The sequence below is a fragment of the Helicobacter pylori genome, from assembly GCF_002832345.1.
GTDB classification, from domain to species: Bacteria; Campylobacterota; Campylobacteria; order Campylobacterales; family Helicobacteraceae; genus Helicobacter; species Helicobacter pylori_CP.
In genome coordinates, this window is record NZ_PHLZ01000010.1 from 1 (window position 1) to 51,851 (window position 51,851).

The window sequence follows — 51,851 nt, forward strand, 5'->3', positions numbered from 1 at the left end:
TTGATAGGGTGTCAGCGAACGCTGGGTTTGTAGAATGGGTCGCTCGGCGGCGACGTCCAATGTGTATAAGAGACAGAAATACAGCCCCCCTTTAGCGATCCCCCCACCTAAAACAATATCCAATTCGCTTTGAGTGGAAGAAAACTTGATCACTTCTTCATGCTCAATTGCAGCGATAGAAACGCTTTTTTGCGCTTGGGGGAGCGGTTTTTTAAGCGCGTGTAAAACTTCCTTTTGGGTTTGGTTCAATTCTATAAAACTCTCCCATGCGTTGCATTGAACGCACTTACCCAACCACTTAGGGCTTGTAAAACCGCAATGCTGACACTCAAATAAAGAAGTTTTTTTAGCCAAAATACCACTCTTTTTTAAAATCACACAGCTAAAGACCAGATAAAAACAAGGTTTTGGTTTTGTTCTATAGCAAAACTCGTAAAGCTAAACTAAAACCAAGTTAAAAAATTATCAAGCGCCATTTTGCTCTATTTTTCTTAAAGCCTTCAAAATATAGCGTTTGATATAAGATCCCACGCTTTCTTCTTCTTCGTTAGCCATTTTCTCTAGTTTTTGGTATTGCTCATCAGAAAAATACAAGCTTACAGCACGAGTTTTTTTATTAGTGTCTGCTTTTGGTTTGCGTCCTAGTTTATTTTTAGTTCCCCTTAAGTGAGTTTCATCTGTGTTTTCTGTCTTTTCCATCAAGTTCCTTCAATCATCATCGCAAATCGCTTCAAAATAGCATGTTAGCATAAAAGTAGCGTATAATGAATACCGCAAGCACTAATCATTCCTTATCTTGAGTTTATTAACGCTCGCTCAAAAAAGGCTTTCACCCCCTAAAAAGTTCAAAACAATCAAATCGGTAACACCCTGATACTGCGATCCAATAATTCCTGTAAGGCGTTTTCAATGGCAAATAAAGTCCCGGTAGTCGCGCTCATGCACCCATCGCATGCCCCCATGTAGCGGATATACACATCAATGTAATCATCGCTTTCTTTAATGTCTAAAATCTCTAAATCCCCCCCATCCATCATAAGCATAGCGCGGATATTTTCATCAATGACTTTATCCACCGCTTTAATCTTTTGAACCATAGTCATTTCCCTGAAAGCCAATTCCCCGCTTTGGGATTTATTCGCAGCGGCTTTAAGTTTTTCAGCTTCCATTTCTTCGCGCACTTCTTTAAGAATATCCACCAAATAATAATCCCTTTTTTCATGCCCTCCAGGCCTCACACAGCTTTTACAAAACGCGCCGGCTTTGGTGTAATTAGTGATTTCTTCAACGCTTTTTAAATCATTGAGCTTAATCACTTCCTTAATCGTGCCTAAACTCACCCTAGCGCACTCGCACACGATGATTTCTTCTTCAAAATCTTCAGCGTTTTTCCCCAAATACATGCCGGCAGCTTTTTTAATCACATCATACGCCATCACAGAGCAGTGCATTTTTTGCCCAGGCACAGCCGGCGTGTCTGGATCATCTCTTAAGCCTCTTTCCACGTCTAAATTTGTGATTTTTACCGCATCTTGGACTCTTTTATTCAAGCACAATTCTACCATCATGTCTGAGCTTGCGATCGCTGTCCCGCAACCAAAGCTTTTAAATTTCGCGTCAATAATCGTATCCGTGCTTTCATCTACAAGCCAATACAACCTCACCGCATCACCGCATGCTTCTGCGCCATAATCCGCCACAATGAGCTTAGCGTTTTTGGCTTTAGCTTGCTCTTCTGTGATGACCCCTAAATGCGTAGGGTTATCCATGCGCCTTTGAACTTCTTTAGAATACGCGTCCCAAAGGGCTGATCCCACTAAATCATGTTTTGCCATTTTGATTCCTTTATATTCTTTTTAATAAGAGCTTGAAATATTTCTCAATCTTACAGCCACTTGAGAGAAAACTTCAATCGTTTTGTCAATCTCAGCTTCCGTGTTAAAACGGCTCAATGAGAGCCTGATAGCGGTATGAGCCAATTCCTTACTCGCTCCAATCGCTACCATCACCGGATTAGCCTCTAAATCCTCACTCGCGCACGCGCTCCCTGTGGAAGCGGCGATATTAGAGCGGTTTAAATCCCACAGCATGGCCTCTCCTTCAATCCCTCTCACGCTGATTAAAGTCGTGTTAGGCACACGATGGACTCGATCCCCTACCACCATCACATCAGGGATTTTCAAAAGCGCTTCTTCTAATTTGTCGCGCAATTTCCCCACCACTTCTTTTTCATAATCTAAATGCTCTACGGCTAATCTCATCGCTTCGCCCATGCCCACAATATAAGGCACATTCAAAGTCCCGCTGCGCCTGCCATTCATATGCTCCCCACCATGAAAAAGAGGGGTCAATCCCACCCCACTTCTAATATACAACCCCCCAATGCCTTTAGGCCCATGAAACTTGTGCGCGCTAAAAGAAAGAAAATCTGCATTCGCTTTTAACACATCTACAGGGATTTTACCAATCGCTTGCACGGCATCGGTATGGAACAACACGCCCTTTTCTTTACAAATAGCCCCAATTTCTTCAATAGGGAAAATGAGACCGGTTTCATTATTCGCCCACATCACGCTCACTAGAGCGGTTTTTTCTGTGATCGCTTCTTTGACTTGCTCTGCGGTGATACTCCCATGCTCATTAATAGGCAAGTAAGTAACCTCCACCCCCAAGCTTTCTAAAAAATTGCAAGTGGATCGCACCGCCGGATGCTCTGCAACCGTGGTTACAATATGGTTTTTGCCTTTTTTCAAGCATTCATCAAAATACACGCCCTTTAAAACCCAATTATTGCTTTCTGTCGCGCAAGAAGTGATGATCACATCGTCTATATCCCTAGCGTTAATGCCCTTATAAAGCTTATCTAGTGCTTCTGCAATGGCTGGGTGGGTTTCTGTGCCAAACTGGTGCAACGAGCTAGGATTCCCATAATGATCCCTTAAAAAAGGATCCATGATCTCCTTGACCTTAGGGTCAATCCTAGTTGTAGCGTTATTGTCTAAATAAATTCGTTGTAACAAATGAGTGTTCTCCTTAAAAATTTTACATAGATTTTCTTATCTAGGTCTAAATTATGATTAAATACAAGATATTTTCTTAATTTTAACTTAAAATAAGATGAATTTTTGAAAACATTTTGAGAAATGCGAACATCCTCCTATCAAAAACCAACAACAGCCGCTACCAAGTCGCTTAAGGTTTTTTAAGGGGTCTCCCACGCCTGTCTTTTAAAGCGTCTATCCCCCCTTGTTGGTAACGCTTCTCCCACACATAGAGTTTTTGCAATTGTTTCGCTACTTCTTTTTTAGTGGGCTTAATGCCCCTAAGGTTATAAAGAGCGGTAACCATAATGGGCTTTGGGACATTAAACCTTTGGATAAATTCCAAACAATCTTTTTTGAGCTGGGAGTCTTGCTTGTTTTTAGTAATATCCACATGGCTTAAATATTGCAACACGTAAAGGCGTTTTTCTTCATCTTCTTGCGCGATTTCTGGGGCTAACTCCATCCCTTGACTAACGCTTTTAAAAAACTTATTTGAAGCCTCTTGGGTGGGATAAACGCTCAAATAAGTTTCTAGTAAAGAAATCACTCTTTTTTGCTGTTCCAATAGTGCGTCTATTTTGGCACTCAAACGATTTATTTTACTTTCCATGCGTTCAATACTAACCACCAAAAATAAATAACTATTTAATCATTAAAAATGATTATTCTAATACCATGCTCCAAATTAAGATGTATTTTTAGGATCATGCTACAATAAGAGAACGCAAAATGATTTCAAAGAAAAAGGGCTTAAAATGAAAACTTTTGAAGTAATGATTCAAACCGATTCGAAAGGGTATTTGGACGCTAAATTTGGCGGTAACGCTCCTAGAGGGTTTCTTAACCCAAACGGCTTACCCACTTATTCGCCCAAAATCTCATGGCAAAAAGTAGAAGGCGCTCAAAGCTATGCGTTAGAACTCATCGATCATGACGCTCAAAAAGTGTGCGGCATGCCGTTTGTCCATTGGGTCGTGGGCAATATTTCTTACAATGTTTTAGAAGAAAACGCTTCCATGATGGATAAAAGGATTATTCAAGGGGTCAATTCGCTCACTCAAGGCTTTATCCGTTCTTCTCTTAATGAAAGCGAAAAACAACGCTCCAATCTCATTAATAGCGTCTATATTGGCCCCATGCCCCCTAATGGCGATCACCATTACTTAATTCAAGTGTATGCCCTAGACATTCCTAAACTCGCCTTAAAAGCCCCTTTTTTCTTAGGCGATTTGCATGACAAAATGCGCAACCATATCATCGCCATAGGGAGAAAGGAATTTTTATACAAGCAGTTTGTAAGGAAATAAAATGCGTGTTGCAGGTTTAATCCAATGAACCTACAAATAGAGCATGGAAGCAAAAATGATGATTGGTTACAAGCGGAATTTTTGATACATCTCTAAAATTCTCTTTTCATCTAGCATGCTTTCTTCAATCCTTGTGCCTATCAAATCGGCGTGGTGTTTTTTAAATTCTTTTAAAGGGATCAGATCGTCATAAACGATAGCGTTTCGCCTCTTTTTAGCTAAAGGGAAGTGCCATTGCACCATTTCCTTATCTCTAATATGGTGTTTGTCTTTAAGCTTTAGGACTTCATAACTTTCATCATTGTAGCGCCAAATTTCAAAAGGCTCGCAATCGTTATACAATAACCAATGATCCCCCCATGCGTCTAAAAACCCAAAATCCCCATCATTACGAACAAACACTTCAAAATCGCGCACCACAAAATTAATGCGCGAATACATCACAACCTCTTTAATGCTCTTAGGGATATAAAAACTTTTATAAAGTTTTTTAGCGTCATAAACATGATCGCAATCAATTTTGATAACCCACTCATTTTTAGGGATAAAAGAAAGCGTATAATTAGAGTAATGATAAAATTGGTGCCACAAACTCGGGCAATCCTTTAGTATGACTTCATAAGGATAGCTGATAGGGATAAATGAGGGGAACTTTTTGCAAAACTCTAAAATCACTTCTTTAGAGCCATCATCGCAATCATTAAAACCAATGACCCCCCTTTGAATGGCAGGAAGCATGGAAAACAAACTCTCTTCTAAAGTAACGATTTCATTTTTGACTCTAATAAAAGCCCATGGGTTTAGAGGGCTTTTAGGGTTTTGACTTTTTTTATCGTAGTCAAAATAACCTGAATGCGTGGGGTTGGGTAGAGTTAAAGTGGGATGGATAACCCTATCTTCTAAATGACCCCCCCCCCCCATAATTATAATTAAGAGAACTATTTTTATAAATACTCTTATTGCGTTCCATGAAATATTCATTATTTAAAGAAGCGATAGCTAAAAACACGCTTTCTTGATGGTCATGGTTGAATAAAGCTTTTTCTTGAAGAGAATAAAGTTTTTTAGCCTCTAACATTTCCTTAATTTCATGATTGATTTCATCATCAATGTTTTTGGCCCCTTTTAAACTACGAACACATCTGACCACAAAAGGCATTCTCTCTTTAACAAAACCCTTGATTTTATTTTTTAACCCCATAAAAACTCCTATATAAAAACTCCTGATTGAATAAAACGCTATTAAAAGCAAAATCTTATTATACTACACTCTTGCTACATTTTTAAAACGCTCCCTAACTTCCTTATCTAACGCCAGCACTTCATCTAAATTAGAGAGCTTAAAAGGCGTTTTAGCATACAATTCTAAGGCTTGAGAAATGGTTTGGATAAAGCCACCAAAAGCGATTTCTTGATTTAAAAACTTCTTCATCGCCACTTCATTGCTCGCATTCAGCACCACACCAAGCTTGGGGTTTTCTAGCAACAAATCTTTATAACGCCACAAAGTGTAGCGCTCCATGCTAATGGGTTCAAATTTAATCGCGCTTAAAGCGTATAAATCTAAGGGCTTAATAGACGCGCTCAAGGAAGCTAATTTAGGGTTAATGGCATAGCTTATGGGTAGTTTCATGTCCGCGCTCGCTAAATGCGCAATGACAGAGTTGTCTTCAAACTCCACTAAAGCATGCACGATAGAGCTTCTTTCAATGAGCGCATCAATCTTTAAAGACGCGCCAAAAAGCCAATAAGTTTCTAAAATTTCAAAAAGCTTATTGACCATGCTCGCTGAATCAATGGTGATTTTAGATCCCATGCTCCAATTAGGGTGCTTGAGCGCGTTTTGTGCGTTTTGAGTAGCGATAAGTTCTAAAGGCGTGTCCCTAAAAGCCCCACCACTCGCGCTAATGATTAAAGATTTAGGCTTTAAAGTCTTGTTTTGCAACAACGCCCACAAACCAAAATGTTCGCTATCAATGGGCGTGATTTGTGGAATGTCTAATAAATGCCCCGCGCTCACCAAACTCTCTTTATTCGCTAGGGCTAGTTTTTTGTTCCTTTGTAAGCTTTTAAAGCTCGCTTTCAATCCTGCCACGCCCACAATAGCGTTAAGGACTAAATTGGAAACGCACTCCTCTATCATCGCATCAATGCCGTCTAGCCCTACAAACACTTCCGCGCCCAAAGGCTCTAGATTATTCAAATCGTTAGGATCTAAAATCGCCACTTTCTTGGGTTTGAAAACTTTGATTTGCTCATTGATTAAAGCGATATTTTTCCCACAGCTTAAGGCTTCTATTTTTACGCCAAATTTTTTTGCGATTTTAAGGGCGTTTTTCCCAATAGAGCCGGTGCTTCCTAAAACAACCATTCAATCCCCTAAAAACACCGCCGTCTCTTTCCAAACTTCTAAAAAATACAACAACGCATGCAAGCTTAAAGCCCCAAAAAGCATGGAATCCAGTCGGTCTAAAACGCCCCCATGCCCGGGTAAAATCTTACCGCTATCTTTGATCCCGGCCTTTCTTTTCAAATAGCTTTCATACAAATCCCCAAACACCGCCGCAAAAGCGATTAAAAAACTAAATAGAAGCGCCATAAGAAAGCCTCCGCTCAATTTCCCCATGCCCACAAACGATCCTAAAACGCTCGCCAAAACAACGCCAATCAACGCACCCTCTAAAGTCTTATTCGGCGAAGTGGGCGTGAAAGGGGTTTTGCCTAAAAGCTTGCCTCCAAAAAACGCCCCCACATCGCTTGCGATCACCACGACTAAAAGCCAAATGATCGCCACTGCGCCAAAATCCTTATAAATCCCAAAAAGCGCAAAAAACCCAACGCCCGGGTATAAAAAGGGTAAAATGGCTTCGCTGTGGTGCGCTTTTTGATAAGCGATGACGCTGGCCATGACCATAGTGCTGATAAGAGCGCATTCTATAGGGTGCCCGTTAAAATACGCCGCTACCCATGACAACACTAAAATGAGATACAAACTAAAGCTCGCTTTAACCTGAAACAACCTTAACGCTTCAGAAAACCCTACCGCATAAATCCCCCCTAAAACCGCCCAAAACAACAACAAATTGTCCGCATACAAAATCAAGCCTGCTACAACGATTAAAACAAACCCTGTAATGTAACGATACTTTTCTTTAAATAACTCTTCTTTCACTTTTTTCCTTAATGAATAAATACCAGCGAAACTAAACAATAGCTAAACGCGCTAATCAAAACAACGCCTACCAAATTAAGCCACAAACCAGCTTTAATCATATCCGTTATTTTAACATACCCAGAGCCATAAGCTATCGCATTCGGTGGGGTGGCCACAGGGAGCATGAACGCGCAAGTTGCACTCAAGGCTACAGGAATGGTCAATAACAAGCTCTGATGGTTTTCATAACCCATGCCCATCGCCACTCCCCCAATCACCGGTAAAAATGCGGCAGCGGTGGCGGTGTTAGAAGTGATTTCGGTTAAGAAAATGACCATTAAAGTTACCATGACAATAATGAATAAAATCGGTAAATGCGAAAAGCCAGAAACCAAATGCCCGATCCACAAACTCAACCCGGTTTTAGAAAATTGCGCGCTCAAAGCTAACCCACCGCCAAATAAAAGCAACACATCCCAAGGGAGTTTTTTAGCAACACCCCAATCAATGAGCCTATCGCCCTGATGGTTAGCGGGCAAAATAAACAAAAGCACAGAAACCCCCATAGCGATCACGGAATCAATTTTATCTATCTTAATGCCCCAAGATTTTAAAATCGTATCTAAGAAAATCCACCCTAAAGACGCTAGGATAAAAATAATCCCCACCGAGATTTCCGCTTGACTCAAACGGCCTAATTTGTTTAACTCTAATCTAACGACTTCCTTACCCCCTGGGATTTCTTTAATCTTTAAAGGGAAAATCACATAAGTGAGCAAGAGCCACGCTAAAATGAGCATGATAAAGGCTAATGGTGTTCCAAACACCATCCACTGAGCGAAATCAATTTCAATATTGAAAGCGGTTTTCATATAGCCGGCTAATAAAGCGTTAGGCGGCGTGCCAATCAAAGTGCCTAAAGAGCCAATAGAAGCCGCATAAGCGATGCCAAGCATCAAGCAAATACTGAAATTCGTGCGATAAATGATGGTCTTTTCTTGAATGACTTGAGCAATATCTTTGCCCTTATGCACGATATTACTCATAATGCCCCCATGCGCTTTGGTGATTTCTTCTTTTTGATAGAATGCATTAGAGGCGTTTTCTTTACCCACCAGTTTAGCGACTAATTGCAACACGCTCATGCCAACAGGAAACATCATCACTGCCGTTGCGGTATTGCTCACCCACATAGACAGAAAGCCTGTAGCTATCATGAAACCTAAAATCAACCTCCTAGGGCTTGTGCCTACTAATAAAATAATGCTTAAAGCGATGCGCGTGTGCAAGTTCCATTTTTGCATGCTTAAAGCTAAAATAAACCCTCCCATAAAAAGAAAGATAATCGGCGATGCGTAAGAAGAGCTAACGCTAGAGAATTGATCCACGCTAAAGACGCTAAAAAGCACCAAAGGTAAAAGCGCGGTTGCGGGCAAGTCAATGGCTTCAGTCATCCACCATATCCCCATTAAAACAGCCACCCCCGCCACAATAGGCATCGCCTTATAATTCAAAGAACTGAGCTTGGGGATTTCTTCTACAATATGAGGCATTTGAACATTAAGCACATAGTAGATAATGAGCGCGATTAACACTCCTCCTATTAACCCCAACAAGCGCACGATCTTAGTGCTTTTATCATCGGTGTGCGTATCGGTATGCGTATTGGCATGCGAATGATTTTCCATTTTATTTTACCCTTTAAAATTACTAACCTACATGCTACAATAAAACTTTTTCAAAACTAAGATTTTAGAAAAATCATATCAAAATAGGAAAAGAAGTGGTAAAAGAAAGTGATATTTTAGTGGTTGGTGGGGGGCATGCAGGCATTGAAGCGAGCTTGATTGCGGCTAAAATGGGGGCTAGAGTGCATTTAATCACCATGCTCATAGACACGATCGGTTTAGCGAGCTGTAATCCGGCCATTGGGGGCTTGGGTAAAGGGCATTTGACTAAAGAAGTGGATGTTTTAGGGGGGGCTATGGGGATTATTACGGATCATAGCGGTTTGCAATATCGTGTGTTAAACGCTTCTAAAGGGCCGGCGGTTAGGGGGACTAGGGCACAAATTGATATGGATACTTACCGCATTTTTGCAAGAAATCTCGTTTTAAACACCCCTAATTTGAGTGTCTCTCAAGAAATGACCGAAAGTTTAATCCTTGAAAACGATGAGGTAGTGGGCGTAACCACGAACATTAACAACACTTATAAAGCTAAAAAAGTGATCATCACCACAGGCACTTTTTTAAAAGGGGTGGTGCATATTGGCGAGCACCAAAACCAAAACGGGCGCTTTGGGGAAAACGCTTCCAATTCTTTAGCCTTAAATTTAAGGGAACTTGGCTTTAAGGTGGAAAGGTTAAAAACCGGCACTTGCCCAAGAGTGGCGGGCAATAGCATTGATTTTGAAGGCTTAGAGGAGCATTTTGGGGACACAAACCCTCCCTATTTCAGCTATAAAACCAAAGATTTTAACCCCACCCAACTCTCATGCTTTATCACTTACACCAACCCCATTACCCACCAAATCATTAGGGATAATTTCCACCGAGCCCCCCTATTTAGCGGTCAAATTGAAGGCATAGGCCCAAGGTATTGCCCTAGCATTGAAGATAAAATCAACCGATTCAGTGAAAAAGAACGCCACCAGCTGTTTTTAGAGCCTCAAACCATTCATAAAAGCGAATATTATATCAACGGCTTAAGCACCTCTTTACCCCTAGATGTGCAAGAAAAGGTCATTCATTCTATCAAAGGCTTAGAAAACGCTCTCATCACGCGCTATGGCTATGCGATAGAGTATGATTTTATCCAGCCCACAGAATTGACCCACACTTTAGAAACCAAAAAAATCAAAGGGCTTTATTTAGCCGGGCAAATCAATGGGACTACCGGCTATGAAGAAGCGGCGGCTCAAGGGCTTATGGCTGGGATTAATGCGGCATTAGCCCTAAAGAATCAAACCCCCTTTATTTTAAAGCGCAATGAAGCTTATATCGGCGTTTTGATTGATGATTTGGTTACTAAAGGCACGAATGAGCCTTACAGAATGTTTACTAGCCGAGCCGAATACCGCTTGCTTTTAAGAGAAGACAACACGCTTTTTAGGTTGGGCGAACATGCCTATAATTTAGGGCTTATGGAACAGGATTTCTATAAGGAATTAGAAAAAGACCAACAAGCAATACAAGAAAACTTGAAACGCCTTAAAGAATGCGTCCTTACCCCTAGTAAAGAAGCGTTAAAACGCCTAAACGAATTAGATGAAAACCCTATCAATGACAAAATGGATGGTATCAGTCTTTTAGCGCGCGATAGTTTTAATATAGAAAAAATGCGCTCCTTTTTCAGCTTTTTAGCCCCCTTGAACGAACGGGTTTTAGAGCAGATTAAAATTGAATGTAAGTATAATATTTATATTGAAAAGCAACACGAAAATATCGCTAAAATGGACAGCATGCTCAAAGTGTCTATCCCTAAAGATTTTGTGTTTAAGGGCATTCCAGGCCTTAGTTTAGAAGCGGTAGAAAAATTAGAAAAATTCCGCCCCAAAAGCCTTTTTGAAGCCTCAGAAATCAGCGGGATCACCCCGGCGAATTTAGACGTTTTGCATTTATACATCCATTTGCGAAAAAATTCTTAAAGGATTTTTAATGAACGCTTTAGAAATCACCCAAAAACTCATCAGCTACCCCACCATTACGCCCAAAGAATGCGGTATTTTTGAATACATTAAATCGCTTTTTCCTGCTTTTAAAACCCTAGAATGTGGGGAAAATGGCGTGAAAAACCTTTTTTTATACCGCATTTTTAACCCCCCCAAAGAGCATGCAGAAAAAAAGCATGCAAAAGAAAATGTTAAGCCCTTGCATTTTTGCTTTGCAGGGCATATTGATGTCGTGCCTCCTGGAGATAATTGGCAAAACGATCCCTTTAAACCCATCATTAAAGAGGGGTTTTTATACGGCCGTGGGGCGCAAGACATGAAAGGGGGCGTGGGGGCGTTTTTGAGCGCGAGTTTAAATTTTAACCCTAAAACCCCTTTTTTGCTTTCTATTTTACTCACGAGCGATGAAGAAGGGCCAGGGATTTTTGGCACAAAACTCATGCTAGAAAAACTCAAAGAAAAAGATTTGCTACCCCATATGGCGATTGTGGCTGAACCCACTTGCGAAAAAGTCTTAGGCGATAGCATCAAAATTGGCCGAAGAGGTTCCATTAATGGCAAACTCATTTTAAAAGGCGTTCAAGGGCATGTGGCTTACCCGCAAAAATGCCAAAACCCTATTGATACGCTCGCTTCGGTTTTGCCCTTGATTTCAGGAGTTCATTTAGACAATGGCGATGAGTGTTTTGACCCTTCAAAATTAGTCATCACCAACTTGCATGCAGGGTTAGGGGCTAATAATGTTACACCAGGGAGCGTAGAAATCATCTTTAATACGCGCCATTCTTTAAAAACCACTAAAGAGAGTTTGAAAGAATATTTAGAAAAGGTTTTAAAAGATTTGCCTCACACTTTAGAATTAGAATCAAGCAGTTCGCCTTTCATCACGGCTTCTCATTCAAAGCTTACCAGCGTTTTAAAAGAAAATATTTTAAAAACATGCCGCACCACCCCCCTTTTAAACACCAAAGGCGGCACGAGCGATGCACGATTTTTTAGCGCTCACGGCATAGAAGTGGTGGAATTTGGCGCGATTAATGACAGGATCCATGCCATTGATGAAAGGGTGAGCTTGAAGGAACTAGAGCTTTTAGAAAAAGTGTTTTTGGGGGTTTTAGAGGATTTGAGCGAGAAATGAATGGGGAGTTTTGGCGTAAGGGTTTTTGCTTTTAATACCAACGCTTTTTTCGTTAGCACGCTTGCAATCCATTTATCATAGCCTTTATAGGAGTGGGGTCATGCTTGACAAAATGACCAAAGCTTGCTATAATCTCTTCGGCTTTTTTTGTTTTTGCGATTTTTAATAAAGAAACGCTCCTATTATTGTTTTAGTTAAAATTCTTAAGGCTTTTACCAAACCACTCTTAAAAGGGTGGTGGCTCAATCAACTTTTTAAGACAAACTCTTTTAAGCCCTATCTTTAGAAGTATCCCTTTTAGCGTAGCAATTAAGCTCAAGCAACACGCAGTTAAAAGAAAAATAATTTTTTCTTTATCTCATCAATAAAGGTTCAATAAAGCTTTAGTCATCAATATTTGGTTACAATTATAAGGGATCACATTTTTTTAATAGGAGATATATCATGCTAGGAAGTGTTCAAAAAACCCTTTTTGGGGTCTTGTGTTTGGGCGCGTTGTGTTTAAGAGGATTAATGGCAGAGCCAGACGCTAAAGAGCTTGTGAATTTAGGCATAGAGAGTGCAAAGAAGCAAGATTTCGCTCAAGCTAAAGCGCATTTTGAAAAAGCGTGTGAATTAAAAGAAGGTTTTGGGTGTGTTTTTTTAGGGGCGTTCTATGAAGAAGGGAAAGGAGTGGGAAAAGACTTGAAAAAAGCCATTCAATTTTACACTAAAGGTTGTGAATTAAATGATGGTTATGGGTGTCGCCTGCTAGGCAATTTATACTATAACGGACAAGGCGTTTCTAAAGACGCCAAAAAAGCCTCACAATATTACTCTAAATCTTGTGAATTGAACCATGCTGAAGGGTGTACGGTCTTAGGAAGCTTACACCATTATGGCGTAGGCACGCCTAAGGATTTAAGAAAGGCTCTTGATTTGTATGAAAAAGCTTGCGATTTAAAAGACAGCCCCGGGTGTATTAATGCAGGATACATGTATGGTGTAGCAAAGAATTTTAAGGAGGCTATCGTTCGTTACTCTAAAGCATGCGAATTGAAAGATGGCAGGGGGTGTTATAATTTAGGGGTTATGCAATACAACGCCCAAGGCACAGCAAAGGACGAAAAGCAAGCGGTAGAAAACTTTAAAAAAGGTTGCAAATCAAGCGTTAAAGAAGCATGCGACGCTCTCAAGGAATTAAAAATAGAACTTTAGTTTCAATGAAGTTGAGCTAAAGGCTGCGTTTAGCTGGCTTTTACGCTTTTTAATATTTTAAGGAAAAACACGAACCCCACGAACCAATCTTTTTAATGATCACTTTTTAATGACCATAAAAGGCTTTTATCGCACCCGTTTATTCCAAACGCCGTTTTGAGATTGGTATTTTAAGGGTTTAAGCAGTTTTCAAACCCTTAAAAGGGTTTTACGCCCTTACAACGCCTTTAATAACACGCTGTTTAAACGCTCATTAAAACTTTTAGCGTCTTTTAAAACCCCTTTTTCTAGAAGTTTTGCCCCATCATAAAGCAACCAGATAAAAGCGCTCAACTGCTCTTTATCTTCGCATTTTAAGAGTTTTTGTAAAATCGCATGGTTAGGGTTTAATTCTAAAGTTTTCTTGCTTTCAGGCACGCTTTGCCCCATTTGACGCATCCAATTAGCCATCATCGCATTTTGTTCATCGCCTATTAAAGCCACCGCTGAAGTGAGATGACTAGAAAGCTCTACGCCTTTAATCTCATCTTTAAGATTTTCTTCAAACGCTTTCATCAAATCTTTAAACTGATTTTTCACCTCATCATGGATTTCTTCCAAACCAAGCTCTTTCAAACTCTCGCTATGGCTAGCGTCTCTAAAGGGCGTTTTATCGTATTCATTCACACCTGGCATCACAAACGCATCAATTTCATCGCTCAATAACAAAACATCATAGCCTTTTTGAGCGTATTTTTCCAAAATGGGGGACGCTTTTAGTAAGTCTAAATTTTCGCCTAAAAGGTAATAAATGCTCTTTTGATTTTCTTTTAAATTTTCTTTGTATTCTTTTAAAGAAATCCATTCTCCTTTGTCTTTAGAATAGAATCTCAACAATTCTAAAAGTTTTTCTTTATTTTCAAAATCCCCATACAAGCCTTCTTTTAACACTTTCCCAAAAGGCTCATAGAATTTATGGTAATTTTTGTTATCCTTGCTCAGCCTTTCAATCTCGCTTAAAATCTTTTTCACTGAAGCCGAACGGATATTGGCTAAAATCTTGTTTTGCTGTAAGATTTCACGACTCACATTCAAGGGTAAATCTTCGCTGTCAATCAAGCCTTTAACAAACCTCAAATAAGACGGCAGTAATTCTTTGTCATCATCAGTGATAAACACCCTTTTAACATAAAGTTTGACCCCGCTTTTATAATCCACCCTAAACAAATCAAAGGGCACTTTGCTAGGGATGTAAAAAAGCGTTGTGTATTCTAAAGAGCCTTCCACTTTATTATGGATATAGCTCAAAGGCTCGCTGTTGTCATGCGCAAACGATTGGTAAAAGTCTTTGTAATCCTTTTCTTTCAATTCGCTCTTATTCATTTTCCATAAAGCGCTCGCTTGATTGATTTGCTCGCATTTTTCTTCTTTAACTTCTTTTTTATTATCCCCTTCGCCCTCATATTTCGTATCGGTGTAAGTTAAAAAAATAGGGAAAGGGATATGCTCAGAATACTTTTTAACAATGCTATCAATCTCCCAACGGCTTGCAAAATGAGAATCTTCATCTTTTAAAAAGAGGGTGATTTCTGTGCCTTGCTCCTCTTTGACGCATTCGCTAATTTCAAACTTGCCCTTACCATCGCTCACCCATGCATAAGCTTGCTCGCTGGTAACTTTTTTGGTTTGAACGACAATCTTACTCGCTACCATAAACGCTGAATAAAAGCCCACGCCAAATTGGCCAATCAAAGCACTATCTTTTTTCTTATCCCCACTCAAAGCGCTTAAAAAACTCTTCGTGCCTGATTTAGCGATCGTGCCTAAATGCTCAATGAGATCGCTTTTATCCATGCCTATACCATTATCTTTAATCGTTAAGGTTTTTTTCTGGCTATCAAAGCTCAAATGAATGCTAGGCGTAATATTGAGCCCTTTTAATTTCTCATCGGTTAGCATTAAATAATTCAGCTTGTCCAAAGCGTCGCTTGCGTTAGAAATCAACTCCCTTAAAAAAATCTCTTTATTGGAATACAAAGAGTGGATCATCAAATCCAAAAGCTGGTTGATTTCAGTTTGAAAGGTGTATTCTTGATTAGACATTGAACTTTTTCCTTTAATAAAATTTTTAAGATTATACAATAAAAGCGCGCTTAAAAGGGGTATGCTATGGCTTAAAAAAAGAACATGAAAGAATGTTTAATTCCTTAAAAACGATAACTCATAGAGCTCATCAAATAGCTTCTGTTTTGAATGGTTTGAGCGAAATCAGGGTTGTAACCGCTTGTAAAAAACCCTACCTTATAACCCTTATGCATCGTGATTTGATAGCCATTAACCATTAGCATGAAATAGATATGTTTTTTAAGGTTATATTTAAAAGTAACCCCTAAGCTTTGCGAATCAGCCCTTGGGGAATAGGTCAATTTCCCATACAATTGCACCAAAAGATTCTTAATGCTCTTCCCTACAAAAGCGTTAATCGTTATGGAATTAGCGTTGTAAAAATTGGAATAAGCGTCTTCATAAGGGGTGTCATCTTTCGTGTCATAAAAAGGATCCGCTGGTGAGCCGTTCCAGCCTAATTGAGCGCTCCCGTTCCCAAAATTCTTATACACGCTCCAGCCAAAACGATAAGATCGGAAATGCACTCTTTGAAACACAAACAAAATCGCGCTTTTTTTACCCACTAAAGCGGCCCTGTAATAATCTTTAGACAAATAATCGCTATAAAGGGGGAACCATGCGTAAAAAGTCGTTTCGATGCGCCAATCAGATTCCCAATAAGACTTTGTGTCATGGGTGATTTCAAATCCAGGAGCGTTAAAATTCTTAGGGTAAAACCAAATAAAAGGTGCAACTCTAATGTATTTATTTTCGTAAATGAGGTTGAAATTGTGCATGCCGTAGTTGATTTTTTGCTTGTAATTGACAGGAGCGTAAAAATCCCTAATGTATTGCTCATTGGCTAAAGCCCTTCCAAAGGTGCTAAACCACTCTATCCTAAACTTTTTCCACCGGTAAAAAAGCTCAAACCCTTGATTAAACCCACTCAAAAACAAAGCCTTAGAAGGGTAACGCCCTAATTTAATCCCAAAAATGTCCTTATATTGATAATCTAAATACAAATTGTATAACACATAAGGCCTGGCGTTTTGAGCCTTTTGCTCTCTGGTCCAATTTTCGCTATGTTGCATCAAATAGCCCTCCCATCGCCCCATATAATACCAGTTCGCCGGCTGAAACCCTGCCTTAGGGTTGGCTTCATCAATCAAAAATTTCGTGGAATCATAAGCTAGCGCTCCTATTTCGCCCCCCACCCCAAAACCCAGTTTGTGGTTTTCAATCCCTTTAGGGAGCAAACTCAAATCAACTTGTAAAGCCCCAGTAGTGGTTACATAGCTCCCTGTAGGGTAAATCCCTTTTTTGGAATTGATGATTGACTGGTTGAAAGCGATGCGCGAAAACGATCCCACTCTCGCGCTGATTTGATACTCAAAAGCACTGAGAAAAACCCCATGCAAAGCCAAAAACCCTAGCCAAACTTTTTGATTAAGCATCCTTTTATCAAACACCTTTTTTATTGAAGTCTGATATTATGCCATAAAACAAACTCGCAAGTTGTCCGCTTATTGTTGTTTTGAAAAAAAAAAAAAAAAAACGATAAAATGACAAAAATCCCCCTTTTTTAGCGGGTTCAATTTAAAGATTTAAGGACTATGCATGCAAGAGGTTATCCCTATTGTTGTGGCTTTTGATAATAATTATTGCATCCCTGCTGGCGTGAGCTTGTATTCCACGCTAGCGAACGCCAAACGAGAGAGAGAGAGAGAGTAAAACTCTTTTATCAAATCCATTGTTTGGTGGAAAATTTAAGCGCTGAAAATATAGCCAAATTAGAAGAAACGATCGCTCCTTTTAGCGCTTTTTCTAGCATAGAGTTTTTGGATATTACCGATAAAGAATTAGAACCACGCCATAATTATTACAAGCTTGATGCTTTAATAGCGAGTGGAATTAAAAAATTGTATTTAAAACTCAATTCTTTTTCGCAAAAACGCTTTTCTAAAATGATTTTGTGCCGTTTCTTTTTTGCCTCCCTTTTCCCCCAATACGATAAGATGATCATGTTTGATGTGGACACTTTGTTTGTGAATGATATTAGCGAGAGCTTTTTTATCCCCCTTGATGATCATTATTTTGGGGCTGTGAGGGGAAAAGATTTGATCGCTATGAACAGGAATTCGGCTAAGGATTTATACGAATTGCGCCAAATGCACGCAAAATCTATCGGCGTCGCTGACGCTTTCCCTAATTTAAAAGAAGCTCAAATCCTTTTTGACAATTACTTTAACGCCGGGTTTTTAGCCTTAAATTTAAAATCATGGCGTAAAGAAAATCTTGAAAACCAATTGATTGGATTTTTCCTTTTGAAAAATGAAAAACTTTTATTTAGCGATCAAGATGCTTTGTGTTTTGTGTGCCGTGGGAGGATTTTAGAACTACCTTACTCCTACAACGCCCACCCTAGTTTCCTTGATACGCCCCTATTCCCCAGCCTTAAAGAAGCACGCATGCTGCATTTTTGGGGCGATAAACCTTGGAAACTCTTAAGCGTCATTGGCGCGAAAAAATGGCATGAAGTATTGATTCAAACGCCTTTTAAAGACGCTTATTTCAACGCTCCCTTTTTAGATCACCTCTTTGAGATTATTGAAGAGGTTCAAGCAAGGGATAAAGAAATCCACGCTCTTAAAAAAGCCCTATCTTTTTCAGACAAGTGGCATTCTTTTGAATTTCTTCTGCCTAGGCTTTCTTCTAAACTCCTTATAGAATTTTTGCTTTTTAAAGCCAAACAAAAAGCGAAACGATTGATTAAAAGGGTTTTTTAAAACCCTTTTTAAACTAATGCGAGCAAGCATGCGTTTGTGTGGGCTGAATGTCCTTATTATCGGCTAATTTTTCCTTTTCCACTTTGTCTAAAAAAGCACTCAAATCTTGTGCCATTTTTTCAAAGATCTTAGCGCTCACGCTATCAGGGTGAGAAATCACAATCGGTTCGCCCTTATCCCCCCCTAAACGCACTTTAGGCTCTAAAGGGAGCTTGGCTAAAATCTGCGTGTGATAAGCCTCTAATAATCCACTCATGGAGTTTGAGCCAAAAATCTCACTCTCTTTCTTGCAATGCTCACACACAAAACTCCCCATATTTTCCACAATCCCTGCAATAGGAATGTGTAATTTCTTAAACATGTCCAAACTCCGTTTAGCGTCATCTAAACTCACTATTTGAGGCGTCGTAACGGTGATTCCTGCGCTCAAAGGCACGACTTGGGCTAGCGTGAGCTGCGCATCGCCTGTCCCTGGGGGCATATCCACCACCAGCACATCTAAATCCCCCCAAATAATATCGCTTAGCATCTGCTCAATCGCTCGCATAAGCATGGGTCCTCTCCAAATGAGACTCTGCCCTTCATCATACAAAAGCCCCATGCTCATCACAGAAACGCCAAAAGCTTTTAAAGGAATGAGTTTTTTACCGCTAGGATCCATGATCACATCAGCGTTTTGCAAGCCCATCATTCTAGGGATATTAGGGCCATACACATCAGCGTCCAACAACCCCACTTTTTGGTTTAAATTCGCTAAAGCGATGCTTAAATTCACGCTGGTGGTGCTTTTACCCACACCGCCCTTGCCTGAGCTTATCATGACCACATGCTTGATGTTTTTAGCCAGATTTTTAGTGGTGGGCTTTGGGGCTTGCGGTTTAGGCGGGGTTTTAATATCCAAATTCAAAGCTTTCACGCCTTTTTCTTGCATCGCTTTGGAGATATTTTCCCTTAAAATCGCACTCGTTTCTTCAGAGCTTGAGGGGATTTCTATTAAAAGCCCTAATTGGTTGTCATGCAAGGTGATGTTTTTAACAAAACCAAAGCTGACAATATCCTTTTCAAAATTAGGGTAAATGATCGCTTTTAACGCGTTTAAGACATCTTCTTGGGTGAGCATTTTAATCCTTAAAATGATAGTATTTGAATTTTCTTTATAGCATGTTTTGTTTAATTTTGCATTATAAATTCAGTTTGCGTTTTGAAAGGGTAAGACATGAAACTTCATAAGCGTGTTTTGAAATTGCACCATTTTAGGAATTTGGGTAGAAAATCGCCCACAGAATTGCTTTTAAATTCAAGTTTTGATGAAAAACATGGGGGTTGGTGGTTTTAGTAGGGGAAAATAATGTCGGTAAAAGCAATGTTTTAGAAGCTTTGACAATCTTTAATGATGCGGATGTCAAACTTTGTAATGAAGAAGATTATTTCAAAACCCATGAATCTGAAGACGCCGTTTTGAGCCTAGAATGAAGAAACAATCCTTGATCACAAAATCACAGGTTTTTCTTGCGTGGATTTGAAGATCCAAACTAAAGGAGTTAGCGAAGAATTAAAAGAATTATCAAAAATATTAATCAGCTACCCTTTTGAAAAACATGTAGAAGCTTTAGGGGAACAATGCAGTAACTTCGTTTCTATTCCCATTAACAATAACGACTATTCAAATATTTGCACTTTTGTGAGTAATTTTATAAATCTTATAACTTCTTACAATTCATTAGAATCATTTTTACATTTTTACAAAGAAAAATTAAAATTGAGCGAGCTTGTAACCAAATATGCCGATGCAACCAACAATCTGCTTTTCAAAGAATTAATCAAACATGTAAGCAGTAATAGCGAAGGGATTAAAACTTTTTGTCAGTGCGTCAAAGAAATCATAAAGCGCAATACGCCTAATAAAAAATACAACTCAGATGAATTTTTTATCATGGGGAAACACAAACAAAACCAATTAGAAAAAATTTATTCTTGTTTTAAAAAACTTAGTGAAAAAGAAATCAAACCAAAAGATGTGGAATATATCTTAAAAAAGCTAGAGGAATTAGATAAAATTTTTAAGACTACTGACTTTACAAAATTCACACCAAAAACTGAAGCTCTATTAAATGAACAATCTCAAGAAAAATTATCAGAGTTTGTCAAAGAGATGATTGAAAAAATAGATGAAAAATACCCCATCAATGAAAAATTTAAACAGCAATTTAGAACATTCCGATTAAATATAGGCAACCTTAAAAAGAAAATTAAAAATTCTTTAAAAAACCTTGAAAAAACAAGAGAGGATTTTGAGCGAAACAAAGAGTCGCTGATCCGAGAAATTGAAAATCACTGCAAAAATGAATGCAATAGCGAAGAAGAGCCGGAGTATAAGATTAATGATCTACTCAAAAATATCCAACAAATATGCAAAAATTATATAGAAAGTCATGCCGTTAATGATGCGTCTAAAGATATTAAATCCATGATGTGTCAGTTTTATTTGGAAAAAATGGAATTGTTATCAAATTCAAAAATTAGGCGATACCAATACGATGATCTTTTGAAATCAGCAAGAATATCTCTGTGGGAATCCATAAAAACTTTAGACAATGAAAGTGGCACTCCTTTATTCCCTAAAAATATTGATGAAATCAAGGACAAATTTGAAATAAATAAGAAAAAATTCAAACAAAGCAGAAACTATTCTGAGTTCGCAGAATATTGCCGAGAGTGTAACCCTTATACAGCGTTTAACTTTCATCTAAATAATGGTTCATCTCATCAATTTGAAAAATTCGTGCCAACCATGAAAGAATACAAAGAGCCAAAAATCACAGATAATGACCTTAAGACTGCATTATTCACTCTCTTTGGTTATTCTTCCCCTTCTGAATTTGACCAATCGGATTGGTTCTTTAGAAATTCATTGTTTAGGAAAATGGACTTTCACCCCAATACAATTTGGAATACTTTTGGGAACATTTTGAATTATAAAAATTTTGATCAAAAAAATTTAAAATATGAGCAAGCGTTACAAATAATGTTTGATAAAAATAATGATTTAGAAATTTATTCTATTTATAATAAATTGTTCAATATCCCTAAAAAATACTTGCAAGAAATAGACCAAGAATCACTAAAAGAGATCAGACAATCAAAACATCTTTTTCCAATTGAAGTAAAACGCAAATACAAAAATAATGTATGTCAACTTGAATTTTTTAATGATAAAAGCTCTCTTTTATTTAAGGTAAATTTTACAGAAATATTAGAAAATCTTGCAGAAATCTTGGAATACAACATGCAATTAAAAATAGATTCTTCAATCGCAAAAGAATTTAATGAGCTTTTAGCGATCGCTGAAGATAGCCCTCAAGATAGTTACCAATTAAAAATTCATGTCCGACACAACAATAAATTTTATGATTATTCAAAGAAATCTACGGCATATGAAATAAAACTTGAAATTCATGATTGCAGAAAATCTGATAATCAAAATGAGCCAATCATCTTAAGCCAACAAAGCACCGGCTTCCAATGGGCATTTAATTTCATGTTTGGTTTTCTTTATAATGTGGGATCACATTTTAGCCTTAACAAGAATATCATCTATGTCATGGACGAGCCAGCCACTCATTTGAGCGTGCCAGCCAGAAAGGAATTCAGGAGATTTTTAAAAGAATACGCTCATAAAAATCATGTCACTTTTGTTTTAGCCACCCATGACCCCTTTTTAGTAGATACGGATCATTTAGATGAAATAAGGATTGTGGAAAAGGAAATAGAAGGCTCTGTGATTAAGAATCACTTTAACTATCCTCTAAATAATGCAAGCAAAGACTCCGACGCTCTTGATAAAATCAAACGCTCTTTAGGGGTGGGTCAGCATGTTTTCCACAACCCCCAAAAACACCGAATCATTTTTGTAGAAGGCATCACGGATTATTGTTATTTGAGCGCTTTTAAATTGTATTTCAATGAGCGAGAATACAAAGACAACCCCATTCCTTTCACTTTCTTACCCATTTCAGGGCTTAAAAACAATCCAAACGAGATGAAAGAAACCATTCAAAAACTCTGCGAATTGGACAATAACCCCATTGTTTTGACAGATGATGACAGAAAAGATGGCTCTGACCCACAAAGAGCAAAAAGCGAAGAATTTAAAAACGCTAATGAAGAAATGCATGATCCCATCACCATCTTACAACTCTCAGACTGCGACAGGTGTTTCAAACAAATTGAAGATTGTTCCAGCGCAAACGATAGAAAAAAATACGCTAAAAATAAGCAAATGGAATTGGCCATGGCGTTCAAAACAAGGCTTTTGTATGGCGAAAAAGACGATGTAATGAGCGAAGAAACAAAAAAGAATTTTCTAAAATTGTTTGAGTGGATAAAAAAAGAGTGCAATAACCTAACGATTAAAAAAGGGTATATCAAATTTGATTATAATACCCCACAAATGTTATAAAGTGAAAGGATTTTGATGTTTAAAAAAATGTGTTTGAGCTTGCTAATGATAAGCGGTGTTTGTGTGGGGGCAAAGGATTTGGATTTCAAGCTGGATTACCGTGCGACTGGGGGGAAACTCATGGGGAAGATGACGGATTCTAGTCTTTTAAGCATCACTTCCATGAACGATGAGCCGGTGGTGATTAAAAATCTTATTGTCAATAGGGGAAATTCATGCGAAGCGACTAAAAAAGTGGAACCCAAATTGGGCGATAAGTTTAAAAAAGAAAAACTCTTTGATCATGAATTAAAATACTCGCAACAGATATTTTACCGCCTAGATTGCAAGCCTAACCAATTGTTAGAAGTTAAAATCATCACGGACAAGGGCGAGTATTACCATAAATTTTCCAAATAAAATTTGGTTTTTGTTCTAATGGGGTGTTGGGGATAAAATTTAAAAATGCTAAAAACTTTTTTAATATCAAAAAGTTTGTTTAGCAAGCGGTAACTTCTTGTAATGCGGTCTTAGGGGGTTAGGAGGGATTTAGTTAGGGGTTAAAGGGATATTAAAGCGCAAAATATCCCCCTATCCCCTTAAGAGTTTGCCATAAAACAAAGCAACCAAAGCCCCCTTTTTTAAAGAAACAGACCAAAAAATATTAATTTCTATATGCTTGGCTCTCAATTGGTTGTTGGTTGAGTTTTTGGTTGAGACGCTACTATTCATTGGAAGAATTGGGTTCAGAAAAATAAAAAATAATAAAATCATAGATATAACTAATTATAATAATAGTAATATTATGACAATAGTTGGACCAATTATATAAGGAAAAAACATTATTATAGTAACTAGAATAGAGCCGAGATATTCAACGAATTATATTCTACTAAAAAACCCATCACTCTCAACTTCATCGTCATCAGTATCGTCTCTAAATGCCATTATAGTAGCTCTAATAGCTGTTAATACTAACCCAATAATAACAATAGGTATTAAAATAACTACTAGCCCCTAATCCTTATCTGTCTTTTACTTTAAAAATAATTTCTGCTATAAGAAATAAAATCCCTAAAGAAACCCCTTTTATGGAGTTCCTTTTTGAGCTTGCTCTAAAGCCATTTGCGCATGCTTGCAATCCTTTTTAAAAGACTTCGTGATAAAATTAACCTTAAGCGTCGAATCAAAGGCTTGATGGCATTTTTTAAGCTTGTGATCGCGCTCTTGCGGATCTTGCAAGTAATATTTCACTGAATGCACAAAACTGAAATGAAACCCCATAGGAGGGATACGACTCTCTGGAGTGCCTTCGCAAAAATCGCTGCAATAACTGCTTTGCGACTTTAACCCCCCCAACACCACTAAAAATAAAAAAATCACCTTTTTCATCAATACTCCTTCAATCCTTTTTATCCGCCAAAATACACCAACGCTGAACCCCAAGTCAATCCCCCACCAAAAGCGTCTAGAAGCATTAAATCGCCCTTTTTCAAACGCCCCTCTTCATAAGCTTCACCCATAGCCATAGGGATACTGGCTGCTGAAGTGTTGCCGTATTTATGCACGGTTAAAACCACTTGCTCATCTTTAAAATCCAAATGCTCTCGCACCGCTTGAATGATCCTAAAATTAGCTTGATGCGGGATAAACAGACGCACATCTTCAGGTTTGAGAGCGTTTTTTTCTAAGATCATTTCCACATCTTTTAAAAGCGTTTTTACCGCTAGTTTAAACACTTCATTGCCTTTCATGCACAAAAAAGGCTCTAAAGCTTCTTCTTTAGCGTTAAAGGGCGTGGGTTTTAGAGTCCTTGGCGTATAAAGATAATTAGAAAAATTCCCGTTCGCTGAAATCTGCACGTCTAAAATGCTTTCTTTTAAACGCTTGGTTCTGCCTATCACGCACGCCCCAGCCCCATCGCCAAATAAAATACAAGTCCCCCTATCTTTAAAATCCAACACGCTGCTCGTTTTTTCTGCCCCCACAATCAGCACATTTTCATACATCCCGCTCTCAACATAAGCCTTAGCCACCGATAATAAATAAATAAAACCCGTGCAAGCGGCTGAAATATCAAACGCCGGCTTGTTTTCAATGCCTAATTTCGCGCTCAACACACAAGCGGTTGAAGGCATGGCCAAAAAATCAGGGCTTAAAGTCGCTACAACCACCAAATCAATGTCTTTTGGGGTTAAATGCGCTCTCTCTATAGCTTGTTTAGCCGCTATTACCCCTAAATCGCTGCTTTTTTCTTCATCGTTAGCGAAACGGCGTTCTTTGATACCGGTCCTTTTTTCTATCCATTCATCGCTGGTATCCAAAAATTGCTGGAACTCTGCATTTTTCACACGCTCGCTTGGAACATGCATCGCAATGGATTTAAGAGAGGCGTAAAATTCCATTCAATCCCCTTAACATAGTCATCTTTAAGCGTCTTGCTGATCACTTTGATGCGCAAAAACGCTAGGCTTCAAGCTCTCAAACGCTTGAGTAATCCTCAAACAAACCTGACTTTCAACAGCGCTAATAGCCTGATAAATCGCACATTCAATCGCTCTAGCGTTGCTCTTGCCATGGCTGATAATCACGCTTTTATTCACGCCCAAAAGCGGTGCTCCCCCATATTCAGCGTAATCGGTTTTTTGTTTTAAAATATCAAACGCATTCTTAAGCATCAAAGCCCCCATTTTAGATTTAAAAGAGCTTTTAATTTCATCTTTAAAAATAGAGCCTATCGCGCTAGCGACCCCTTCTGTTGTCTTTAAGACCACATTCCCCATAAAGCCATCGCAAACCACCACATCCACAACCCCTTTGAAAATATCGCTCCCCTCCACATTGCCATAAAAGAAGTCATAAGCTTTCAGCATTTTATGCGTTTCTTTAACGAGCATGTTCCCTTTAATATCTTCTTCGCCATTACTCAAAAGACCCACCTTAGGGCTATCATAATGCAACACGCTTTTAGCGTATTCATACCCCATAAGAGCAAAATCAATCAAATATTCAGGCTTGCAATCGGTGTTCGCTCCTGCGTCTAATAGCACGCTAGGGCGTTTGCCAACGCTAGGCATCAAAGTGCAAATAGCAGGCCTTTCAACCCCCTTGATGCGTCCTAAACGCAAGGTGGCTAAACCCATAGTCGCTCCACTATGCCCCGCTGAAATCAAAGCGTCAGCCCCATTTTTTAGAATATCCATACCCAAGTAAATGGAAGATTCCTTACGCTTAATCGCCTCAGTGGCGGCTTCTTCCATTTTAATATAATCTTGCGTGTGGATCATTTCCACTTTGCTGGCTAACTCTTTAGAAATAAAAGGGGTCGCTTTGTCTTTATCCCCCACTAAAACTGCACTAAAACTCTTATTCTCTAAAGCCCTTGAGACTCCCTCAATAATGGGTAAAACCCCATGGTCAGCCCCCATTAAGTCTATTACAATTTTCATCATGCGTCCTTAAAAGGCTTGTTGCAATCCGTTGCAATTCTTTAAAATACTTTCTATCACTAAAGATAGCTTTTATATTAGTATTCTTTAGTAAATTTGTTAATATGATGGGGAAGCTTCCAAGTGCCATCTTTGGCTTTCACAGGTTTAGCCAACTTAACGCTATAATGCGTGCGCCTTTTTGCCGCTCTTGTCTTACTCACTCTTCTATCAGGTACTGCCATAAATTCTCCTTCATTTCAATCTGCATAATGGTAGTCTAATCTAATAGACTCCACTTCAGAGCGTAAAATTTCGCTCAAATCGATAAAACCATTGAAAGATTCAATAACATCTAAATTATCAAAATCCAAACTTTGGCTTTGCGTATCCCACAACCCGTCTGAAATATGCAAAACCAACGACTCATCAAGGCTCTTTTTAAACTCTTTACCGCTTGTATCGCAAATAAGCATCAATTCACCCTTAAGGTGCGCTTCCAAACGAAACAATTTCGCCCCCACTCGCACAACTTCGCCCTCTAAAACCACTCCCTCATGCTCTAAAGAAAACGCTTTAGGCGCACTAAAAGCGATTTTACGCATTTCAAATTGCATGCTTAACTTAAAACGCCCTTAAATCTTAAAGATCTCTGGCGGCAAAAAAGAAAGCGATTTCATTGCACGCGTTTTCCAAGCTATCGCTCCCATGCACCGCATTAGCGTCAATGCTTTCAGCAAAATCCGCTCTGATAGTGCCTTTTTGGGCGAGTTTGGGATCAGTCGCTCCCATAAGATCTCTGTTTTTAGCCACCGCATCTTCGCCCTCTAAAACCATAACCACCACCGGACCACTGACCATAAATTCTATTAAATCTTTAAAAAAGGGTCTCTCTCTGTGGATCGCATAAAAATTTTCAGCGTCTTTAACGCTCAAATGCAAGCGTTTCATAGCAATGACTTCCAAGCCATTACTCTCAAAGCGATCAATGATTTTGCCTACCACTTTTTTCTTAAGTGCATCAGGCTTAATAATAGACAGCGTTCTTTGTTTCAATTTAAACTCCTTGTGAATTGTTGATTATACAAAAATTTTTTAAAATATTACCCTTAAAACATTTTTTTAACGCTTAAAGAACGCTTTAATCTCTTCGGCTTTGTTGGTTTTTTCCCAAGTGAATTCCTCTAATTCGCGCCCAAAATGCCCATAAGCTGAAGTGAGCGAATAAATGGGTCTTAACAAATCCAGGCTTTCAATAATGCCTTTTGGCGTGAGTTTGAAAACCGATTTCACGCATTTTTCCAACTCCACGCTTGAATACTTGCTCGTGTTATGCGTGTTCACATAGATAGACACTGGCTCTATCACCCCAATCGCATAAGCAAGCTGCACGGTCGCTTTATCGCAAACCCCACTCGCTACCAAATTTTTAGCCACATAGCGGGCCGCATAAGCCGCGCTCCTATCCACTTTACTGGGGTCTTTCCCGCTAAACGCTCCCCCGCCATGCGGGCAACTCCCCCCATAAGTATCCACGATGATTTTTCTGCCCGTCAAACCCGCATCGCCTTGCGGTCCACCGATAACGAATTTTCCTGTAGGATTGACAAAAAACTTGATATTATCATGCAAATATTCTTTGGGTAAAACCTTATACACGATCTCTTCAATCACGGCTTCTTTTAAATGTTTTTGCGAAACTTCTGGGGAATGCTGGGTGGAAATGACAATCGTATCAATGCTTACAGGCTTGTTGTTTTCATAACGCACGCTCACTTGAGACTTGCCATCAGGCCTTAAAAAAGGCAGAGTGTTGTCTTTTCTTTTTTGAGCCAAAGCGAAAGTGAGCTGGTGCGCTAAATGAATGGGTAAGGGCATGAGCGTTTCAGTCTCCTTGCACGCATAACCAAACATAAGCCCTTGATCCCCTGCCCCAATCTCGCCATCTTCTCTATCCACGCCTTGATTAATATCAGGGCTTTGCTCGCCAACGCCATTCAAAACCGCCGCGCTTCTATAGTCAAAGCCATAAAGAGCGTCCGTATAACCAATCTTTTTAACCACTTCTCTTGCAATCTCTTGCATAGGGGCATAAACAGAAGTTTTTAACTCGCCAGTGATCATGCAAAACCCGTTAGAAACTAAAGTTTCGCATGCGACTTTGGCTTTTTGATCGCGTTCAATAATGTAATCTAAAACCGCATCGCTGATTTGATCAGCCATTTTATCAGGATGCCCCTCGGTTACTGATTCAGAAGTGAAAAGAAAACTATCTTTCATTGGTTGTCCTTATCAAAATAATCATTCGTATTCAAAATGGGCTTATTATAGCTTATTTCATTCTTTAAGACTTAAAAAACCCTTTAGCTTTTTGCAACAAACTCGTTTTTTGCTGTTTCCTGAAATTCGTCCGTAAATGAGCCAAGAAATGGTGCCATTCATGGATTTCCATAGCAGGGATCGCTCCGGCAAAATTAGTGTTAGGGGGCAAGTCTTTACCCACCGCGCTTTTACCCCCAATTTGAGTGAATTCGCCCACATGCAAATGCCCCCCAATGCCCACTTGACCGCCAAAAACCACATTACGGCCTGTGGTTGTAGAGCCGCTCAAGCCCACTTGAGAAACAACAATGCTGTGCTCGCCTAAAACGCAATTATGCCCGATTTGAACCAGGTTATCAATCTTAACGCCCTCTTTAATCAAAGTCTCGCCAAACACCGCCCTATCAATCGCCGTGTTAGCTCCAATTTCTACATTTTTTTGAATCCTAACAATCCCCACATGCTCAATTTTGACATGCTCTCCTAAAGCGGTGTGTGCATAACCAAAGCCATCGCCTCCGATCACACTGCCTGCATGAATAATAACATTGTCTTCTAAAATCGTGTTTTGATACAAAATGACACGAGGATACAAGATACAATTTTTACCGATTTTGACCCCATCAGCGATCACCACGCCCGGATGAATCAAAGAGTTTTCGCCAATTTCTACGCCCTCTCCAATCACAACATTAGGCATGATCGTTACTTTTTCAAAATGTTTAGGCTCGCTAACGCTTTCTGGGTTTTTAAAAAAAGGGATTTTAAAGGCATGCGAAGCTTTGGCAAAGGCTAAATGCGGGTTATCCACGATTAAAGCTTGCATGCGTTTTGGCACTTTAGAAGATTCTTTTTTACGGATAAACACCGCCCCGGCTTTTGAATCTTTTAAAAGTTTAAGGTAACGCGCTTGGTCAATATAGCTAATATCATTAGGCGTGGCCTTATCCAATTCCGCTAAGGCATGCACTTCAAAATCGTTTGAAAATTCCGTTTCAATAGAATAGGCGCTTAACAATTCGCTTAATTTCATCAATACCCCTTATTGTTCTGCAAATCCCACAACAGCGTAGTTTTATTGTCTTTTTCTTCCACAGCCCCCATGCCCATGACATGATAGCCAGCATCCACAAAATGCACTTCCCCACTCACGCCACTAGACAAGCTAGAAAGCAAATACATCCCGGCATTGCCCACTTCCTCTAAACTCACATTTTTTCTTAAAGGGGCGTTGATTTCATTCCATTTTAAAATCATCCTAAAATCAGCGATCCCGCTAGAAGCGAGCGTCCTGATAGGCCCAGCCGATAGGGCATTCACTCTAATATTATGTTTGCCTAAATCCACCGCTAAATAACGCACCGCGCTCTCTAAGGCCGCTTTAGCCAACCCCATCACGTTGTAATGTGCCATGTATTTGGTGCTGCCTAAATAGCTTAAAGTCAAAACAGACGCTCCGTTATTCAATAAAGGTTTTAGAGTGTTTGTCAGCTCTATTAAAGAATAAACAGAAATTTCCATAGCGGTGTTAAACGCGCTTTTAGAAGTTTCTAACAAGCTCCCTTCTAAAGCCTCTTTAGGGGCAAAGGCCACGCTATGAACGATAAAATCCAATGAGCCTAAATCCTTTTTAACGCTATTGTATAGCGACTTGAAATGCTCCTCTTTACTCACATCCAATTCATACACATAGGGGCTATTCAATTCCTGCGCGATAGGCCTCACGCGCTTTTCTAAGCTCTCATTCAAATAAGTGAAAGCCAAAGTAGCCCCTTGATTGAAGCAAGATTGAGCGATCCCATAAGCAATGGATTTATTATTCGCAACCCCCACAATAAGTCCTTTTTTACCTTTTAAAAATCCCATGATTTTCCTTTATAAAAATGAAATGATTGTTTTAAAATTTTCTAATTCCAAAGACGCGCTCCCGATCAATAAGCCATCCACGCTATCAATCCCTAAAATTTCTTTAGCGTTTTGCGCATTCACGCTCCCCCCATACAACAAGGGCGTTTTTTGATTTAAGATTTGCTTTAAAAAACCATGCGTGAGATAAATATCTTCTAAAGAAGCGCTCTTCTTTGTGCCAATCGCCCAAATAGGCTCATACGCCACAATTAAATTGGAATAATTAAGATCAATATTTTCCAATTGCTCGCTTAAAAATTCCTTTACAGCCCTAAAACCCTTTTCTCTAGTCGTTAAATCTTCGCCAATGCAATAGACAATTTTAAAATTTTTATCTTTAAAAAAATCAAACTTTTCTTTCAAAAAACTAGGGCTTTCCTTTAAAAGCGTTCGCCTCTCGCTATGACCTATTAAAAGCGTGTGGATTTTGAGTTCTTCTAAATGCTTTGAAGTGATTTCACCGGTAAAAGCCCCACAATCTCTAGGGTAAGCGTTTTGAGCTCCTAAAGTGAAATGCAAAAACGAATTAGGCAATAACCCCAAAAAATCAGGGAATACAAACACCCTATCAAAATGCTGCGGTTTTAAAGTTTTTTCTAATTCTTTTAAATACGCATGGCTTTTAAAAATAGGCATAGCGGATTTAAAATTAGCCATGGCAATTTTTGTCATTGAACGATCCTTATTTTATAGGTGGTCTATCCCTTATTATATCTAATAGCGTTTAAAAAATGTAAATTTTAAACAATAGCCCCCTTGAATTGAATTTTTTCTCAATTCAGGTTTTGTTTATAAGAAAAATTATTTCAAATGTAGTAAAATTAAGGCAGTGTTTTTGCGTCAAGCGATTTTAGGTTAATTTTGAGTTTTTAGGAGCAGTTTTTATGCAACAAGAAGAGATTATAGAGGGTTATTATGGCGCTAGCAAAGGGCTTAAAAAGAGCGGTATTTATGCTAAGCTGGATTTTTTACAGAGTGCTACGGGCTTGATTTTAGCGCTCTTTATGATAGCGCACATGTTTTTGGTCTCAAGCATCTTGATTAGCGATGAAGCCATGTATAAAGTGGCGAAATTTTTTGAAGGGAGCTTGTTTTTAAAAGCGGGCGAGCCGGCTATTGTGAGCGTGGTTGCAGCAGGGGTGATTCTTATTCTAGTCGTGCATGCTTTCTTGGCGTTGAGAAAATTCCCTATCAATTATCGGCAATACAAGGTTTTTAAAACCCACAAGCATTTGATGAAACATGGCGATACGAGTTTGTGGTTTATCCAGGCCTTAACCGGATTTGCGATGTTTTTCTTAGCGAGTATCCACTTGTTTGTCATGCTCACAGAGCCTGAAAGTATTGGGCCTCATGGCTCAAGCTATCGTTTTGTCACGCAAAACTTTTGGCTTTTGTATATTTTCTTATTGTTTGCCGTAGAATTGCATGGCTCTATTGGGTTGTATCGCCTAGCGATTAAATGGGGGTGGTTTAAGAATGCGAGCATTCAAGGCTTGAGAAAAGTCAAATGGGCGATGAGCGTGTTTTTTATTGTTTTAGGGCTTTGCACCTATGAGGCTTACATTAAAAAAGGTTTAGAAAATAAGGAAAATGGCATTAAAACCATGCAAGAAGCCATAGAAGCTGATGGGAAATTCCACAAAGAATAAGGGTAGAAAATGAAAATAACATATTGTGATGCGTTGATTATTGGAGGCGGATTGGCCGGGTTAAGGGCTAGTATCGCATGCAAACAAAAGGGTTTAAACACCATCGTTTTAAGCCTAGTGCCTGTCAGGCGTTCGCATTCTGCGGCCGCTCAAGGGGGCATGCAAGCGAGCCTTGCGAACGCTAAAAAAAGCGAGGGCGATAATGAAGATTTGCACTTTTTAGACACGGTTAAGGGGAGCGATTGGGGGTGCGATCAGCAAGTGGCTAGGATGTTTGTAACCACTGCCCCTAAAGCCATTAGGGAATTGGCCAGTTGGGGGGTGCCTTGGACTAGGATTAAAAAGGGCGATAGGCCTGCGGTCGTCAATGGTGAGCATGTTATCATTACCGAAAGAGACGACAGGCATGGTTATATCTTAAGCCGTGATTTTGGCGGCACTAAAAAATGGCGCACATGTTTTACGGCTGATGCTACAGGGCATACCATGCTTTATGCGGTCGCTAATGAAGCCTTACACCACAAAGTGGATATTCAAGACAGAAAGGACATGCTCGCTTTCATTCATCATGACAATAAATGCTACGGAGCGGTGGTAAGGGATTTAATCACAGGCGAAATTTCAGCGTATGTTTCTAAGGGCACGCTTTTAGCTACCGGAGGTTATGGGCGCGTGTATAAACACACCACTAACGCCGTGATTTGCGACGGAGCCGGGGCGGCGAGCGCTTTAGAAACCGGCGTGGCTAAATTAGGCAACATGGAAGCGGTGCAATTCCACCCTACCGCTTTAGTGCCAAGCGGGATTTTAATGACCGAAGGTTGCAGGGGCGATGGTGGCGTTTTAAGAGACAAGTTTGGCAGACGCTTCATGCCCGCTTATGAGCCGGAGAAAAAAGAGCTTGCGAGTAGGGATGTGGTCTCAAGGCGGATTTTAGAGCATATCCAAAAAGGCTATGGAGCCAAATCGCCTTATGGGGATCATGTGTGGCTGGATATTGCTATTTTAGGGCGTAACCATGTGGAAAAAAACTTAAGGGATGTGCGCGATATAGCCATGACTTTTGCGGGCATTGATCCGGCTGATAGCGAAGAGCAAACCAAAGACAACATGCAAGGAGCGCCCACCAATGAGCCTGAATACGGGCAAGCAATGGCTAAGCAAAAAGGTTGGATCCCCATAAAACCCATGCAACACTATTCTATGGGTGGGGTTAGGACAAACCCTAAAGGCGAAACCCATTTAAAAGGCTTGTTTTGCGCGGGTGAAGCGGCATGCTGGGATTTGCATGGGTTTAACCGCTTAGGGGGAAATTCTGTGAGTGAAGCGGTGGTCGCTGGCATGATCATAGGGGATTATTTCGCGTCGCATTGTTTGGAAGCGCAAATTGAAATCAACACGCAAAAGGTTGAAGCTTTCATTAAAGAAAGCCAGGATTATATGCATTTTTTATTGCATAATGAAGGCAAAGAAGACGTGTATGAAATTAGAGAGCGCATGAAAGAAGTCATGGATGAAAAAGTGGGCGTTTTTAGGGAAGGCAAAAAATTAGAAGAAGCCCTTAAAGAATTGCAAGAGCTTTATGCGCGCTCCAAAAACATTTGCGTGAAAAACAAGGTTTTGCACAATAACCCTGAATTAGAAGACGCTTACCGCACCAAAAAAATGCTCAAACTCGCGCTTTGCATCACTCAAGGAGCGTTACTGCGCACTGAAAGCAGAGGGGCTCACACAAGGATTGACTACCCTAAAAGAGACGATGAAAAATGGCTTAATCGGACTTTAGCGAGCTGGCCTAGCGCTGAGCAAGACATGCCCACGATTGAATACGAAGAATTAGATGTGATGAAAATGGAAATCAGCCCTGATTTTAGGGGCTATGGCAAAAAGGGCAATTTCATCCCCCACCCCAAAAAAGAAGAGCGCGACGCTGAGATTTTGAAAACGATTTTGGAATTAGAAAAGCTTGGGAAAGACAGGGTAGAAGTCCAACACGCGCTCATGCCTTTTGAATTGCAAGAAAAATACAAAGCCAGGAACATGCGTTTAGAAGATGAGGAAGTCAGGGCTAGGGGGGAACATTTGTATTCTTTCAATGTCCATGATTTATTAGACCAACACAACGCTAATTTAAAAGGAGAACACCATGAGTGATAATGAACGAACGATTGTAATTAGAGTGCTAAAATTTGACCCTCAAAGCGCAGTGAGTAAGCCGCATTTTAAAGAGTATCAATTGAAAGAAACGCCATCCATGACACTCTTTATCGCTTTAAATCTCATTAGAGAGCATCAAGATCCGGATTTGAGCTTTGATTTTGTGTGCCGCGCTGGGATTTGCGGCTCTTGCGCGATGATGGTTAATGGGAGACCGAGATTGGCTTGTAAAACCCTAACTTCTAGCTTTGAAAGCGGGGTGATCACGCTCATGCCCATGCCCAGTTTTACGCTCATTAAAGATTTGAGCGTGAATACGGGCGATTGGTTTTTAGATATGACTAAAAGGGTGGAAAGTTGGGCGCATTCTAAAGAAGAAGTGGATATTACTAAGCCAGAAAAAAGGATTGAGCCTGATGAAGCCCAAGAAGTCTTTGAACTAGACAGGTGCATTGAATGTGGGTGCTGTATCGCTTCTTGCGGGACTAAACTCATGCGCCCTAATTTCATTGGAGCTGCTGGCATGAACAGAGCCATGCGCTTTATGATTGACAGCCACGATGAAAGAAGCGATGACGATTTTTATGAGTTAGTGGGCGATGATGATGGTGTTTTTGGGTGCATGAGCCTGATCGCTTGCCATGACACTTGCCCTAAAGAATTACCCTTGCAAAGCAGTATCGCTACTTTGCGTAATAGGATGTTGAAAGTGGGTAAAAGCCGCTAATTTCTTCGGGTCGTTTTTGAAAATCTTTTTAGTCCTTTTAAGCGTCTTTTTTTTTAACGGGTGTTTTGGGCTAGTCTATAAGACTCCCATTTCAAGCCCCCCTATCTCTTATGATCCCTACGCTACCACCATTGGGAGCTTATACGCTAAAAATTTAAAAGAAAACCCTAACCATAGCGCGGCCATTCTTTTAGAAGACGGCTTTGACGCTCTGTTGCATAGAGTGGGTCTTATCAGAATGAGCCAAAAAAGCATTGACATGCAAACTTATATCTATAAGAACGATCTTTCCTCTCAAGTGATCGCTAAAGAACTTTTAAATGCGGCCGATCGTGGGGTAAAAGTGCGCATCCTTTTAGACGATAACGGAGTGTATTCGGATTTTTCAGATATTATGCTCTTAAATTTCCATAAAAACATTGAAGTGAAAATTTTTAACCCCTACTATATCCGCAATAAAGGCTTGCGTTATTTTGAAATGCTTGCGGATTATGAGCGCATTAAAAAACGCATGCACAACAAGCTTTTCATCGTGGATAATTTCGCTGTCATTATAGGGGGGCGCAATATTGGGGACAATTATTTTGATAACGATTTAGACACGAATTTTTTAGATTTAGACGCTTTGTTTTTTGGGGGGGTTGCTTCAAAGGCCAAAGAAAGTTTTGAACGCTATTGGAGGTTCCACCGCTCTATCCTTGTTTCATTACTAAGAACCCATAAAAGACTCAAAAACAACGCTAAAGAAATCGCTAAACTCCATGAAAAAATCCCTATCAGCGCCGAAGACAAAAACCAGTTTGAAAAAAAAGTCAATGATTTTATAGATCGTTTCCAAAAATACCAATACCCTATTTATTATGGGAATGCCATTTTTTTAGCCGATTCACCCAAAAAAATTGATACGCCCTTGTATTCACCTATCAAAATCGCTTTTGAGAAAGCCCTTAAAAACGCTAAAGACTCCGTTTTTATCGCTTCATCGTATTTTATTCCAGGCAAAAAGATGATGAAAATCTTTAAAAATCAAATTTCTAAGGGGATTGAATTGAACATCCTTACCAATTCCCTTTCATCTACTGATGCGATAGTGGTCTATGGGGCATGGGAAAGGTATCGCAACCAATTAGTGCGAATGGGCGCGAATGTCTATGAAATACGAAACGATTTTTTCAACCGCCAGATTAAAGGGCGCTTTAGCACCAAACATTCCTTGCACGGCAAAACGATTGTTTTTGATGACAATTTAACGCTTCTAGGGAGTTTTAATATTGATCCGCGCTCTGCATACATCAACACTGAAAGCGCAGTCTTGTTTGACAACCCGTCTTTTGCTAAAAGGGTGCGTTTGTCGCTTAAAGATCATGCCCAACAATCATGGCATTTGGTGGTGTATCGGCATAGAGTGATTTGGGAAGCGGTGGAAGAAGGCATTTTAATCCATGAAAAAACTTCGCCTGACACTTCCTTGTTTTTGCGTTTGATTAAAGAATGGTCTAAAGTCCTTCCTGAAAGAGAGCTTTAAAACTTTTAATGCCCTTTATTTTGCGAAAAAGCGATGTTATTGGTAACAGCGGCTAAAAGCGCTGAACACACAAACACCAAATGGATCACCACTTGCCAAAAAATGGGGTTATGCGATAAGGGCGTGTCCTTAGGAATACTGGATAAAACATCTTCTAAACTCATGTAGCGTTTGAGCAAAAAGATCGCCGAAATGGCTACAATGGAGAGTGAAACCTTTAACTTTAAAGCGTTAAAATCCGTGTGCTTTAGCCAGGTGATTTCACTGGCATCCACCTTGTCTAATTTGGAAACAAAGCTTTCATAACTGGCGAGCAGCACCATTAAAACAAGCCCGGCCATAAACAACAAATCCACTAAACCTAAGGCTGATAAAACCAAATCCGTTTCACTAATGGTGTCTAAATGGCTGAGCATGTGCCACAACTCTTTCATGAACACATAGCCTAAAACCACCAGCACTAACGACATGGCAATGCATAAAGGGGCTAGCAACCAACGAGTGGCAAACAACACTCTTTCAATCAATTTTTCTAGCATGTTCAAACTCTTTTTTTAAGGATTATTTTTAAACCCTTGATTATAGCTAATTTTAAAAAACCTATTAAAATGACTGATGCTTTCTTTTTGGTAAAATCATATGGATTGATAGTCTTAAAAGCTGTTTTAATCTTTTTTGTATCACAATTCTTTCATGCGGTCTGGGTTTGTTACTTCTCCTTGACTGCTAGTAGTGGGTATGAATGTTTTATCTAAAACGCATGTTTTTCCATTTTTTACCTCTTACCCCTACTTTACTAAATGCTATTACTTTGTTTTAGCTGTCTTATATTTTGCTTGCTAGTTAAAAAGCCGTCATATTCTTTGCTATCCATTAAATTCATAACGCTCTTTATTTTTTAAATGGGATTACTTTATTTTAGTTTTATACAAAACTCTTAAGAAAATAGGGGTATCTTGCAAACTCTCCCCCATAAATCCCTCTAACCCCTAAGAGCGCATCGCAAGAAATTATCGTTTGACTAACGCTAAACTCTTTTAAGTTTGTAAAATCTTTAACGAATCTCTATGACAACCGGTTTAGTCATCTTTTTGCTGACTTCATCAGCATGCATCAAGGCTTCTTGCTTGCTCTTATACGGGCCTATGAGATAGCGCTTCGTCGCTCCCCTATCTTCAATCTTATGGGGGAATTGGTTAAACGCTTGCAAAAAGGCTTTATTGGGCGTGTGCGCAAAAACCCCCACTTGCAAATAATGCCCTTTAGTAAGAGTGGTTTTAGAATTGGCTTTTTTAGGAACTTCTTTATGAGCTTCTTTTTTAGCTTTTGGCTCTTTAGCCGCATGCTTATCTTTATGAGCTTCCTTATCTTTAGGGGTTACTTTGGGCTTTTTATTGGGGGTTTCTTTTTTAGCCGCAGCTTGAAATTCTTTTTGAGCGATTATAGGAGTGTGTTCAACAACTTTTAATTCTTTTTGAGCTTCTTTGGTTTCTTCTGCTGTTTTCATTTCCGTTTGAGTTTGATCGGTTTGAACGGGCATGTTAAACGCATCATTTTCTTGTTTTTTAACATTATCCGCCACTTTGTCTAACTTGTCTTCTTGCTTGGAAGGATCCAAATTCAAGTTTTCAAACTCATCGTCTTTTTTCTCATCTTTAGTGTTGCCTATTTTTTGCATCCCACTATCGATTTGTAAAAAAGTCTCTTTAGGAGCGACTCTCGTGCTTTTCCAAAACACCATTAAAAGCACCGCTAAAATGATAATGGCTATAGCCACGATCAAAAACACCTTTTTAGTGCCACCCCCATTATTTTCTTCTTCTAAGATCACTTCATTCAGTCTTTCTTTTTCTGACATCAAAAATCCTTTCAAAAATGGTTATAAATGCTTCGCCCAAGAGCTCCCTCGCTCTTTTGCAAACACTTCATAAGGTAAGGCTAAAATATTAAATTCCTTAGGCCATTCATTGCTAGGGAATACCTTCCATTCTTTAGGCAACCCTTGCGCTAATTTCATAGACAAAGTTTTAACTAGCCTTTCACCCTCGCCTAATTCCGTATGCCCCTTATGCACATACAAATGCAAATGCCCAGGCGTTTTGGTGTTATAAGCGGTAAAATTCATAAAACCTTCCTCACGAAGCAATAACTGCGCCTTATGGTAAAAACGCTCCGGGTTCCTCCCGTTATAATCAAACACAATGTTTTCCACCTTATCGTTACGCAAGATGAGGTTGTGCGCGATTTCTATCTCCCTTTTCAAATGCTTTTGAATGAGCGAGCTTGTGAGCATGGCATTCACTCTTTGGAATTTATTATAGTAGCAACGCCCCGCATAATCCACCCTCTCCCCCAAGCCTGGTTTTTTTTCAAAATAATGGCTTGTGTCTATCTTAATGAGCTTTAATTCCATTTCTGTCATCTTGACTCCCTTAAAAAATAGGTTGTTGGTACACAGGGAATTGATTAGCCATGGCCTTCAATTCTTCTTTCACATGCAATTGCAAACTAACATTGTTAATATCATTCAAAATATCTGATATTTTATTCCCTATGATTTCAAATTCTTTAGCTCCCATGCCCCTTGCACTCAATGCCGCTGAGCCAATCCTTATCCCGCTCGTTACAAAAGGGCTGCGCGTTTCGCCAGGAATGGTGTTTTTATTCACGGTGATTCCGGCATTCCCTAATGCAATATCAGCGTCTTTCCCGCTATAAGGCTTATCCAAGAAATCCATTAAAAGCAAATGGTTAGAAGTGCCACCGCTCACTAACTTATGGTTTTTTTCTTTTAATACTTTAGCCAAAACTTGCATGTTAGATTTCACTAATTTTGCATAAGCTTTAAATTCTGGTTTTAGATTCTCTTTAAACCCCACCGCTTTAGCAGCAATCGCATGCATCAAAGGCCCGCCTTGAGTCCCTGGAAAAATCGCTTTATCAATCTTAGCCGCTATCTCTTCATCATTAGTTAAAATAAGCCCCCCTCTAGGCCCTCTTAAGGTCTTATGAGTGGTGCTTGAAACCACATGGCAATGCGGGAAAGGATGGGCATGCTCATTAGTTACCACAAGCCCTGCCACATGGGCTATATCGCCTAATAATAACGCCCCCACTTCATCAGCGATTTCTCTAAATTTCTTAAAATCAATCTCCCTTGGATAGGCTGAAAACCCGCACACAATGATTTCTGGCTTAACGCTTTGAGCGATTTTTAGCGCTTCTTCATAATCAATATAGCCATCCAAATTCACGCCATAAGAAAAACTCTGATAGTGCTTGCCGGTTAAACTCACTTTAGCGCCATGCGTTAAATGCCCTCCACAGCTTAAATCCATGCCTAAAATCTTGTCATAAGGTTTTAAAAGAGCGTGATAGACAGCGTTATTAGCTTGTGAGCCTGAATGCGCTTGCACATTAGCGAACTGGCAATTAAAAAGCTTTTTAGCCCTTTCTATGGCTAGGCTTTCTATTTTATCCACCACTTCACAGCCTCCATAATAGCGCTTGTTAGGATAGCCCTCAGCGTATTTATTCGTTAAAATGCTCCCCATAGCTTCCATAACACTAGGAAAAGTGTAATTTTCGCTCGCTATCATTTCTAAATGCTCATTTTGCCGCTTGTATTCTTCAAAGATCAATTCAAAAATTTCACTATCCGTTTGTTCTAAAAAATACGCCATTATTCTCCACTCTCAATATTAAAATCGTTTTTAACAGGACGCATCGCTGGGAATAAAATCACATCTTTAATGCTTTTAGCTCCAGTGAGTAGCATCACTAATCGGTCAATGCCTATGCCTTGCCCTGCAGTGGGGGGCATTCCATGGGCTAATGCCCACACATAATCTTCATCCATGTATTGGGCTTCTTCATCGCCTTTCTCTTTTTCAGCCACTTGATTTTTAAAGCGCTCTAATTGATCTAAAGGATCGTTCAACTCGCTAAAGCCATTAGCGATTTCTTTTCCTGCAATGAACAATTCAAACCTGTCAGCAATATTAGGGTTACTATCATTGCGTCTGGCTAAGGGGCTAATCTCAATGGGGTATTGGGTTACAAAAGTGGGGTTAATGAGCTTATGCTCTACAAAATGATCAAACGCTTCAGCGAGCAATTTACCATAAGTGAGATTGGGCTCTACTTTGATGCCTTGCTCTAACAAATAAGCCAAAAGCCTGTCTTCTTTTTCTAAAATATCCTTACTGATGCCCCCTATCATTTCTAAAGCGTCCAAATAGGAAATCACGCTCGTTTGGTTGAAATCCACTTCCATATCGTTATAGATAATTTTTGAATCCAAATTCAAAGTCTTTAGCAAGTAGTCAAACAGTCTCTTACTGAGTTCAATCAAATCTTCATAAGTGTGATACGCCCAATAAAACTCAATCATCGTGAATTCGGGGTTATGGCTGTGATCCATGCCCTCATTCCTGAAATTACGATTGATTTCAAACACCGCTTCAAACCCCCCTACAATCAAGCGTTTGAGGTATAATTCTGGAGCGATTCTCAAATACCTTTCAACTTCTAAAGCGTTATGATAAGTGATAAAAGGCCTTGCGTTCGCCCCGCCAGGAATGGGGTGCATCATAGGGGTTTCCACTTCTAAAAACCCTTCCATTTCAAAGAATTTCCGCACGCTAGAAACAATCAAACTGCGTTTTTTAAACACATCTTTAACGCTAGGATTGACGATTAAATCCAAGTAGCGCTGGCGGTAACGCAATTCTATATCGCTTAATCCATGAAACTTTTCAGGTAAAGGCACAATGGTTTTGCTTAAAATATGAAATTCTAGGGCATGAACGCTTAATTCACCGGTTTTGGTAGCAAAAGGGAAACCTTTCACCAACACAATATCGCCCACTTCTAAATGCTTTTTCAGGCTTTTAAACTCATCATTCAATTCATTTTGCGAAACATAAGCTTGCAAAATCGCGCTTTCATCTTCAACTTTAATAAAACATGCCTTACCCATTAAGCGCAAAAGCTTGACCCTCCCTACAACACTCTCGCATTTTTCTTTGTCTTTAGGCTCTTCTAAACCCTTAACATAAGCGTATTTTTCTAAAAAAGCGGCGTTGGTGAGGCTTCGTTTCAAGCCATTTTGATAAGGGTTTTTCCCTTCTTCTCTCAAGCTATTGGCTTTATGAATGCGTTGTTGGATGTATTGGTTAGAAAACATGTTATGCCTTTATAGGGGTTCTTTATTAGATGGGGTGGGGTTTGGTGGGGTTTGGTTAGCCTTTGGATCTAGCATGTTTTTAGGCAAATCTTTAGCCTTTTCTTTTAAAGCTTCCACGCCCTTATCCATCGCTTTATTAAAAGATTGTTTATTTTTATTAAAAGATTCTTTATTTTTGACTTCATCGCTCATTTCTTCAAGGTTGTCTTTAAGGTTTTGCTCCACATGTTTGACGCCATCAAGGTGCATGATCTTACTGGCAACGCTTTTCATGGTAGAAAAAAAAGCGCTTTTTTCTTGCAAGTAAGCGTTAGCGTCTTTCATCACTTCCATTTTAGAGAGCGCATAAAGGATGAAAGAAAGCACTAAAAAAGTCTTCAAGCATGAAAAAATAAACCCTAACGCTTTGTCTATAATGCCTAACCCGCTAAAGACTAACACCTTGCCTATCAACACTCCAAAAGCTAAAAAAAACACCCAAATAGACGCTAACACCAATAAAAAACCGATGAGATTCGTCATGGTTTCATTTCTTAAATCATACAAATGCTCTGAAAATAAATTCCCAACAGCCACAGAATAGCGAGACGCTAAATACACGCCAAGCACAATCCCTAAAATCCCCGCCACTTCACTCACAAAGCCATGATAAAATCCTCTAATCCCAAAGGCTACCACCACCACAAGTAACGCCAAATCAATATAATTCACCCTAAACCCAAACCTTTCTCTCATATATCTCGCATAAAGATAGCGAGCACCCCAAAAACGCCCAAAAAAACGCTCATGATTTTTTAACGCTATCAATCCACGCTCACTTGAAATTTGAAAATAATAACACAACTTAAAAAAAACTACCCTTAAAAAAATCAATCTAAAATTCTTAAATTAAAATATAGCTATAATACACTAAAACAATCTCAAGGTTTCAAAATTTAGCCATGCGTCTTATTCTGTTCAATCAAAACGCTTTTTTATTAGCGTGCATGTTTGTTTCAAGCGTGTATGTGAACGCTGTTTTAGACGCTTATGCGATTAAAAACCCCTACATTCCTATCATACTCACAAGCCTATTAGCCCCTTTAAGCATGCTAGCGTTTTTAAAAACCCCTAGAAACAGCGCTTTTGCTTTGGGGTTTTTTGTTGGGGCGTTATTGTTTTATTGGTGCGCTTTAAGCTTTCGCTACTCGGATTTTACTTATTTATTGCCCTTAATCATTATTTTAATAGCGTTAGTTTATGGGGTTTTATTTTATTTGTTGCTCTATTTTGAAAACCCCTATTTTAGGCTTTTGAGTTTTTTAGGCTCTAGTTTTATCCACCCTTTTGGATTTGATTGGTTAGTCCCGGATAGCTTTTTTTCTTATAGCGTGTTTAGAGTGGATAAGTTATCGCTGGGGCTTGTTTTTTTGGCTTGCATTTTTTTGAGTGCTCAAAATCTTAAAAAATATAGGATCATAGGGGTTTTATTGTTACTTGGCGCGTTGGATTTTAATGGTTTTAAAACAAGCGATTTAAAAAAGGTTGGAAATATTGAATTAGTCTCTACAAAAACGCCCCAAGATGTGAAATTTGATTCAAATTATCTTAACGATATTGAAAACAACATTCTTAAAGAAATCAAGCTCGCTCAAAGCAAGCAAAAAACCTTGATTGTTTTTCCAGAGACCGCCTACCCCATCGCTTTAGAAAACTCCCCCTTTAAAGCTAAACTAGAAGATTTAAGCGATAATATTGCTATTTTAATAGGGACATTGCGCACCCAAGGCTATAGCCTTTATAACAGCTCGTTTTTATTTTCTAAAGAGGGCGTTCAGATCGCTGATAAAGTGATCTTAGCCCCCTTTGGCGAGACCATGCCTTTACCCAAGTTTCTTCAAAAACCCCTTGAAAAGCTCTTTTTTGGCGAAAGCGCTTATTTATACCGCAACGCTCCCCATTTCAGCGATTTCACATTAGACGATTTTACTTTTCGCCCCTTGATTTGCTATGAAGGCACTTCCAAAGCCGCTTATTCAAACAGCCCTTCAAAAATTTTTATCGTGATGAGCAATAACGCATGGTTTAGCCCAAGCATTGAACCCACTTTACAAAGAACGCTTTTAAAATACTACGCAAGGCGTTATGATAAAACCATCTTGCACAGCGCGAATTTTTCAACTTCTTACATTCTAAACCCTAGTTTATTAGGCGATATTCTTTTTAGGAAATGATCATGATTAAAGCCGTTAATATTTCTCATGCTTTTGAAAAGCCTCTTTATAATGGCGTGAATTTGCACATCAAGCCCAAAGAAAGCCTAGCGATTTTAGGCGTGAGCGGGAGCGGTAAAAGCACGCTTCTAAGCCATTTAGCCGCCATGCTAAAACCGGATAGTGGGACGATTAGTTTGTTAGAACACCAAGATATTTATGCCTTAAATTCCAAAAAGCTTTTGGAATTACGGCGCTTAAAAGTGGGCATCGTTTTTCAATCGCATTACCTTTTTAAGGGTTTTAGCGCTTTAGAAAACTTGCAAGTCGCTTCCATCCTAGCCAAGCAAGAAATAAATCATTCCCTTTTAGAACAATTAGGCATAGCCCACACCCTAAAACAAGGCGTGGGTGAATTGAGCGGTGGCCAGCAACAACGCTTAAGCATCGCCAGAGTGCTTTCTAAAAAGCCTAAAATCATTATCGCTGATGAACCCACCGGGAATTTAGACACCATTAGCGCTAATCAAGTCATCAGCATGCTGCAAAATTATATTACAGAAGAAGAGGGGGCGTTAGTTTTAGCCACGCATGATGAGCATTTGGCTTTCACTTGCTCTCAAGTCTATCGCTTAGAAAAAGAAGTTTTGATTAAGGAAAAATAAGAAATGTTACAACGCCCTAAAATTATCGCTGAATTGAGCGCTAATCATAACCAAGATTTAAACCTAGCCAAAGAAAGCCTTCATGCCATTAAGGAAAGCGGCGCGGATTTTGTCAAGCTCCAAACCTACACGCCAAGCTGCATGACTTTAGATTCTAAAGAAGATCCTTTCATCATTCAAGGCACTTTATGGGATAAAGAAAATCTGTATGAATTGTATCAAAAGGCTTCTACCCCCCTAGAGTGGCATGCGGAATTGTTTGAGTTGGCTAGAAAACTTGATTTAGGCATTTTTAGCTCGCCTTTTAGCTCACAAGCTTTAGAGCTTTTAGAGAGCCTGAATTGCCCCATGTATAAAATCGCTAGTTTTGAAATCGTTGATTTAGACTTGATTGAAAAGGCCGCTCGCACACAAAAGCCCATTATCCTTTCTAGCGGTATCGCTACAAGCACTGAATTGCAAGACGCTATCTCGTTGTGCAAAGGAGTGGGTAATTTTGACATCACCCTTTTAAAATGCGTGAGTGCTTATCCCAGTAAAATAGAAGACGCTAACTTATTGAGCATGGTTAAATTAGGCGAAACCTTTGGCGTTAAATTTGGCTTGAGCGATCACACGATTGGCTCTCTTTGCCCCATTTTAGCCACCACTTTAGGAGCGAGCATGATAGAAAAGCATTTCATTTTAAACAAATCCTTACAAACCCCAGACAGCGCTTTTAGCATGGATTTTAACGAATTTAAAAGCATGGTTGAAGCCATCAAGCAAAGCGTTTTAGCCTTGGGCGAAAAAGAGCCAAGAATCAATCCAAAGACTTTAGAAAAGCGAAGATTTTTTGCACGCTCTTTATTTGTCATTAAGGATATTCAAAAAGGCGAAGCATTGACTAGCGATAATATCAAAGCCTTACGCCCCAACCTTGGCTTACACCCTAAATTCTATAAAGAAATTTTAGGACAAAAGGCATCAAAATTTTTAAAAGCCAACACCCCTTTAAACGCTGATGATATAGAACGCCCATTGTAGGTTTGTTTTGATTAAAAAATGGGGTTTTTAATTTTGTTTTATGGTTTTAGATTTGATTTTAGACTCATTTTCTTTATTTTATAAACTCTTAAGGGGATAGGGGGCATCACTCTCATCACATATTGCAACTAGAGCCTTATTTAAATTCCAATTAACTTCAATTTTTTAATAAAAACAAGATTACTTTGTTGTTATCGTTTTAAACCTTATAATAAATCCCATTTTTTAGGGAAATATTTTGCGCTTAATACCCCATAACCCCCAATCAAATTCCATAACCCCCAAAGACAGCTTTTTAAGAGATTATTTGCTTGGTTAAATCAATCTCTTTTTAGATTGTAAAAAATACTAAAACATTTTTTATAATTTTATAATAATCAATTCCAAACGAGAACAGAGAAAAGAAATTCTAAATAATTTTTAATCACAGATTCCACACACGCTCTAAATAAAGCTCATTAAACAAAGCCCAAAAAGGGGCTGAAACACCCCTTATGATAAAAAAGCTGTGTCTAAAAACGCTAACTCAATAAAAAGATAGCCTCATTTCACCTTTTCAAGATACTCTTCTGTTTCCGTATTGACTTTAATGATCTCACCTTCTAAAACATGGAAAGGCACTTGCACGACTGCACCGGTTTCTAAAGTCGCTGGTTTTTTGCTCGCACTTGAAGTATCGCCCTTAAAATTAGGGGCTGTTTCTACAATCTTTAGAGCCACAACTTGCGGCACATCCACTGAAATCGCCTTGTCATTATGCAATAAAACCTGCACTTGCATGCCGTCTAGCATCCATTTAGAAGCCTCACCCACTTGAGAGTCGTTCAAAGCGATTTGCTCATAGCTCTCTATGTCCATGAATTGGTATGTATCGCCATCATGATAAAGGTATTGCATCGTTTTTTCAACCAGATTAGGCTCTTCGCACTTATCCCCCGCATGGAAAGTCTTCTCAATCACCTTACCATCTAAAAACGACTTGATTTTCGCGCGCACAAAAGCCGCACCCTTGCCGGGCTTGACATGCTGGTATTCTACGATCCTATAAGGCACACCGCCCAATTCAATTTTCAAGCCCTTTTTGAGCTCGCTCATCCCAATTGCCATGTTACACTCTTTCCTTGTTGATTAAATTTTATTAGCACTACCCAAAAGTTTCATGCGCTCTTTGACCACATTTTTAAGCGCTAATTGGGCCGGAGAAAAAAACTTCCTCAAATCAAATTGGCTCTTATCTTCATTGGCCACCTTGCGCACTTCTGCGATGAAAGCGATCCTTAAATCCGTGTCGGTATTGACTTTATTGATCCCTCCCTTAATGGATTCTTGTAAAAATTCAAAAGGCACGCCCTTAGAGCCTTTCAAATCGCCTCCAGCGTCCAAATAAGATTTCCTCACATCATCTGGTATCGCACTCGCTCCATGCAAAACTAAAGGGATATTAGTGAGTCTTTTGACTTCTTGCAAGCGTTCAAAATCCAATTTTGGCTCGCCCTTAAACTTAAACGCTCCATGGCTTGTTCCAATGGCTGGGGCTAAGTAATCCACTTGAGATTCTTTGACAAACTGCTCCGCTTCTTTAGGATTCACTAACACCGCATCCTTTTCATCTACTGAAATATTGTCTTCAATCCCCATTAAACGCCCCAACTCCGCTTCCACGCTCACTCCAGCGTTATGCGCCATTTTGACCACTTTAGAAGTCAATTCCAAATTTTCTTCAAAAGCATGATGAGAGGCATCAATCATCACAGAAGTGAAACCCGCTTTCACGGCTTTTTCACAGCTTTCAAAAGTCGTGCCATGATCTAAATGTAAGGCTACAGGAATGTGGGGGTAGCGTTCGCACATGATTTTCACCATGCCCACCGCTATATCAATCCCCATGTATTTGATCGCTCCTTCACTCGCTTGAATGAAAAGCGGGGAATTTTCCTCATTTCCTGCTTCAAAAATAGCGTTTAGCATTTCAAAATTCACGAAATTAAACGCCCCTACCCCATAACCTTCTTTATGGGCTTTCAATAAGATTTCATTGCCTTTAACTAACATAAATAACACCTCATCCATTACTTGTTGATAACAATTTTAGCGTGCTTTCTTAGTTCCTCAATGCGTTGATTCATACGTTCTTGGAAAAGCTTTTCTTGTAACATCCCCTTAATGGTAGGTTTAGCCTGTTCATAAGTATAAGTTACAGGGCTATCTTTAGAAATCAAATAGATAATATGATAACCAAACTCTGTTTTAACAGGGGTTTTAGTGTAATCCCCAGGAGTTAAAGCGAAAGCGGCTTTAGAAAAATCCGGAGCCATTTGGTTCTTTTGGAATTTCCCCAAATCACCGCCATTTTGCGCGTTCTTACTATTAGGATCAATCGTATCCCGATTGGCTAACTCAATGAATTTGGCTTCTTTTTTAGCCTTTGGCTGTTTGTCAATCTCAGAAATAATCCGTTTAGCCTCATCTTCGGTTTTCACTAAAATATGCCTAGCATGGGCTTCTTGCTTGACAAAAAGCTGATCTTTATTAGCGTTGTAAAAATCCTGCATTTCTTTTTCTGGGATTTGGATTTTTTTCACTTCTTCAGCCTGTTTTTTAGCCCAAAATTCCACTAAAGCCTGTTTTTTAACCGCTTCCATCATCGCTTTAAATTCTGGAGTGCTGTCCAATTTCTCGGTTTTAGCTTCATTTTCTACAAGCGCGGTGCGAATAGCTTGATCAATCAAGGCTTCTTTTTCTTTCTCTTTAAGCTTGTCAAAATCAAAATTAGGATTTCGTTGCTTAATCATGTCAAAATCGCTTTTGGTGATAGGCTTGCCATCCACTGTCGCTAACACGCCTGCTGAAGAATCAGTCGTTTTTTTCGTGTTATGTGCAGCGTTATTCGCGTTATGAGCCGGCTTAGCCACCAAAAACGACATGCTCAACGCACCCACTAACGCTAAATTTAAGATATTTTTTTTCATTGTGTGTTCTCCACTCTAAACTAATTTTCATCATTAAATTTACATTATAGCAAATTTAAAACAAAATCAGCTATCATGATTATAGAAAACTCACATTGAGGGGTAAGAAATGCTTAAAGTTATTCATTCCATTCAAAGCGGGTAAAAGTGTTCGCCTCAGATGTTGTAATAATATTGATTATCTTTTTTGGTGTTAGTTTTATTCTTTTTGGAAAGGAAAAGAATGTTAAAAAGGATTCAAAAATTCTCGATGCAATTATGAATATAGTATTCGTAATTATTGTTGTATGTATTCTCTTTCCTTGGTTACCAGGGTTATTATTTTATATATTTGGTTTTTTAGCATTACATGTTATTCCATATTAAGTAATTTCTATACCTTTAGTCAATCTCATATTGATAAGCTTACTATATAAGATTAAGGGACTTTGCGCTTAAATTACCCCAACAAAGTGAGAAGGATTTCAAATTATGGTTTTGTCTTTATCTATCCTTAAAAAAAGCTTTAATGATTTTTTAAGCGTTAGAATGCTTTTAATCAATCTTGGCCCTATCCTTTTGAGTTTGGCGTTTTTTGGAGCTGTTTTTTACTACAATGGCGAAAATATTGTGGGTTATTGCCAAACTTTATTACCGCAATCTTTAAGCGATTACTCTCATTCTCAAGGCTTTTTTTCTGGTGTGTTTGTTTGGGTTTTTAAAGCGTTAGTGTATTTTCTTATTTTTTGGATCGTGATTCTTTTGAGTTTAGTCATCAATATTTTTGCGTCTATTTTTTACACCCCTTTAGTGGTCTCTTATTTGCACCAAAAATATTATTCTCATGTTGTTTTAGAAGAATTTGGCTCTATTCTTTTTTCTATTAAATATTTTTTAAAAGCGCTCGCTTTTATGCTTTTATTCTTAGCGGTTTTAACGCCCCTTTATTTCATTCCCTTTATAGGGGTCTTTGGGGTCTTTTTTTCTATAATCGCGCATTTTCTTTTTTTCAAAAACACCATGAGTTTGGATATAGCCAGCATGATTTTTAATTATCAAAGCTATCAAAATTTACTCAAACAGCACCGATTGAAGCATTATCGTTTCTCATTTTTTTGCTATCTTTTTTCCTTAATCCCTTTTTTTAATTTTTTTGCCACCTTATTGCAAACTCTCATGCTAGCGCACTACTTTTTTATCTTTAAAGAGAAAGAATGCTAGATTTTATTCAAGAGCTTAGCACCCCCCATGTTAGGGATTTTTTCTTGTTGTTTTTAAGGGTTAGTGGCGTGCTGTCTTTTTTCCCTTTTTTTGAAAACCATTTAGTGCCTTTGTCGGTGCGTGGGGCTTTGAGCTTGTATGTGAGTGCGATTTTTTACCCCACTTTAGAGTTTTCAAACGCCGCTTACACGCCAGAGGGTTTTATTATTGCTTGCTTGTGCGAATTGTTTTTAGGGGTGTGCGCGTCTGTTTTTTTACAAATCGTCTTTGCAAGCTTAGTGTTTGCAACCGATAGCATCAGCTTTTCTATGGGGCTTACGATGGCGAGCGCGTATGATCCTATTTCAGGATCGCAAAAACCCATTGTGGGGCAAGCCCTTTTGTTGTTAGCGATTTTAATTTTATTGGATTTATCGTTCCACCATCAAATCATTTTGTTTGTGGATCACAGCTTAAAAGCCGTCCCTTTAGGGCAATTTGTCTTTGAGCCAGCGTTGGCTAAAAACATTGTCAAAGCCTTTTCACATTTGTTTGTCATAGGGTTTTCTATGGCGTTCCCTATTTTATGCTTGGTGTTATTGAGCGATATTATTTTTGGCATGATCATGAAAACCCACCCTCAGTTCAACCTGCTCGCTATCGGGTTTCCGGTTAAAATTGCGATCGGGTTTGTGGGCATTATTTTAATCGCTTCGGCTATCATGGGGCGTTTTAAAGAAGAAATCAGCCTAGCCTTTAGTGCCATTAGCAAAATCTTTTAAAGGATTAATAATGATTAGTTTTAAAGAAGCTCTAAAAATCCATTCCAGCATTCCCCTAAAACCCTTAGAAATAGAGGTTGTCTCTTTGTTTGAAAGCATAGGGCGTATTCTAGCAGAGGATATTGTTTGCATTCACGCTTTGCCTAAATTCAATCAAAGCGCTATGGACGGCTACGGGTTTAAAATGCAAGATTTAGGCCAAAAAACTCAAGTCATCCAACACATTTTTGCCGGAGATGATGTGAGCGCTTTGGAAGTTAGAGAAAATGAATGCGTTAAAATCATGACTGGAGCGATGGTGCCAAAGGGAATAGAAACGATTGTCCCTATAGAATGCATGCTAGAAAGCCATGAAAATTCCGCTCTAGCTCCCAAAGATTTTAAAATAAACGCCAATATCCGTCAAAAGGGCGAAAACGCTTCTTTAAACAGCGTGTTAGTCCCTAAAAATACCCGTTTGAATTACGGGCATATCGCGCTCATTGCCTCTCAAGGGTTCAAAGAAATCAAAGCGTTTAGAAAATTAAAAATCGCTCTCTTTAGCAGCGGCGATGAATTAGTGCCTTTAGGGCAAAACGCCCTAGAATGCCAAGTTTATGATGTGAATTCAGTGGGTATTTTCAACATGCTTAAAAACTACAACACGCATTTTCTAGGGGTTTTAAAAGACGATAAAGATTTACAGCTTAAAATACTTGAATTGCAAGACTATGATGTCATCCTTTCAAGCGCAGGGGTGAGCGTAGGGGATAAAGACTTTTTTAAAGACGCCTTGAAAGAAAGAAACGCCCTTTTTTATTATGAAAAAGTCAATCTCAAACCGGGAAAACCGGTAACTTTAGCCCAACTCAATCAAAGTATTATTATAGGCTTACCGGGCAATCCTTTAAGTTGCTTAGTCGTTTTACGGGTTTTGATTCTACCCTTATTGGAGCGCTTATCTTTAAATAAAGATTTTAAATTAAAACCCTTTAAGGCTCAAATCAATGCCCCCTTAAAGCTTAAAGGCGAACGCGCGCATTTAATTTTAGGCAACTATTCAAACCACCAATTCATTCCTTACAACAACAACCGCTATGAATCAGGAGCGATCCAAGCCCTTGCGCGAGTGGATTCTATCGCTTTAATTGATGAGGAAGTGGGATTGGTTCAGGGCGAAATTGAAATTTTAAGGTTTGAAAAGTGAAGTGCCCAACCGCTAAAGACGATTGGGCTTCCTAGGCTGATGTTGCCCGTAGGGAGAGTTTGGTTCTCACTCTGTGTCCCTATAGTAGGGATTTTACAGAGTTTGAGCTCCAACGCATTCCCT

The 51,851-nt window shown here is 39.2% G+C and carries 49 protein-coding genes and 2 pseudogenes; 19 read left to right on the plus strand and 32 right to left on the minus strand.

Annotated features, from left to right (window positions below; translation table 11 throughout):
- The 5 genes and pseudogenes from CXY28_RS03975 to CXY28_RS04000 all read right to left on the minus strand — a co-directional run.
- Positions 1 to 354, minus strand: a pseudogene (locus CXY28_RS03975) (hypothetical protein); the annotation flags it as partial.
- Between the two features lie 111 nt (positions 355 to 465).
- On the minus strand, positions 466 to 699 hold the full coding sequence (locus CXY28_RS03980) for a ribbon-helix-helix domain-containing protein (RefSeq protein WP_097559274.1): 234 nt from the start codon (positions 697 to 699) through the stop codon (positions 466 to 468).
- Between the two features lie 155 nt (positions 700 to 854).
- On the minus strand, positions 855 to 1,835 hold the full coding sequence (locus tag CXY28_RS03985; protein ID WP_001051951.1) for an iron-sulfur cluster assembly scaffold protein NifU: 981 nt from the start codon (positions 1,833 to 1,835) through the stop codon (positions 855 to 857).
- 21 nt (positions 1,836 to 1,856) lie between these two features.
- Positions 1,857 to 3,020: a NifS family cysteine desulfurase gene (locus CXY28_RS03990; RefSeq protein ID WP_100979534.1), complete on the minus strand. Its 1,164-nt coding sequence runs from the start codon at positions 3,018 to 3,020 to the stop codon at positions 1,857 to 1,859.
- A gap of 172 nt (positions 3,021 to 3,192) precedes the next feature.
- A complete protein-coding gene (locus CXY28_RS04000; RefSeq protein ID WP_025275607.1) occupies positions 3,193 to 3,654 on the minus strand; it encodes a helix-turn-helix domain-containing protein in 462 nt (153 codons plus the stop codon).
- Between the two features lie 145 nt (positions 3,655 to 3,799).
- Here CXY28_RS04000 and CXY28_RS04005 point away from each other — a divergent pair, with 145 nt between their 5' ends.
- Positions 3,800 to 4,351 (plus strand): YbhB/YbcL family Raf kinase inhibitor-like protein, encoded by a 552-nt coding sequence (locus CXY28_RS04005; protein WP_100979535.1) that lies wholly within the window; start codon positions 3,800 to 3,802, stop codon positions 4,349 to 4,351.
- Positions 4,352 to 4,417: 66 nt separating this feature from the next.
- Here CXY28_RS04005 and CXY28_RS04010 read toward each other — a convergent pair whose 3' ends face one another.
- From CXY28_RS04010 to CXY28_RS04030, 5 genes are all read right to left on the minus strand, one after another.
- Positions 4,418 to 5,272, minus strand: a complete 855-nt coding sequence (locus tag CXY28_RS04010; protein WP_100979536.1) for a beta-1,4-N-acetylgalactosamyltransferase — start codon at positions 5,270 to 5,272, stop codon at positions 4,418 to 4,420.
- Positions 5,244 to 5,552 (minus strand): beta-1,4-N-acetylgalactosaminyltransferase, encoded by a 309-nt coding sequence (locus CXY28_RS04015; protein WP_100979537.1) that lies wholly within the window; start codon positions 5,550 to 5,552, stop codon positions 5,244 to 5,246. The genes CXY28_RS04010 and CXY28_RS04015 overlap by 29 nt, the downstream gene beginning before the upstream one ends.
- A 63-nt stretch (positions 5,553 to 5,615) precedes the next feature.
- The gene (dxr, locus tag CXY28_RS04020; RefSeq protein WP_100979538.1) at positions 5,616 to 6,722 is read right to left on the minus strand and encodes a 1-deoxy-D-xylulose-5-phosphate reductoisomerase; all 1,107 of its coding nucleotides are present in this window, start codon (positions 6,720 to 6,722) and stop codon (positions 5,616 to 5,618) included.
- Entirely contained in the window at positions 6,723 to 7,523 is an 801-nt protein-coding gene (locus CXY28_RS04025) for a phosphatidate cytidylyltransferase (protein ID WP_100979541.1), read from the minus strand.
- Between the two features lie 8 nt (positions 7,524 to 7,531).
- On the minus strand, positions 7,532 to 9,193 hold the full coding sequence (locus CXY28_RS04030) for an SLC13 family permease (RefSeq protein WP_100979542.1): 1,662 nt from the start codon (positions 9,191 to 9,193) through the stop codon (positions 7,532 to 7,534).
- Positions 9,194 to 9,288: 95 nt separating this feature from the next.
- Here CXY28_RS04030 and mnmG point away from each other — a divergent pair, with 95 nt between their 5' ends.
- From mnmG to hcpA, 3 genes are all read left to right on the plus strand, one after another.
- Positions 9,289 to 11,154 (plus strand): tRNA uridine-5-carboxymethylaminomethyl(34) synthesis enzyme MnmG, encoded by a 1,866-nt coding sequence (mnmG, locus tag CXY28_RS04035; RefSeq protein ID WP_100979543.1) that lies wholly within the window; start codon positions 9,289 to 9,291, stop codon positions 11,152 to 11,154.
- Between the two features lie 10 nt (positions 11,155 to 11,164).
- Entirely contained in the window at positions 11,165 to 12,316 is a 1,152-nt protein-coding gene (dapE, locus tag CXY28_RS04040) for a succinyl-diaminopimelate desuccinylase (RefSeq protein WP_100979544.1), read from the plus strand.
- Between the two features lie 444 nt (positions 12,317 to 12,760).
- Positions 12,761 to 13,513: a Sel1-like repeat protein HcpA gene (gene hcpA, locus CXY28_RS04050; protein WP_024368868.1), complete on the plus strand. Its 753-nt coding sequence runs from the start codon at positions 12,761 to 12,763 to the stop codon at positions 13,511 to 13,513.
- Positions 13,514 to 13,729: 216 nt separating this feature from the next.
- Here the strand turns inward: hcpA and htpG are convergent, their stop codons facing one another.
- Positions 13,730 to 15,595 carry a molecular chaperone HtpG gene (gene htpG / locus CXY28_RS04055; protein ID WP_100979545.1) on the minus strand — a complete coding sequence of 622 codons (1,866 nt, stop codon included), beginning with the start codon at positions 15,593 to 15,595 and terminating at the stop codon, positions 13,730 to 13,732.
- Between the two features lie 104 nt (positions 15,596 to 15,699).
- The gene (gene hofA, locus CXY28_RS04060; RefSeq protein ID WP_100979549.1) at positions 15,700 to 17,052 is read right to left on the minus strand and encodes an outer membrane beta-barrel protein HofA; all 1,353 of its coding nucleotides are present in this window, start codon (positions 17,050 to 17,052) and stop codon (positions 15,700 to 15,702) included.
- A gap of 163 nt (positions 17,053 to 17,215) precedes the next feature.
- On the opposite strand from hofA, the gene CXY28_RS08745 reads away from it, so the two are divergent.
- Together CXY28_RS08745 and CXY28_RS04070 are read left to right on the plus strand one after the other, a co-directional pair.
- The gene (locus tag CXY28_RS08745; protein ID WP_232779978.1) at positions 17,216 to 17,329 is read left to right on the plus strand and encodes a glycosyltransferase family 8 protein; all 114 of its coding nucleotides are present in this window, start codon (positions 17,216 to 17,218) and stop codon (positions 17,327 to 17,329) included.
- Between the two features lie 26 nt (positions 17,330 to 17,355).
- Positions 17,356 to 18,384 carry a glycosyltransferase family 8 protein gene (locus CXY28_RS04070; protein ID WP_232779979.1) on the plus strand — a complete coding sequence of 343 codons (1,029 nt, stop codon included), beginning with the start codon at positions 17,356 to 17,358 and terminating at the stop codon, positions 18,382 to 18,384.
- A gap of 13 nt (positions 18,385 to 18,397) precedes the next feature.
- Here the strand turns inward: CXY28_RS04070 and CXY28_RS04075 are convergent, their stop codons facing one another.
- Positions 18,398 to 19,573 carry an Mrp/NBP35 family ATP-binding protein gene (locus tag CXY28_RS04075; RefSeq protein ID WP_100979563.1) on the minus strand — a complete coding sequence of 392 codons (1,176 nt, stop codon included), beginning with the start codon at positions 19,571 to 19,573 and terminating at the stop codon, positions 18,398 to 18,400.
- Between the two features lie 27 nt (positions 19,574 to 19,600).
- Here CXY28_RS04075 and CXY28_RS04080 point away from each other — a divergent pair.
- A pseudogene (locus tag CXY28_RS04080) lies at positions 19,601 to 22,843 on the plus strand (AAA family ATPase).
- A gap of 15 nt (positions 22,844 to 22,858) precedes the next feature.
- Positions 22,859 to 23,242: a hypothetical protein gene (locus tag CXY28_RS08750; protein ID WP_000473912.1), complete on the plus strand. Its 384-nt coding sequence runs from the start codon at positions 22,859 to 22,861 to the stop codon at positions 23,240 to 23,242.
- A 669-nt stretch (positions 23,243 to 23,911) separates the two neighbouring features.
- On the opposite strand, the gene CXY28_RS04090 is transcribed toward CXY28_RS08750, so the two are convergent.
- The 10 genes from CXY28_RS04090 to CXY28_RS04135 form a co-directional block, all read right to left on the minus strand.
- Positions 23,912 to 24,214 carry a hypothetical protein gene (locus tag CXY28_RS04090; protein ID WP_047417055.1) on the minus strand — a complete coding sequence of 101 codons (303 nt, stop codon included), beginning with the start codon at positions 24,212 to 24,214 and terminating at the stop codon, positions 23,912 to 23,914.
- Positions 24,215 to 24,234: 20 nt separating this feature from the next.
- On the minus strand, positions 24,235 to 25,227 hold the full coding sequence (fabH, locus tag CXY28_RS04095; protein WP_000397784.1) for a ketoacyl-ACP synthase III: 993 nt from the start codon (positions 25,225 to 25,227) through the stop codon (positions 24,235 to 24,237).
- A gap of 24 nt (positions 25,228 to 25,251) precedes the next feature.
- Positions 25,252 to 26,271 carry a phosphate acyltransferase PlsX gene (plsX, locus tag CXY28_RS04100; RefSeq protein WP_198542604.1) on the minus strand — a complete coding sequence of 340 codons (1,020 nt, stop codon included), beginning with the start codon at positions 26,269 to 26,271 and terminating at the stop codon, positions 25,252 to 25,254.
- A gap of 77 nt (positions 26,272 to 26,348) precedes the next feature.
- Positions 26,349 to 26,495, minus strand: coding sequence for a 50S ribosomal protein L32 (gene rpmF, locus CXY28_RS04105; RefSeq protein WP_000290431.1), 147 nt, complete (start codon positions 26,493 to 26,495; stop codon positions 26,349 to 26,351).
- A gap of 15 nt (positions 26,496 to 26,510) precedes the next feature.
- A complete protein-coding gene (locus CXY28_RS04110) occupies positions 26,511 to 26,867 on the minus strand; it encodes a DUF177 domain-containing protein (protein ID WP_100974433.1) in 357 nt (118 codons plus the stop codon).
- Positions 26,868 to 26,892: 25 nt separating this feature from the next.
- Positions 26,893 to 27,306 carry a nucleoside-diphosphate kinase gene (gene ndk / locus CXY28_RS04115; protein ID WP_033590152.1) on the minus strand — a complete coding sequence of 138 codons (414 nt, stop codon included), beginning with the start codon at positions 27,304 to 27,306 and terminating at the stop codon, positions 26,893 to 26,895.
- Between the two features lie 66 nt (positions 27,307 to 27,372).
- Positions 27,373 to 28,530, minus strand: coding sequence for a methionine adenosyltransferase (gene metK, locus CXY28_RS04120; protein ID WP_000655164.1), 1,158 nt, complete (start codon positions 28,528 to 28,530; stop codon positions 27,373 to 27,375).
- Between the two features lie 64 nt (positions 28,531 to 28,594).
- A complete protein-coding gene (gene lpxD, locus CXY28_RS04125; protein WP_100979565.1) occupies positions 28,595 to 29,605 on the minus strand; it encodes a UDP-3-O-(3-hydroxymyristoyl)glucosamine N-acyltransferase in 1,011 nt (336 codons plus the stop codon).
- Positions 29,605 to 30,438 (minus strand): enoyl-ACP reductase FabI, encoded by an 834-nt coding sequence (fabI, locus tag CXY28_RS04130; RefSeq protein ID WP_100979566.1) that lies wholly within the window; start codon positions 30,436 to 30,438, stop codon positions 29,605 to 29,607. The genes lpxD and fabI overlap by 1 nt, the downstream gene beginning before the upstream one ends.
- Positions 30,439 to 30,447: 9 nt before the next feature.
- On the minus strand, positions 30,448 to 31,152 hold the full coding sequence (locus tag CXY28_RS04135) for a triose-phosphate isomerase (RefSeq protein WP_100979567.1): 705 nt from the start codon (positions 31,150 to 31,152) through the stop codon (positions 30,448 to 30,450).
- Positions 31,153 to 31,364: 212 nt separating this feature from the next.
- On the opposite strand from CXY28_RS04135, the gene CXY28_RS04140 reads away from it, so the two are divergent.
- From CXY28_RS04140 to clsC, 4 genes are read left to right on the plus strand one after another with little or no spacing between them, the layout of a single operon-like run.
- A complete protein-coding gene (locus CXY28_RS04140; RefSeq protein WP_100979568.1) occupies positions 31,365 to 32,132 on the plus strand; it encodes a fumarate reductase cytochrome b subunit in 768 nt (255 codons plus the stop codon).
- A gap of 9 nt (positions 32,133 to 32,141) precedes the next feature.
- Complete coding sequence (locus CXY28_RS04145) at positions 32,142 to 34,286, plus strand: fumarate reductase flavoprotein subunit (protein WP_100979569.1); 2,145 nt, start codon at positions 32,142 to 32,144, stop codon at positions 34,284 to 34,286.
- Complete coding sequence (locus tag CXY28_RS04150) at positions 34,279 to 35,016, plus strand: fumarate reductase iron-sulfur subunit (RefSeq protein ID WP_001282403.1); 738 nt, start codon at positions 34,279 to 34,281, stop codon at positions 35,014 to 35,016. Before CXY28_RS04145 ends, CXY28_RS04150 begins: the two co-directional genes overlap by 8 nt.
- Positions 35,017 to 35,032: 16 nt before the next feature.
- The gene (gene clsC / locus CXY28_RS04155) at positions 35,033 to 36,541 is read left to right on the plus strand and encodes a cardiolipin synthase ClsC (protein ID WP_100979570.1); all 1,509 of its coding nucleotides are present in this window, start codon (positions 35,033 to 35,035) and stop codon (positions 36,539 to 36,541) included.
- A 5-nt stretch (positions 36,542 to 36,546) separates the two neighbouring features.
- Here the strand turns inward: clsC and CXY28_RS04160 are convergent, their stop codons facing one another.
- From CXY28_RS04160 to CXY28_RS04185, 6 genes are all read right to left on the minus strand, one after another.
- Positions 36,547 to 37,080, minus strand: a complete 534-nt coding sequence (locus CXY28_RS04160; RefSeq protein ID WP_000890445.1) for a TIGR00645 family protein — start codon at positions 37,078 to 37,080, stop codon at positions 36,547 to 36,549.
- A gap of 515 nt (positions 37,081 to 37,595) precedes the next feature.
- On the minus strand, positions 37,596 to 38,399 hold the full coding sequence (locus CXY28_RS04165) for an SPOR domain-containing protein (protein WP_100979572.1): 804 nt from the start codon (positions 38,397 to 38,399) through the stop codon (positions 37,596 to 37,598).
- Between the two features lie 21 nt (positions 38,400 to 38,420).
- On the minus strand, positions 38,421 to 38,963 hold the full coding sequence (locus CXY28_RS04170) for a DUF1882 domain-containing protein (protein ID WP_000138102.1): 543 nt from the start codon (positions 38,961 to 38,963) through the stop codon (positions 38,421 to 38,423).
- A 10-nt stretch (positions 38,964 to 38,973) separates the two neighbouring features.
- Positions 38,974 to 40,224: a serine hydroxymethyltransferase gene (locus CXY28_RS04175; protein ID WP_100979574.1), complete on the minus strand. Its 1,251-nt coding sequence runs from the start codon at positions 40,222 to 40,224 to the stop codon at positions 38,974 to 38,976.
- A complete protein-coding gene (gene lysS, locus CXY28_RS04180) occupies positions 40,224 to 41,729 on the minus strand; it encodes a lysine--tRNA ligase (protein WP_100979575.1) in 1,506 nt (501 codons plus the stop codon). Before lysS ends, CXY28_RS04175 begins: the two co-directional genes overlap by 1 nt.
- A 9-nt stretch (positions 41,730 to 41,738) precedes the next feature.
- Positions 41,739 to 42,440 (minus strand): CvpA family protein, encoded by a 702-nt coding sequence (locus CXY28_RS04185; protein ID WP_198542605.1) that lies wholly within the window; start codon positions 42,438 to 42,440, stop codon positions 41,739 to 41,741.
- Positions 42,441 to 42,670: 230 nt separating this feature from the next.
- Here CXY28_RS04185 and CXY28_RS04190 point away from each other — a divergent pair, with 230 nt between their 5' ends.
- Genes CXY28_RS04190 through pseI form a run of 3 tightly spaced genes read left to right on the plus strand, consistent with a single transcriptional unit; the run spans position 42,671 to position 45,612 of the window.
- Positions 42,671 to 43,942, plus strand: coding sequence for an apolipoprotein N-acyltransferase (locus CXY28_RS04190; protein WP_100950564.1), 1,272 nt, complete (start codon positions 42,671 to 42,673; stop codon positions 43,940 to 43,942).
- Positions 43,943 to 43,944: 2 nt separating this feature from the next.
- A complete protein-coding gene (locus CXY28_RS04195; RefSeq protein WP_100979576.1) occupies positions 43,945 to 44,586 on the plus strand; it encodes an ABC transporter ATP-binding protein in 642 nt (213 codons plus the stop codon).
- A gap of 3 nt (positions 44,587 to 44,589) precedes the next feature.
- A complete protein-coding gene (gene pseI, locus CXY28_RS04200; RefSeq protein WP_050825658.1) occupies positions 44,590 to 45,612 on the plus strand; it encodes a pseudaminic acid synthase in 1,023 nt (340 codons plus the stop codon).
- Positions 45,613 to 46,155: 543 nt separating this feature from the next.
- Here the strand turns inward: pseI and efp are convergent.
- From efp to cbf2, 3 genes are read right to left on the minus strand one after another with little or no spacing between them, the layout of a single operon-like run.
- Positions 46,156 to 46,719, minus strand: a complete 564-nt coding sequence (gene efp, locus CXY28_RS04205) for an elongation factor P (RefSeq protein ID WP_000974265.1) — start codon at positions 46,717 to 46,719, stop codon at positions 46,156 to 46,158.
- Between the two features lie 21 nt (positions 46,720 to 46,740).
- Positions 46,741 to 47,664 (minus strand): class II fructose-bisphosphate aldolase, encoded by a 924-nt coding sequence (locus tag CXY28_RS04210; protein ID WP_001962579.1) that lies wholly within the window; start codon positions 47,662 to 47,664, stop codon positions 46,741 to 46,743.
- A 17-nt stretch (positions 47,665 to 47,681) separates the two neighbouring features.
- Complete coding sequence (cbf2, locus tag CXY28_RS04215) at positions 47,682 to 48,581, minus strand: peptidylprolyl isomerase CBF2 (RefSeq protein ID WP_100979577.1); 900 nt, start codon at positions 48,579 to 48,581, stop codon at positions 47,682 to 47,684.
- Positions 48,582 to 48,728: 147 nt separating this feature from the next.
- On the opposite strand from cbf2, the gene CXY28_RS08755 reads away from it, so the two are divergent.
- The 4 genes from CXY28_RS08755 (at position 48,729) to CXY28_RS04235 (ending at position 51,728) form a co-directional block, all read left to right on the plus strand.
- Positions 48,729 to 48,947 (plus strand): hypothetical protein, encoded by a 219-nt coding sequence (locus CXY28_RS08755; RefSeq protein WP_100977339.1) that lies wholly within the window; start codon positions 48,729 to 48,731, stop codon positions 48,945 to 48,947.
- A gap of 105 nt (positions 48,948 to 49,052) precedes the next feature.
- Positions 49,053 to 49,781, plus strand: a complete 729-nt coding sequence (locus CXY28_RS04225) for an EI24 domain-containing protein (RefSeq protein ID WP_100979578.1) — start codon at positions 49,053 to 49,055, stop codon at positions 49,779 to 49,781.
- Positions 49,775 to 50,542 carry a flagellar biosynthetic protein FliR gene (gene fliR / locus CXY28_RS04230; RefSeq protein ID WP_000883720.1) on the plus strand — a complete coding sequence of 256 codons (768 nt, stop codon included), beginning with the start codon at positions 49,775 to 49,777 and terminating at the stop codon, positions 50,540 to 50,542. The genes CXY28_RS04225 and fliR overlap by 7 nt, the downstream gene beginning before the upstream one ends.
- A gap of 10 nt (positions 50,543 to 50,552) precedes the next feature.
- Entirely contained in the window at positions 50,553 to 51,728 is a 1,176-nt protein-coding gene (locus CXY28_RS04235) for a molybdopterin molybdotransferase MoeA (protein WP_100979579.1), read from the plus strand.
- Positions 51,729 to 51,851: the final 123 nt, after the last annotated feature.

Coding starts and splice junctions, on each gene's coding strand:
- CXY28_RS04150 (WP_001282403.1), top strand. CDS start 34,279: ATGAGTGATAATGAACGAACGATTGTAATTAGAGTGCTAAAATTTGAC.
- CXY28_RS04165 (WP_100979572.1), bottom strand. CDS start 38,399: ATGTCAGAAAAAGAAAGACTGAATGAAGTGATCTTAGAAGAAGAAAAT.
- htpG (WP_100979545.1), bottom strand. CDS start 15,595: ATGTCTAATCAAGAATACACCTTTCAAACTGAAATCAACCAGCTTTTG.
- CXY28_RS04225 (WP_100979578.1), top strand. CDS start 49,053: ATGGTTTTGTCTTTATCTATCCTTAAAAAAAGCTTTAATGATTTTTTA.
- efp (WP_000974265.1), bottom strand. CDS start 46,719: ATGGCAATTGGGATGAGCGAGCTCAAAAAGGGCTTGAAAATTGAATTG.
- CXY28_RS04090 (WP_047417055.1), bottom strand. CDS start 24,214: ATGAAAAAGGTGATTTTTTTATTTTTAGTGGTGTTGGGGGGGTTAAAG.
- metK (WP_000655164.1), bottom strand. CDS start 28,530: ATGAAAGATAGTTTTCTTTTCACTTCTGAATCAGTAACCGAGGGGCAT.
- CXY28_RS03980 (WP_097559274.1), bottom strand. CDS start 699: ATGGAAAAGACAGAAAACACAGATGAAACTCACTTAAGGGGAACTAAA.
- CXY28_RS04170 (WP_000138102.1), bottom strand. CDS start 38,963: ATGACAGAAATGGAATTAAAGCTCATTAAGATAGACACAAGCCATTAT.
- CXY28_RS04195 (WP_100979576.1), top strand. CDS start 43,945: ATGATTAAAGCCGTTAATATTTCTCATGCTTTTGAAAAGCCTCTTTAT.
- hcpA (WP_024368868.1), top strand. CDS start 12,761: ATGCTAGGAAGTGTTCAAAAAACCCTTTTTGGGGTCTTGTGTTTGGGC.
- CXY28_RS04135 (WP_100979567.1), bottom strand. CDS start 31,152: ATGACAAAAATTGCCATGGCTAATTTTAAATCCGCTATGCCTATTTTT.
- lpxD (WP_100979565.1), bottom strand. CDS start 29,605: ATGAAATTAAGCGAATTGTTAAGCGCCTATTCTATTGAAACGGAATTT.
- CXY28_RS03985 (WP_001051951.1), bottom strand. CDS start 1,835: ATGGCAAAACATGATTTAGTGGGATCAGCCCTTTGGGACGCGTATTCT.
- cbf2 (WP_100979577.1), bottom strand. CDS start 48,581: ATGAAAAAAAATATCTTAAATTTAGCGTTAGTGGGTGCGTTGAGCATG.
- CXY28_RS04005 (WP_100979535.1), top strand. CDS start 3,800: ATGAAAACTTTTGAAGTAATGATTCAAACCGATTCGAAAGGGTATTTG.
- lysS (WP_100979575.1), bottom strand. CDS start 41,729: ATGTTTTCTAACCAATACATCCAACAACGCATTCATAAAGCCAATAGC.
- CXY28_RS04145 (WP_100979569.1), top strand. CDS start 32,142: ATGAAAATAACATATTGTGATGCGTTGATTATTGGAGGCGGATTGGCC.
- dxr (WP_100979538.1), bottom strand. CDS start 6,722: ATGGTTGTTTTAGGAAGCACCGGCTCTATTGGGAAAAACGCCCTTAAA.
- CXY28_RS04000 (WP_025275607.1), bottom strand. CDS start 3,654: ATGGAAAGTAAAATAAATCGTTTGAGTGCCAAAATAGACGCACTATTG.
- CXY28_RS08750 (WP_000473912.1), top strand. CDS start 22,859: ATGTTTAAAAAAATGTGTTTGAGCTTGCTAATGATAAGCGGTGTTTGT.
- dapE (WP_100979544.1), top strand. CDS start 11,165: ATGAACGCTTTAGAAATCACCCAAAAACTCATCAGCTACCCCACCATT.
- pseI (WP_050825658.1), top strand. CDS start 44,590: ATGTTACAACGCCCTAAAATTATCGCTGAATTGAGCGCTAATCATAAC.
- CXY28_RS04140 (WP_100979568.1), top strand. CDS start 31,365: ATGCAACAAGAAGAGATTATAGAGGGTTATTATGGCGCTAGCAAAGGG.
- CXY28_RS04030 (WP_100979542.1), bottom strand. CDS start 9,193: ATGGAAAATCATTCGCATGCCAATACGCATACCGATACGCACACCGAT.
- CXY28_RS04110 (WP_100974433.1), bottom strand. CDS start 26,867: ATGCAATTTGAAATGCGTAAAATCGCTTTTAGTGCGCCTAAAGCGTTT.
- CXY28_RS04010 (WP_100979536.1), bottom strand. CDS start 5,272: ATGGGGGGGGGGGGTCATTTAGAAGATAGGGTTATCCATCCCACTTTA.
- CXY28_RS04160 (WP_000890445.1), bottom strand. CDS start 37,080: ATGCTAGAAAAATTGATTGAAAGAGTGTTGTTTGCCACTCGTTGGTTG.
- plsX (WP_198542604.1), bottom strand. CDS start 26,271: ATGAAAATTGTAATAGACTTAATGGGGGCTGACCATGGGGTTTTACCC.
- hofA (WP_100979549.1), bottom strand. CDS start 17,052: ATGCTTAATCAAAAAGTTTGGCTAGGGTTTTTGGCTTTGCATGGGGTT.
- CXY28_RS04015 (WP_100979537.1), bottom strand. CDS start 5,552: ATGGGGTTAAAAAATAAAATCAAGGGTTTTGTTAAAGAGAGAATGCCT.
- CXY28_RS04175 (WP_100979574.1), bottom strand. CDS start 40,224: ATGGCGTATTTTTTAGAACAAACGGATAGTGAAATTTTTGAATTGATC.
- CXY28_RS04190 (WP_100950564.1), top strand. CDS start 42,671: ATGCGTCTTATTCTGTTCAATCAAAACGCTTTTTTATTAGCGTGCATG.
- rpmF (WP_000290431.1), bottom strand. CDS start 26,495: ATGGCAGTACCTGATAGAAGAGTGAGTAAGACAAGAGCGGCAAAAAGG.
- CXY28_RS04235 (WP_100979579.1), top strand. CDS start 50,553: ATGATTAGTTTTAAAGAAGCTCTAAAAATCCATTCCAGCATTCCCCTA.
- fliR (WP_000883720.1), top strand. CDS start 49,775: ATGCTAGATTTTATTCAAGAGCTTAGCACCCCCCATGTTAGGGATTTT.
- fabI (WP_100979566.1), bottom strand. CDS start 30,438: ATGGGATTTTTAAAAGGTAAAAAAGGACTTATTGTGGGGGTTGCGAAT.
- CXY28_RS08745 (WP_232779978.1), top strand. CDS start 17,216: ATGCAAGAGGTTATCCCTATTGTTGTGGCTTTTGATAATAATTATTGC.
- fabH (WP_000397784.1), bottom strand. CDS start 25,227: ATGGAATTTTACGCCTCTCTTAAATCCATTGCGATGCATGTTCCAAGC.
- CXY28_RS04210 (WP_001962579.1), bottom strand. CDS start 47,664: ATGTTAGTTAAAGGCAATGAAATCTTATTGAAAGCCCATAAAGAAGGT.